Genomic DNA, 42,734 nt, shown 5'->3' on the forward strand with positions numbered 1-42,734 from the left:
CGAGGGCGGAGCCGCCAGGATCCGCGAACTCATGCTCACCTGTGAGACCTTCGACGCGGCCACCGCGCACCGGCTCGGCCTCCTGCACAAGGTCGCCCCGCTCGACGAACTGGACGCGGCCGTGGGCGCCTGGGTACGCCCGCTCGTCCGGCGCTCGCCCGAAGCCCTCATCCTCACCAAGCGCATGTTCGCGGGCTACTCGCGGGCCAACCGCACGGCCGACGTCGCCCTGCTGGACGCGCATCTGCTCACCGCACAGCTCAACCAGGCCGGCCCCCAGCGCGTGGCCGAGCACTCCTAGGGAATCAGCGCCCGGTCAACGGCGACCGGGCGGCACCCTTGCCCAACTGCTTCTGCCTTGGCGGACCTTCGGGTGCGTGGTAGCTTCGCACGGTGTCCAAGATCGAGATCGACGCGGTGACGGCCGAGTTCTTCGGCGCCTTCGACAACCGCGGCGGCAGACCGGCCGACGTGGCACGCATCCGACGGCTCGTCCTCCCCTCCGGCGTCATCGTCATGACCGGCCCGGACTTCACCGTCTACACCGTGGACGAGTTCATCGAGCCCCGTCGCCAGTTGCTCTCCGACGGCCGGCTCGTCGAGTTCTCGGAGTGGGAGACCTCCGAACGCACCGAGATCGTGGGCGACATCGCATCCCGTGTGAGCGAGTACCGCAAGTCCGGGATCATGAACGGCGAGCCGTACGAGGGCGGCGGCACCAAGGCCCTGCAGTTCGTGCGCACTCCGGACGGCTGGCGCATCGCGGCACTCGCCTGGTTCGACCGGCCGTGAGGAACGAGCGTCGCCTCCGTCGCCTCGTCGTGGGTGAGACGCTCTGGTACTGGACCGTCCGGCAACGAATCGGGCCCACCCACGACTACTGCCGCGTCACCCTCTCCTTCTTCACCGGCGGAACCGCCAAGAATGCCGGCCGCCGACTTTCCCTGGTCTTCGCTCCCTGTGCGCTCGGGGTCGTCTCGAACACGTACTTCGAGTCGGGCACCGTGGTGCGCCTGTCGGACCGCAGCCACCTCAACCTCTACGAGCCCGGGACGGCACGCCGCCTCCTGGACGCCGCGGCACCCGCCCCGGAGGCACAGCCTGCGGAGCGGAACGTGGCGGTCGACGGCTGGCCGTACTTCGCCGAGGTCGTCGACCGCGCGGACCAGGCGGCCGGCGGCCACGAATCCGCGTGAGGCGGGCCGCACCCGGGTGGCGCGGCCCGCCTCCGGTCGCAGGCGGATGGATCTCAGACGGTCAGTGCACCTTGTTCAGCTTGTCGAGCGCCTTGGTGAGGCCGTTGGCCCACAGCTGGTTGACCCGGGCGCGCTCGGCAGCGTTCGGGTAGCGGTTGGTGCAGGACGGGCCCGGGCCGCCGCCCGACTGAGGGTGCCGGACCCACGGACCGTCGCCCACTCGGCCGAGCGATGAGTTCCGGGAGTCGACGAGGTCGGTTACGCAGTCAAGCACCCGGCACCCGCCCGGAAGGACACGCGCAGTGACGAACATCCACGTGACCGAATCCGACCTGGAGCTGCCCGACGGGCGCAGACTGCACGTCTACGACACCGGCGCCGGCGGATCCGGTGCGCTCCCCGTCTTCTGGCATCACGGCACGCCCAACGTGGGCCTGCCGCCCAGGCCCCTCTTCCCCGCCTCCGCCCGGCTCGGGGTCCGCTGGGTGTCGTACGACCGCCCCGGATACGGCGGTTCGACCCCGCTCGACGGCCGCGGCATCGCATCGGCCGCCGCCGACGTCGCCCACATCGCCGACGCGCTCGGCATCGGCCGGTTCGCCGTCATGGGTCACTCCGGCGGCGCCTCGCACGCCCTGGCGTGTGCCGCCGTACTGCCGGAGCGGGTGCTCGGCGTGGTCGAGGTGTCGGGTCTGGCCCCGTTCGACGCCGAGGGGCTCGACTGGTTCGCGGGCATGGCCGTGTCCTGCCGGGCATCACTGACCGCGGCCGCGGCGGGACGCGAGGCCAAAGAGCGGTACGAGGCGGAGGCGGTGTACGACCCCGAGATGTTCATCCCGGCCGACCATGCGGCCCTGGCCGGTGACTGGTCCTGGTTCAAGGAAGTCGTCAAGCCGGCCGTGGCCGCCGGTCCGGGCGGACTCGTCGACGACGACCTGGCCTACGTCCAGGCGTGGGGCTGCGACCCCGCGTCGGTCACCGCGCCGGTCCTCGTCCTGCACGGGGGTCAGGACAGGATCGTGCCCAGCACGCACGGCGAGTGGCTGGCGAACCGCTGCCCGCGCTCGGAACTCCGGCTTCGACCGGACGACGGCCACCTCTCCGTCCTCGGCGAGGCGGCCGCGGCCCTGGAGTGGCTGGTTCGCCGCGCGAGGCAGTGACCTCCGGTCGGGCTCTGTACAACCATCGGGCGGTGGCGGAGGTCTCCTGTGCGGGAACGCGCGTTCCCGCACAGTTCAGCGCCGGCGCCGCGGACGCGAGACCCGGTCTGGTGCTGGGCACGATCGCCCCGATCGACGGTGTGCGGCCCGGCAGCGAGTTCAAGGTCCCGGCCTCCTTCACCAACACCGGCACCGCGGCGCTCGACAAGGTCTGGATGTCGTACTCCGTCACCCGCGGGCTCAGCCACACCGAGGTGCCTTCCAACTGCCTGCGCTACGAGATCCCGTCCTTCGACGAGGCGCCCAGTTCCTCGGACGTGGTCTGCGCGTTCGACCAGCAGGTGAAGCCCGGCGTCGTCTACGCGCCCGACCAGAAGCTGACCCTGAAGGCAATCGACCGCGCGCTGTACGACGAGCTGCGGGTGACGGTCGCCGGCTACGACCCCGCGTTCACGGACGCCGGCCCGCCGCCGGTGCGGGGTACGGGCCCTGCGGTGAAGCTGGTCGAGCGGCCCGACGAGACCCCGGCCGCACCTGGGTCCGCCCAGCACGAGGAGTGGGACGCGGCGACCGTGAGGGTGACCGCGAAGAACACGGCCGACTTCGGCGAGCACCGGCACCGGCTCGGTGCTGCCGCTCGCGGCCGCCGCGGCCGGGGCCGTGATCCTCGGCACGGGCACCGTCCTGGTGGTGCGCCGGCGCGCCGGGCGACGGCACTGACGAGCGGCGGGGCGGGCCGAGGCCCGCCCCGCACGGTCAGTAGCTGGAGCCCAACGTCTGTGTCGTGTAGGCGCATTCCGTGTAGATGTACCCGGACCGGAGCTTGGCCGTGTCCGAGGCCGGTGTGGCGGTGCTGCCGCCGTGCGGCTTGTGCACGAAGTACGTGGTGCCGACGGGGAGACTGAGCGTCCGCTGCGGGTAGTTCTTGCCACCGTTGCAGGGCTTGAAGCCGATCCTCAGCGTGTCGGCAAGGCCGTACGACTTGCAGCTGCCGCACCCCTTGAGCGTGAAGCTGCCGGTGACCGGTCCGGTGTAGAGGACGGTGACGTCGTCGGGGCTGTCGTTCTTGACCGTGACGGTGATGCCGCCGCCGGAGTCGGTGGTGGGCAGCTTCTTCCCGGCGGCAGGCAGGGTCTGGGCCACCTCGGCTCCGATGGCGATCTTCTTGGCCCGGTCCCGGTTCTTGCCGTTCTTGTTGTCGGAGACGTACTGCTCCATGGTCTTCTGGGCCGCGTCGAAGTCGCCGTCCTTGTACTGGTCGACGCCGCAGGCGTACTCCCCCGCGTCACCGCTCCGGTCGGCCCGGTCGGCGGACTTCGTGAGAGCGTCGGCCGCGTTCCCCGCCGTCCCCGAGAGGTCGCTGATCCGGGTGTTCAGGTCGTGCAGCTTCTCGACGGCGGTGCAGGGTGCCGCGCCGTTGACGTCCTTCTCGGCCTTCTTCACCGCCGCGTCCACGGCGGGTGCGACCTTGGTCGCCGACTGGGACTGCGGGAACGTGGTCAGCAGGTCGTCGAAGCGTGCGACCCAGTCGGCCTGACCCGCCGACAGACCGGCCCATCCGCACTCGTACAACGAGGTGGCGAGTCGGTCGTCGGGCCACTGGGTGAGCGAGCCGAGTTCCTTCTTCGGCATGAAGCGGGGCACCGTACGCAGGTACTTCAGCGGCTCGATCGCGTCGCAGTACTCCTGGTGTCCGTAGGCCGCGCCGACCGTGGTGTAGAAGCTCCGCATACGATCGGGTACCTGGGCGGCGGCGCGGGAGCCGGAGTGCTCGGCCGCAAGATCCCGGTAGATCTCCAGGGCCGCACCGTAGTCGCCCCGCGCGCTGGCGAACCTGTGCCGGCCGGCCTTGGTCACCAGGTGGTCGGCCTGGTCCAGGCGGTCGAGGAGCGCCTGCTGCACGGCTTCCTCGTGCGCGTCGTCGTACCACAGCACGCCTCCGGCCGGAACGGCGAGCAGCAGCACGGCGAGCAGGAGGGCGAGGGGCGCTCGGCCCGGCCAGGTGAGCCGGGTGCGCAGTCCGGCGATCGCTCCGTGGACGGCGGCCGACAGCAGGAGCAGGACGTAGACGGTGAGCGCGGCCCCGGGGAGCCCGTCGGCGTCGGCTGGCAGGGCCACGAACAGCAGGACGACGGTTGCCGCCAGGCAGGCGGCCATCAGGACCCATCTTCGCAGGAGTGCGTACCCGAGGCCGAGTCCGCTCAGGTTGAGCACCGCGACGGCGGCCGCCCGCAGGCCGTCCGGCGGCGCGGGCGGCGGAGCCGAGGGCATCGGTGGTACGGCGAATCCCTGGTACGGACCGTACGGATCGGACATGTTGGTTTCCCCCCGTCAACTGCCCCCGAAATACTGCGGATCGGCAGTGTAAGGCCGGGGCCACGGACCTGACAGAGGGCGTCCGGACAAGGGGCCGTCCGGGGCGGAGGGCCTGGTGATGGCGCCGATTCCCGCGATCTTTTTCCACTCACAGGACAAAGAGGGAAGGCCCGGCCCTCCGGCCCCGCAGGTCACCTGGGCGGGCGCGGGACCGAGCACCCGGTCCGTGCAGCCCTTGCACCGATCGCACACCAGTGCGTGGAGCCCGGCAACGGAGTTTCCCGCCCGTTGCGGTCCCGTCCACCCGCTTGTCCGGGCAGCCGGAGCGCAGCCACGTGACACTTGAGGAAAGCGACGGACGAGCGGGGCCGGGAGGCGAGGGCGGTGATCGGGGTCAATCCGACCGACAGCGCCTCGCTGCTCGCTGCCTTCGGTGCGCTGGGCGTCCTGGTGGTGATCTTCGCCGAGTCGGCTCTGCTGGTCGTCGGCTTCTTCCTGCCGGGTGACACGCTGCTGTTCCCGGCCGGTGTGCTGTGCGCGGCGAGCGCTCAGCAGGCGCCGCGGCTGGTGCTGTGGCAGGTGCTGCTGTGCGCGGCCGTCGGCGCCGTGGCGGGCGGCCAGGCGGGGTATCTGCTCGGGCGGCACGGCGGCCGGCCCCTGCTGGCCCGCACCTCGCGGCGGCGGGTGAAGGAGGTCACGGCCCAGGCGGAACGGATGCTGGCCCGCTACGGATACCGCAAGGCACTGGTGATCGGCCGCTTCGTCCCGATGCTGCGCTCCGTGCTGCACCCGGCGGCCGGCGCACTCGGGGTTCCCGTGCGGACGTTCACCATCTGGCAGACCATCGGCGGCCTGCTCTGGTCCCAGAGCCTGGTACTCGCCGGATATCTCCTGGGTTCCTCGGTCACCCGCGTCGACGACTACCTGTTGCCGCTGGTCGCGCTCATCGTCGTGGTCTCTCTGCTGCCCCTGCTGGCGGAGGCCCGCCGAACGCGGCGCGAACGGCGGGACCGCTCCGGTCAGACCGGGAGTTGACCGTGGTCAGCCGAGGCCCCAGGCAAGGCCGAGCCGGTAGGCGGCGCACAGGTGGACGTCGAGGACGTACGGGGCCGTGGTCCCGCACCCGGTCGCCGGATCGACGGGCTGCCCGTGCCCCATCCCGGTGATGCTGTAGGTCTCCACCACAGCCTGCCCGGAGGGGGAGCGGTAGACCTGGTGCGGGTACCCCGCCACCGTGTCGGAGACGTCCGCGCTCTGATCGGCACCCTGGACGTCGGTCCACTGCCTGACCAGGTCCGCCATGTTCGACGGCTTCACCGTGCCGTCCGCCGAGCCCTGGAAGACGGTGAGCGTGGGCCAGGGGCCGGTGTATCCGGGGCGGGCCCTGCGGACGCGGTCGCCCCACTGGGCCGGTGTCTGGTTCGCCCACCCGTACATGCACGGGTACGGCCCACCGGCCGCCGCGGAGCAGCCGTACGGCAGCCCGGCCACGATGCCGGCCGCCCGGAACTTCTCCGGGTAGGTCGCCGCCATCACCGCCGTCATACCGCCGCCGGCGGACAGGCCGGTGACGAACACCCGCGAGGGATCGCCCCGGACGTCGGCGAGTTGGCGGTCCACCGTCTGGGCGATCGAGGCGGCCTCGCCGTCCCCGCGCTCGATGTCCCCGGCCTGGAACCAGTCGAAGCACTTGCTGAGGTTGTTGGTCGTGGACTGCTGCGGGACCACGACGGAGAAGTGCCAGCGGTCCGCGAGCGTGGTCCAGCCGCTGTCGACGGCGTACCCGGCGTCCTGGGTGCAGCCGTGCAGGGCGACGACGACGGGAGCGTTCGCCGGCAGGTCCGGAGGGTTGTAGCGGAACATGCGCAGCGCACCGGGGTTGGAACCGAACCCGGTGACTTCACCGAGGGAGGCGGCAGCGGCCGCCGTGCGGGGGGCGAGGAGTCCGGCGGCCAAGGCGGCCAAGAGGGCCACCAGGGCAGCTGTCAGGCGTGCGGCTCTGGTCTGCATGCCCGAAGATGCTAGGAGCGTGGCACGGCTGCGATATGGGGCCGGACCCCATAGTGCGGTCGCCGTGAGTGGACACGGCAGGGGGCTCGGCACGTCAGTGAGACGTCACCGTCGCGTCAGCGCGGCCTGGCACCGTAGTTGATGTGAACGGCACGGGAAACCGGAAGCCGGACACGGGGAGAGGTGCCCGGAGTGGCTGATCGGGGACCTACGAGCACGCCTCGAGGTCGGGCCCCGCGGGGCCCACGCAGGTTCGAATCCTGCCCTCTCCGCCCATCGCAAGCCCTACATGCTCCTTATTTGCCAGATGCCCCATTTGTACGATTACCCTGGGGGGCTGTTGCCTCGAACCCGCCCAGGCGGGCTCGGGAGGTCCGGCACAGGGAAGGAGCACGAAAGGCATGCGCAGCGCACGGATATCCGCCCTCGCTATGCCCTTCGGACGAGCCAACTGCGCCGACGCCGCGCGGGCAACGGTGGCAGCGGGGCTGACCTGGCAGGTGTGCGTGAACCTGCTGCATACGCCCCACCCCTATGTGGGTGCCGTGGCAGCCCTGCTGATCGTCGAGGCGACGGTGGTGCGCACGGTCGCCGCCGCGACCCGGTACGCCGCGGGATGCCTGCTCGGCGTGGTCGTCGCCGTACCCGCCGCCCTGTACGTCGAGCCGGGAATGGCGGGTCTGGGTCTCGTCGTCTTCGCCTCCGTCCTGCTGGCCCGGCACGAGCTGCTGGGCCACCAGGGGCTGCATCTGCCGACGACGGCCCTGATCACCTTCGCCCTGGTCCGTGGCCGGCATCCCGCCGAGGTGTTCTCCCACCTCGCGGAGATCATGGTGGGCATCGCGTTCGGCCTGGCGTGCAGCGCGCTGCTGTACCCGGCCGTACGGGTACGGTCCGCGGAGCACGCCGTGGAGAGGCTGCGCACCCTGCTCGCCCGCCACCTCGACGGTCTGGCCGACGCGGTCGCCCGGCGGGAGCGGCCGCGGAACGTGCTCGGCTCCGGCTGGGAGCGGGAACTCGACACCGCGCTGGCGCAGGCCCGTACCGCCGTGGACGAAGCGCACGAGAGCGTGCGCTGGAACGTACGCCCCATGGCCCGTCGCCGCCGCTGGCACCTGGACCGTCGCGTCATACGGACGCTCGCCGACGTGGAGCAGCAGGTGTGCGCGGCCGGGCGGCTCCTCGACACGAGGCCCGCGGTGAGCCGGCCCGGCCCGCGGGGCGAGGACGCTCCCGACGCCGACGGGTTCGCCGGGCCGTACGCACGGTTGCTGCGTACGACGGCCCTGTGCGTCTACGGCTGCCGGGGCGGGCGGCCCCACCCCGCGCTGCCGGCGGCCCGCCACGCCCTCGCCCGCCTCGACAGACCCGACCGTGATGCACCGGTCGACCGCGAGGCGGACCGCCATCTCGTCCATCACCTGGACGCGGTCCTGTCCTGCCTGACCACGTCCGTACCCGCCCCGACCCGGCAGCACCGGGTGCTCAGCCCGCTGCGACCCTCACGGCGACGATGACCTCTCACCCCACGGATCACCCGCACGACGACACCGCACCCACCGACATCACCGGCCGTACCCCGCCCGCCTGGAACCGGCTGCCTCTCACCCTGACCCCCGTCCTGCTCCTGGTGGTCGTCGCCCTGACCGACCTGCTGACGCCGGACTGGCTGCACGTCTCGCCGGTGATGGCAGCCGTGCCGGTGCTGGCCGCCGCCCTGCTCCCCGTGTGGGCGACGGCTGCCCTCGCCTGCGCGGCGCTCTCCGTGACGGCGCTGCTGCAGATGGTCGCGGGGCAGCTCGGCCGTCCGGACTCGGACGTCGTCCTGGGCACCCTGGCCGTGGTCGGGCTCGCCTCGCTCGCCACCTGCTCGTTGCGCCGGCGCCGGGAACGGCAGCTGCGCCAGGTCCGCTCCGTCGCACAGACCGCACAGCGTGCGCTGATGCACCCACTGCCGGGCCGGATCCGCTCGCTGGCCCTGTGCGGCGTCTATCTGCCGGCCGAGTCGGCGGCCCGGATCGGCGGCGACTTCCACGAGGCGCTGCAGACGCCGTACGGCACCCGGATCCTCATCGGCGACATGCGGGGCAAGGGACTGACGGCCGTCGGGGCCTCGGCGAACCTGCTCGGCGCGTTCCGGGAGCTGGCCGACCGTGAGGCGTCCCTGGCCAAGGTGGCCCAGGGCCTGGACGAGCGCGCCCGCCGCGAGATCGCGGCGCTGGACGGCCAGGGCACGCAGGCGCTGTTCACGGAGCGGTTCGCGACCGCCCTGCTGGTGGAGTTCCCGCCCGGCGAGGCGGTGGCCCGCATCGTCCACTGCGGTCACCCCGAGCCGCTCGTCGTGCGCGCGGGCCGGGTCCACGCCCACCTGCCCGACCGGCCCGGGCCACCGCTCGGACTCGGCGACCTCCTGGCCGCCGAGCCGGTCGCGACGACGGTGCCCTTCGCCCCGGGCGACCGGCTCCTGCTGTACACGGACGGATTCGTCGAGGCCCGGGACCGCCGGGGCCGGTTCTACGACCTCCCCGCGCACGCCCGTGCTCACGCGGACCGCCCGCTGCCCGCGATGGTCTCCGCCCTGCGCCTGGCCCTCCTGCATCACGTCGACGGCGACCTCGGCGGAGACGCGGCGCTCGTGGCGCTGGAGCGGCTGCCGTGAGAGCGGCTTCGGGCGTCAAGGGGCGAGCTGCACAGGTCAGGGGCCGAGCCGCCGGCCCTCCTCGATCGCCATCGCCGCGAAAGCGATCGTGTCCTGCAAGCGCGCGATCGGGTCGCCCTCGTACGCGGAGGTGGTGGAGCCTTCACGGATCCGCAGCGCTTCGTGGACGATCGGCTGCCAGCGCCCGTCGAAGGCGGTCAGGGCGTGGCGCCCGGCGCCGGTCTTGGAGGTGAGCCGGTCGGTGGCCAGCAGATGGTGCAGGCGCGCGATACCGAGTACGAACCACTCGGTGACCCACTCGCCCCGCTCGGCCGGGCCGTCGAAGACCCACTCCTGACCAGGACCCGCGCGCAGTTCGTCGAGCGACGACCGCCAGAACTCGTCGAGGTTGGCGTGGCTGTAGGCGCGCAGCGCGCTCTGGTCCGTCCACACGTCGTCCGCCGTCAGCTGGGGGCCGCGTACGGTGACGGCTCGCTGGGCCAGCTCGTGCCAGGTGACCGGGTTGCGGCCGAAGTGACCTGCGGGCCGGAAGTCCCACTCCTGGACGCACGGCACGTCCGGGCAGCCCTTCGGCGAGCCGGCCAGATCCGCGTGCGTGACGTGCAACCCGTCGAAGTACGGCCGTGGGTGACGGCTGCTCAGCTCCACGAAGACCTCGCCGAGCACGTCCACCGCCTTCTGCGAAGGCCGCTCGCTCAGCACCGCCAGGAAGTCGATGTCGCTGCGTCCGGGACGGAAGTCGCCGAACGTGAGCGACCCGTGCAGATACAGGCCCTGGACGAGTCCGGGAACGGCCTCGTCGGTCAACTGCAGGTAGCGGTCGACGGATTGGCGGACCTCTTGGGGCAGCGACCGTGGCGTCATGGCGGCCACGCTAGACGATCGCGGCCGTCGTCAGCGCTCCCGAGGCCAGTACGAGGAACAGGCCCGGGAACGCGATGTTGTGCAGCACGCGTGCCCGTACGTGGACGGCCAGGGCGCCGATGTAGAACAGCACCAGGCCGAGACCGGCGGCGACGCCCAGGGGGCGAAGGCCCAGCAGTCCCAGCAGGAGTCCTGCGGCCCCGGCCGCCTTCAGCAGAGCCAGGGGCGGGATCCAGGCAGCCGGCACACCGACCTCACGCGAGTTGGCGAGGACGAACGGCGCCCTGGCGAAGTCGGCCGCCGCGATGCCGGCGTTGGCCAGGACGGCCGCACAGGTGACGAGGACGTAGGCGAGTTCCATGCCCCCACCCTCCCCGGGAGGCCGACACGCCGTCCAATACCTGCGTCCATAACCTGGTGGAATGGATGTCGACACCCGTCTCCTGCGCTCCTTCCTGGCCGTCGCCGCGGACGGCAGCCTCACCCGCGCCGCCGAGCGCGTGTATGTGTCCCAGCCGGCCCTGACGAAGCAGATCCGGCAGCTGGAAACCCAGCTCGGTGTACGGCTGTTCGACCGCTCGCGGGCCGGGATGGCACTGACCGGGCCGGGCCGTGAGCTGGCCCGTCTCGCCCCGGAGGTGCTCGCGGCGTGGGACGACGCCCTGCGCGCCACCCGGGCCGCCGACCGGCAGGCCTCCCGGGTGCTGCGGGTCGGGTTCCTGGCGAGCGCGGCCAACGAGGCGACGCAGGAGATCGTCGCCGCGTTCGCCCGGCGCCGGCCCGGGTGCCGCGCCGAGCTGCGCCAGGCGGCCTGGACGAACCCGAGCGCCGGACTGGCCACCGGGGACGCAGACGTCGCACTGCTGCGGCTGCCCTTCCCTGGCCAGGAGGCCCTGCGCGTCGAGCCGTTGTTCAGCGAGCCGCGCTGGGTCGCCCTGCCCGCCACGCACCCGCTGGCCGCGCGCGACACCATCGCCTTTCGCGAGCTGTGGGACGAGCCGTTCGTCGCCGCCCCGCAGGAGACCGGCGCGTGGCGCGACCACTGGCTGGCCGCCGACGAGCGCGAGGGCCGGCCCGTCCGCGTCGGCGCGGTCACCGAGCAGCCCGACGACTGGCTGAACGCCATCGCCAACGGGTACGGGATCGCCCTCGCACCCCAGTCCGCCGCGCGGTTCTACTCCCGGCCCGGTGTCGTGTACCGGCCGGTCACCGGGGTGAGCCCGACGCACGTGGGCGTCGCGTGGGCATCCGCCGACGACCGCAATCCGGTCGTCCAGGACTTCGTCCGCTGCTGCCTCGACCTGGCAGGACAGGTGTGAGCGCCGGCCCGGACCGGTGACCCGCTCCGGCCTCCCGCACACTCCGAGCCCGATGAGCCCGCCGAGCCCATGCCTCGCACGCGTCCCTGTCCCCCGCCCGGCCCAATCCCGGTCCGCCGGAAGGGCGAGCACCCGTGAGGGGTGTGACCGTGGTGGAAGGGATCGGCGGGTGCACCTGTGGCGAGGAGGCGAAATGGCCGGGACGGGCGGCGTAAGTGGCGTGGCGTGTACCGCCGTGGCGGGAGACGACCCGTCCGGCGACGCCTTCGCGCAGGTGAGCGCGGTCGCCGATGCCGTCCTCTACGAGGGCTATCTGCTCTATCCGTACCGCCGTTCCTCGGCCAAGAACCGCGTCCGCTGGCAGTTCGGGGTGCTGTTGCCCCGGGACTGGGTGGAGGCGGACGGGCCCGTCACCCCGGGCCTGTCCGGTTCCGCGGACTCCTGGTACCAGCAGACCGAGTGCCTGGTGCGCGTACGGCAGCCCGGAGCGGTCGTACGGGTGCGGGTGCGGTATCTGCAGATGCAGCACAAACAGGTGCAAGCGGCCGGTGCGGACGGGCAGTACCGCCCGGTCGAGTCACTGCGCACCGACGACGGGACGGCCCATCTCACCTTCGACGAGGCAGTGCCGCACGAGGTCGGTTTCGCGTGGCCGCTCGCCGATCTGCTGCGCGGCGAGTGCCGCGCCGAGGCCGGGGCGCCGCCCGGTGAGCGGACGGAGCCGCTGCCCGGGGGTGCCGGGCGCGTGGTGCGGCGACGCGAACAGGTCCGGGCGCGTACGACGGTCGTGGCCGAGCGGATCACCGACGACGTGTACCGGCTGCGGGTGCGCACCGAGAACACCGGGCGCGCACCGGATGCCCGGGCCGCTCGGGGCGATGCCCTGCGGCATGCGCTGCTCGCCGCGCACACCCTGCTCGGCGGCGAGGGCGTGGAGTTCGTCTCGCTGATCGATCCGCCCGCGGATCTGCAGGCCCCTGTGCGCGACTGCCGTAACGCGTTCACCTTCCCTGTCCTGGGCGGCGAGCCGCAGGAGACGGGACCGGTCGGTCGGGTCGTCCTGTCCTCCCCGATCATCCTCCCGGACCGTCCGCAGGTGGCGCCGGAGAGCCCGGGCGACCTGCACGACGCGGCGGAGATCGACGAGATCCTGACGCTGCGCACGATGCTCCTGACGGACGAGGAGAAGGCCGAGGCGCGGGCCACCGACCCGCGGGCCGCGCAGATCCTGGACCGTGTCGACAGCATGCCCCGGGAGGTCTTCGCCCGGCTGCACGGCGCCATCCGCTCACTTACTCCCGTCACGCCCACCGCCGTCGCCGAGGACCCGGCCGAACGGCCCGCGTGGTGGCAGGAGGGCGGCGACGAGGGGCTGTCCCCGACGACCGACACGGTGCTCGTGGACGGCGTCCCCGTCGGCGGCGGCAGCCGGGTGCGGCTGCGGCCGCGCGGCCGGGGTGCCGACGCCCAGGACATGTTCCTGGCCGGCCGGACCGCGCAGGTGGCGGCGGTCTTCCACGACGTGGACGGCAGCGTGCACCTCGCGGTGAGCGTCGACGACGATCCCGCGGCCGAACTGCACGGCTGGTACGGCCGTTTCCACTACTTCCGGCCCGCCGAGGTCGAACCGCTCGCAGGCGCGTACGCGCCGGGTCCCGCCGACCCGCTCCACCCACCCCGGCCGCAGTCCCCGCGGCCCCGACGTCCGGCCGACCGGCCGGAGGAGGAACGGCCCGATGGACGCCCCTGACCTGCCGGCGCACGCCGCTCACCGACTCCCCGACCGACCGCAGCAAAGGCGGACGACATGACCACCCAGACCAGTGCCACCCAGGAGCGCGACGCGATCGACGAGATCCACATCCTCTGGATCTCCGAGGGCATGAGCTGCGACGGCGACACCGTCTCCCTGACGGCCGCCGACCAGCCCTCCATCGAGGACGTGGTGCTCGGTCTCATCCCGGGCCTGCCGAAGGTCAACCTGGTCAACAAGGTGCTCTCGCCGAGCCTGGGCGGCGAGGACTTCCTCGCCCCGTACCGGGCTGCCGCGCGCGGCGAACTGGCCCCGTTCATCCTCGTCATCGAGGGTTCGATCCCGAACCAGAACATCATCGAGGGCGACGGCTACTGGACGTCCTTCGGCAACGACCCGGAGACCGGCCAGCCGCTGCCGCTGAACTGGTGGATCGACCAACTGGCGCCCAAGGCCTGGGCGGTGGTGGCCGCCGGCACCTGTGCCACCTTCGGCGGCATCCACGCCATGGCCGGCAACCCCACCGGCTGCATGGGCCTCGCGGACTACCTGGGCTGGGAGTTCAAGTCGCAGGCCGGGCTTCCGGTCGTCAACGTGCCCGGCTGCCCCATCCAGCCCGAGAACTTCATGGAGACCCTGATCTGGGTGCTCCAGCACGCGGCCGGTACCGCTCCCCCGCCCCCGCTGGACCACATGCTGCGTCCGCAGTGGCTGTTCGGGAAGACCGTGCACGAGGGCTGCGACCGGGGCTCGTACTACGAGCAGGGCGACTTCGGCCTCGACTACAACTCGCCCAAGTGCCTCGTGAAGACGGGCTGTTGGGGCCCCGTGGTCAACTGCAACGTGCCCAAGCGGGGCTGGATGTCCGGGATCGGCGGCTGTCCGAATGTCGGCGGCATCTGCATCGGGTGCACGATGCCCGGCTTCCCGGACGCGTTCATGCCGTTCATGGACGAGCCTCCCGGAGGAGCGCTGTCCTCCCTGGTCATCAAGCCGTACGGGGCCGTCATCCGCCGCCTGCGCGGTCTGACCAACGACATGGTGAACCACGAGCCCAAGTGGCGCCACAACAAGCGCAAGCTGACCAGCGGTTACGACCCCCACTACCGCCCGTGACACCAGCCACGACGCCGCTCGTCACGCATCCCGCCACCGACCCGCCGAACCCGAACAGCAAGGGGCAGTACCGCAGATGACGACCACCGAGTCCCGGTCCACCAAACGCAAGCCCGCGCAGATCGTGGACATGTCCTGGGATCCGATCACGCGGATCATCGGCAACCTGGGCATCTACACGAAGATCGACTTCGCCAACCGGGAAGTCGTGGAGTGCCACAGCACCTCGTCGCTGTTCCGCGGCTACTCGGTGTTCATGAAGGGCAAGGACCCGCGCGACGCGGGCTTCATCACCTCGCGCATCTGCGGCATCTGCGGCGACAACCACACGACATGCTCCAACTACGCCCAGCAGATGGCCTACGGCGTCAAGCCGCCCAAGCTGGCCGAGCACATCACCAACCTCGGCGAAGCGGCCGAGTACATGTTCGACCACACGATCTTCCAGGACAACCTGGTGTTCGTGGACTTCTGCGAGGCGATGGTCAAGGCCACCAACCCCGCTGTGCTGGCCCGTGCCGAGCGCACGAACGCGCCCCGCGGGGACGTCCACGGCTTTAGGACCATCGCCGACATCATGAGGGCCTTCAACCCCTTCGAGGGCGAGGTCTACAAGGAGGCGCTGAAGGTCAGCCGGGTCACCCGGGAGATGTTCTGCCTGATGGAGGGGCGGCACGTCCACCCGTCGACGATGTACCCGGGCGGGGTCGGCACGATGCCGCAGCCCAACACCTTCACCGACTACCTCAGCCGGCTCATGCGCGTCATCGACTTCGTCAAGAAGGCCGTGGCGATGAACGACGACGTCTTCGACTTCTTCTACGAGGCGCTGCCCGGCTACGAGGAGGTCGGCAAACGCCGTATCCTGCTGGGCTGCTGGGGCGCCTGGCAGAACCCGGACGTGGTCGACTACCGCTACGCGACGATGAACGAGTGGGGCAAGGCGATGTACGTCACCCCCGGCATCGTCGTCGACGGCGAACTGGTCACCAACAACCTGGTCGACATCAACCTCGGCCTGCGGATCATGCTCGGCAGCTCCTACTACGAGGACTGGGTCAACGAGCAGCCGTTCGTCACCCACGACCCGCTCGGCAACCCCGTCGACATGCGCCACCCGTGGAACCAGACCACCGTGCCGGTGCCGCAGAAGCGGGACTTCGACGGCAAGTACAGCTGGGTGATGAGCCCGCGCTGGCACCACTCGGGGACCGGCGAGCACCTCGCCCTCGACACCGGCGGCGGGCCCCTCGCCCGGCTGTGGACGACCGCGCTGAGCGGCCTGGTCGACACGCCGTACGTGAAGGCCACCGGCCACAGCGTGCGCATCTCGCTGCCCAAGGGCGAGTCGCTGCCGGAGACCACGCTCGAGTGGCGCATCCCCCAGTGGAGCAACACCATCGAGCGGGACCGTGCCAGGCCGTACTTCGTCGCCTACGCCGCCGCCATGGCCCTGCAGTTCCTGGAGGAGGCGATGGGCATGCTCCGCGACGGCGACTCCAAGGTGTACGAGAACTTCGAGGTGCCCGACGAGGCGATCGGCTGCGGCTTCCACGAGGCCGTGCGCGGTGTCCTCTCCCACCACCTGGTGATCCGCGACAAGAAGATCGCCAACTACCACCCGTACCCCCCGACCCCGTGGAACGCCAGCCCGCGCGACATGTACGGCACCCCGGGGCCGTACGAGGACGCCGTCCAGGGCCAGCCGATCTTCGAGGAGAACGGGCCCGACGACTTCAAGGGCGTCGACATCATGCGCACCGTGCGCAGCTTCGACCCGTGTCTGCCCTGCGGGGTGCACATGTACATGGGCAAGGGCAAGACGCTGTCGACGGTGCACTCGCCCACGTACGGAGCCGGCCATGCCTGATCGCGCCGTACGGCTCCCGGATCCGGCGGTGGAGGCGCGGCTCGCCCGGCTCGACGAGGCGCTGGCCGGGCTGGAGTCCGCGCCCGGCCCGGCCGCCCGTGCGGCGCTGGAGTCGGTGACGCTGCTGACCGAGGTCTACGGCGAGGCGCTCGCCCGGGTCCTGGACCACGCGGACGAGCGGCTGCGCGAGCGCCTGGCCGACGACGAGCTGCTCGGGCACCTGCTGGTGCTGCACGCCGTCCACCCCGAGTCCGCCGACGCTCGGGCCGCCCGCGCGGTCGAGCGGCTGCGGCCCGCGGTCCGCGAGCGCGGCGGCGACCTGGAGTGGGCCGGTGTCGAGGGGCGGGTGGCCCGGGTGCGGGTGAGCACAGGCGGCGGCTGCGGTTCCGGGTGCGGCGGCGGTTCGGCCGACGTCACCGCGGCCGTCCGCGCGGCGGTGCTGGCCGCCGCCCCGGAGCTGGAGGCGGTGGAGCCGGTCGCCGACGAGCGGCGGGCGGCCCCGGCCTTCGTACCCCTGACGACGCTGAAGCGCCGGACCGCGCCGCAGCCGCAGGAGTCACGGTGATCACGGACGGGGCACTGGCCCGCGTCATCCGCTCGGCGGCCGGCCGCACGGCGACCGCCGAGGCCGAGGTGTGCGAGCTGTGCGCCACCCCGGTGGCCGACGCGCACCCCCACCTGTACGACATGGAGGCCGCTCAGGTGCGGTGCGTGTGCGGCCCGTGTTCGGTGCTGTTCGCCGAGGACGGGGCGGGCGAGGGGCACTACCGGCTCGTGCCCCGGCGCCGGCTGCGGCTGCCGCCGGTCGACACGGCGGTGCTGGGCGTGCCGGTGGGCCTGGTGTTCTTCGTGCCGCGCTCCGACGGCACGGTCACCGCACAGGGGCCGAGTCCGGCCGGGGCCATGCGCTGGGAGGTGGACGCGGCGGCCTGGCAGCGGCTGACCGCCACGTTTCCGCAGCTCGCTTCCATGGCACCCGACGTGGAGGCACTGCTGGTGAACACCGTGCGGGGCCTGGACGAGCACTGGATCGTGCCGGTCGACGACTGCTTCCGGATGGTCGCCCTCGTCCGCCGCGAGTGGCGGGGCCTGTCCGGTGGCGACGGGGTCTGGCCGGCTGTGGAGCGGTTCTTCGCGCAGCTCACCGAGCGTTCGTGAGGACCTGGAAGGAGAACAGACATGGGCAGCATCAGAGTGGGCCGCCCCCAGGCGAAGCCCGACACGCCCAGCCATGTGCCGGGCCTGCACCAGGGCAACCGGGGCCCCTACGACCACCAGAGCGGACACCACCAGGACGGCACCGCCGACGCGCGCCGCTCCACCGGGATCCACTGGAAGCGGCATGACGCCCTGCTGGACGCCATGCCGAACATCTCACCGGGATGAGAGAGCAGGGAGTGAGTGTGAACAAACGCTGCCGAACGGCGAAGAGAGCGAGGTCGGTGATGTCCGGACGTCAGGTGCTGCTCGCCCAGGCCGCTCTGGTGGGCGGTCTGGCACTGACCCTGTTCCTGAAGGAGCTGCCCGGCGTGGTGCGCGAGCTGCGGATCTACCGGATGACCGGTGGCGTCCGCGCGAACCGCCGCTACCCCTGAGCGGGCCGTGCACGAGTTGTCGATCGCCACGGCGATCGTGGAACAGGCCGAGGAGATCGCCCGGGCGGACGGCGCCGACGACGTCTCGTCGGTGACCGTCCGGGTCGGCGAACTGGCCGGTGTGGTGCCGGACGCGCTGCACTTCGCCTTCGAGGTGGCCCGCGGCGGCACGGCCCTCGCCGCGGCCCGGCTCGTGGTCGAGCAGGTGACGGCGCGGGCCTGGTGCGGCGGGTGCGCGGAGGAGTTCACGGTCGGCATGCCGCCGTTCTTCTGGTGTCCGCGGTGCGACCGGCCCTCGCAGGATCTGCGCAGCGGCAGGGAACTGGAGATCACGGACGTCGAGGCGGCCGCGGCCCTGCCCTGACGGCAGTCGGCCCCGCCGGAGCTCGGTCTCCGGCGGGGCCGACTGCTGTCCGGGCCGCTCAGCAGATACGGGGCAGCTGCTCCCCCAGCGGCAGGTCCACCACCCGGGTGCCGCCGAGCCCGGTGGCCACGACGACCATGCCGGGATGCTCCACGACGCACTCGCCGATCAGGGTCGCGCCGGCGCCCTGCGGATGGGCACGCATCGCCGCGAGCACCGCCTCGGCCTCCTCCCGGGGCACGAAGGCGACGAGCCGGCCCTCGTTGGCGACGTACAGCGGGTCCAGGCCGAGGAAACCGCAGGCGTTCGCGACCTCGTCCGGGACCGGGATGGCCCGCTCCCGCAGCCGTACGCCGGTGCCGGAGGCGCGGGCGATCTCGTTGAGCGAGGTGCCGAGCCCGCCCCGGGTGGGGTCGCGCAGCACGTGGATGTCCCGGGTGACCGCCAGCATGGCCGCCACCAGGCCGGCCAGCGGCGCGGTGTCGGAGGCGATCTCGACCCCGAACTCCAGCCCCTCCCGGACGCTCATGATGGCCACGCCGTGCAGGCCGATCGGGCCGCTCACGATCACGGCGTCGCCGGGCCGGGCGCGCTGCGGGCGGATGTCGACACCGTCGGGGACGAGCCCGATGCCGGCGGTGGTGACGTAGACGCCGTCGCCGTGCCCGGACTCGACCACCTTGGTGTCGCCGGTGGCGACGGTGACGCCCGCCGCCTCGGCCGCCGCCCCGATGGCGTGGGCGATCCGCCCCACGACGGCCAGTTCCACGCCCTCCTCCAGGACGAACGCCGTGGAGAGGTAGGCGGGGCGGGCGCCGCTCATGGCCAGGTCGTTGACGGTGCCGTTGACCGCGAGGTCGCCCAGGCTGCCGCCGGGGAAGAACAGCGGCCGTACGACGTAGGAGTCGGTGGAGAAGGCCAGCCGGGCGCCGCCCAGGTCGAGGACGGCCGAGTCGGTGAGGGCGGCCAGGGTGGGGTTGCCGTACGCGGGGGCGAAGACCTGCTCGATCAGTTCGGCGGACAGGGCGCCGCCTCCGCCGTGGCCCATGACCACGACCGGCTGGTCGCGCAGGGGTGCGGGGCAGGTCCAGTTCGCAGGGTCGACGGCCACTTGCATCGCTTTGGCGGCGTCGACCGCTTGGGCCGCTTCGGTGGCGAGGTCAGCCAACGGGGTTCATCTCCTCCTGCGGGATGCGGGATCCCTGCCGTGCCGGGGTGTCGGTCATCCGGCGGTACAGGTAGTAGGCGGCGCAGGCGCCCTCGCTGGAGACCATGGTGGCGCCCAGCGGGGTGCGCGGGGTGCAGGTCGTGCCGAACGCGCCGCATTCGGTCGGCTTGATCAGGCCCTGCAGTACCTCGCCGGCCCGGCACGCGGCGGGCTCCTCGGTGCGGATGCCGGCGACGTCGAAGCGGTGCTCGGCGTCGTGGGCGCGAAAGGCGTCGGTCAGGCGCCAGCCGCTGGCCGGGATCCGGCCGATGCCGCGCCAGTTGCGGTCGGTGACCTCGAACACCTCCTCGATCATGCGCAGGGCCGCCGGGTTGCCCTGCTCGCGCACGGCCCGGGGGTAGGCGTTCTCCACCCGGTGCTGACCGCGCTCCAGCTGGTGGACGGCGCGGCGGATGCCCTCGAGGATGTCCAGCGGTTCGAAGCCGGTGACGACGACCGGCACCCGGTGCTTCTCGGCCAGGTCCGGGTACTCGGCGGTGCCCATCACGCTGCACACGTGCCCGGCGGCGAGGAAGCCCTGCACCCGGCAGGCGGGCGCCGACATGATGGCGTCGATCGCCGGGGGGACCCGGACGTGGGACACCAGCAGGCTGAAGTTGTCCACGCCGAGACGGCGGGCCTGGTGGACGGCCATGGCGTTGGCGGGGGCGGTCGTCTCGAAGCCGATCGCGAAGAAGACGACCTGCCGGTCCGGGTTCTTGCGGGCGAGGTCCAGGGCGTCGAGCGGCGAGTACACCACCCGGACGTCACCGCCCTCGCCCTTGACCCGGAACAGGTCCCGGTCGGTGCCGGGCACCCGCAGCATGTCGCCGAAGGAGCAGAAGATCACGTCCGGGCGGGCGGCGATCTCCAGCGCCTTGTCGATCACGTCGAGGGGGGTGACGCACACCGGGCAGCCCGGACCGTGGATCAACTCCACTTCGTCCGGCAGGAGTTGGTCGATGCCGTGCCGGATGATGGAGTGGGTCTGGCCGCCGCAGACCTCCATCAGCGCCCAGGGGTGGGTGACGGTGGCGCGGATCTCGTCGAGCAACCGGCGTGCCAGATCCGGGTCGTTGAACTCGTCGATGTACTTCACTGGACCTCACTCCCGCTCCCCTGCCGGGCCGCCTGCTCCCAGGCGTCGCCGAACTCCTCCTCCAGCAGCCCGAGTTGCTCGAACAGCTCCAGGGACGCCCGGGCCGACTCCTCGTCCAGGCGCTGCAGGGCGAACCCGACGTGGACGATGACGTACTCCCCCACCCGCACATCGGGCACGTACTCCAGGCACGCCTGCTTCCGTACTCCGCCGAAGTCGATCAGCCCGGTGAGCGGGTCGGCGCCGTCGTCGATGGCCACGACCTTGCCGGGCACTGCCAGACACATGGTCACTCCGTCTCGTGGTTGGTTGCTGTTCCCGCGACCATGAGCTGACCGAGCGCCAACCCGCCGTCGTTCGGGGGTACTTCGCCGTGTCGCAGGACCGTGAACCGGTCCGCGGCCAGCAGGGCGGCACACTCCTCCTCCAGCAGGGCGTTGGCGAAGACGCCCCCGGTGAGAGCGACCGTGGTCAGGCCGGTCGTTCCGCGGGCCCGCCGGCAGATCTCCGTGACGGCCCGGGCCACGCCCCGGTGGAAGCGGGCCGCGAGCACGGGGGTGGGGGTGCCGCTCCGCAGATCGGTGAGGACGGCCTGCAGCGGGGGCGCGATCTCCCACCTGCCCGCCCGGTTCAGTCGGCCGAGAGGCCGGCCGGACGGGACTGCGTGGGGTGGCGGGAGGGTCCGGAACCCGAAGCGGTACGCCCTGGTGTCCGCGTGCCACGCCTGCGTCGCCGCGGCCTCCAGCTCCAGCGCGGCCTGCGCCTCGTACCCCGCGCGGTGGCACACGCCGACCAGAGACGAAACGGCATCGAAGAGGCGCCCCATGCCGGACGTCGGGACACATGCCACCTGGCGTTCCAACTGCTGCCGCAGGATGGCGAGTTCCGATTCGGAGCACGCTACGACACTCGGCAGGTCCCGCTCCCACGGCAGCCCCGCCGCCCACAGCCGGGCCAGTGCCAGCCGGCAGGGGTTGGCGACGCCCGCGTCCCCGCCGGGCAGCGGGGCCGGGGTCAGGTGGGCAAAACGCCGGTAGCCGGTGTAGTCGGCAAGCAGTACCTCGCCGCCCCACACGGTGCCGTCGTCGCCGTACCCGGTGCCGTCGAAGGCGATCCCGATGACGGGTGTGGTGCCGTCGAGGCCGTGTTCGGCCATGGCCGAGACGATGTGGGCGTGGTGATGCTGCACCAACGTCGGTGACCGAAGTCCGAGTTGGGCCGATCGTGTCCGTGCCCAACCCGTCGAGTGGTAACCGGGGTGCCGGTCGGCGGCCACCAGCCGCGGGGTGACTCCCGTGAGGCGGCCGAGGTGTCGTTCGGTCCTCTCGGCCGCTTCGAGGGTGGCCAGGTCACCCATGTCGCCGATGTGCGGCCCGAACCAGGCGAGGTCCCCCTCGCCCAGGCAGAGCGCGTTCTTCAGGTCGCCGCCGACCGCGAGCGTGGGACGGACCGGGAGGGGGAGGCACAGCGGGCGGGGGACGTAACCGCGGGAGCGCCGGAGCACCTGTTCGGTGCCGTCGGGGCGCACCCGCAGCAGGGAGTCGTCGCACGGGGAGGCGATGGGCCGGTCGTGGGCGAGCCAGGCGTCGGCGAGTCCGGCCAGCCGGGTCAGTGCCTCGGCGTCGTCGGTGACGATGGGCTCGCCGGAGCGGTTGCCGCTGGTCATGACCAGTACCCGGGGGCCGGGCGGATCGCCGGGCAGCCCGAACAGCAGGGTGTGCACGGGGGTGTAGGGCAGCATCACGCCCACGTGCGGGCTGCCGGGGCAGACCTGGTCGGCGAGGCGGAGTCCGTCCGTGGAGGTGCGTCTGCGCAGCAGGACGATGGGGCGCCGGGCGCCGGTGAGTGCGGCCCGTTCGGCGTCGGTGAGGTCCGCGACGCGCTCCGCCGTGTCGAGGTCGGCGCACATCACGGCGAAGGCCTTGCCGCCGCGTTCCTTGCGGGTGCGCAGGGTGGCGACGGCGCGTGCGTCGGTGGCGTCGCAGGCCAGGTGGTAGCCGCCGACGCCCTTCACGGCGACGATCCGGCCCGCGGCCAGCAGTGCCCGTGCGGTGGCCAGGGCGTCCGCGTCCCGGGCCGGGCGGACACCGGTTCCGTCGGCGGCGATCAGGCGGAGCCGGGGGCCGCAGTCGGGGCAGGCGACGGGCTGGGCGTGGAAGCGCCGGTCGGCGGGGGCGGCGTACTCCCGGGCGCAGGAGTGGCACATCGGGAAGCGGGCCATGGTGGTGGCCGCTCGGTCGTACGGCATCCCCGTGGCGATGGTGAAGCGGGGGCCGCAGTGGGTGCAGGTGATGAAGGGGTGGCGGTGGCGGCGGTCGGCCGGGGCGGCCAGCTCGCGCAGGCAGTCGGCGCAGGTCGCGGTGTCGGGCGGGAGCTGGGTCCGGCCCGCCGACTGCTCGGTGGGGCGGATGGTGAACGGGCCGGTGGTGCCGGTGGCAGGGACGTCCTCGCAGCCGACGCCCGTCACGGCCGCCAGCGGGGGCGGCTGCTCGGTCAACCGGTCGAAGAACCGGCCCACTTCGCCCGCCGGGCCCTCCACCTCGATGAGCACGCCGTTCGCGGTGTTGCCGACGAACCCGGCCAGCTCCAGGTCGGCGGCGAGCCGGTGCACGTACGGCCGGAACCCGACCCCCTGCACCGTGCCGCGCACGGTGATCCGGCGGCGGACCGGGCCGGTGACGGGCGCGGTCACGCGACGGGGGCGGAAGCGGGGTGGTGGTGACCGTGGGGATGCGGGGCGAGCGGAGGCCGGTGCGGCGGGGCGCCGTGCCGGGCGGCGAGGGCGTGGGCCAGGAGGGTGTCGACGCCGTCGCCGGTGCGCGCGCACGACCGTACGATCTCCACCCCCGGGTTGACCCGCTGGAGGTTCGCCCGGAAGGCCATCTCGTCGAAGCCGGCCGGCTCGGCCAGGTCGGTCTTGGTGACGACGACCAGGTGGGCCGAGCCGAACGCGGTCGGGTACTTCAGCGGTTTGTCCTCGCCCTCGGTCACCGCCATCAGGACGATCCGCAGGGTCTCGCCGAGGTCGTAGGACGCCGGGCACACGAGGTTGCCGACGTTCTCCACGAAGAGCATCGCGGTGTCCGCCGGCAGCCACCCTTCCAGGCGCCCGCGTACCTGCCGGGCCTCCAGATGGCACAGTCCGTCGGTGAGCAGCTGCTGGACGGGGGCGCCCGAACGCGCCAGCCTGACGGCGTCGTTCTCGGTCGCGAGGTCGGCGGTGAGCGCGGCGACAGGAACGCCGCGCTCCACCGCTCTGGCCAGGATCCGGCCGAGGAGTTCGGTCTTGCCGCTGCCCGGGCTGGACAGCAGGTTGACCATCGTGACGCCCTGTCGCGTCAGATCGTCGCGCAGGCTCGCGGCCAGGTCGTCGTTCTTCGCCAGGACGGCCTGCTTGACGTCGGACCGGCACATGGGCGCAGCTCCTCGGAGTCGTGCGGCGGAGCCCCGGCCGTGTCCCTTACGGCTCGGGTCTCACCGATCTTCGGCTCCGTCGGCCGCGAGGCCGGGCAGCGCAGCCGCGTGCGGGGGCCCGGATTCCATCGGGCGGCCCAACGGCGGTGCGGGCGCGGCGGGGTCGGCCAGCAGTGCGGGGACCAGGGTGTGCAGCGCGTCCACGGCCCGGCCGACCGCCTCCCGCACGGGTGGGCTGATCCCCGGCAGGATGTCCTCGTCGCCGCTCGGCAGGACGCCGGGCTCGCAGGCCAGGACGAGGACCCGGGGCAGCGGCTCGTCGCCCAGGTGCGCGGCCAGCGCCAGCACCTTCTGCGGGTCCATGCCGTGCGCCTCGGGCACGGCGGTGCCGTCGGGCGGTTCCGCCTCGATCAGGGTGAGGGTACCGGGGCGGTGTCCACGCGGGGCCGCGTCGACCAGGACGGCGGTGGCGCAGCCGTCCAGCAGCGCGTAGGCGAGGTCCATGCCGCGGATGCCGAAGTCCCGCACCCGCACCTCGGGCGGCAGCGGGCGCCCGTCGAGGGCACGGATCACCTCGGGGCCGAACGCGTCGTCCCCGAGGAAGATGTTGCCGACGCCCGCCACGAGCAGCGGGGACCGTGCGGGGTTCACCGGACGGCTCCGACGGCCTGTGCCAGGGGGCGGGCGTCGCCGGTGGGCTGCTTGCGGACGAAGGCCGACCGCAGGGCGTGGTACGGGGCCGTGGGGTCGAAGAAGATGGCGTACATGCGGGCGAGTTCGTCCCGCCGGTAGTCCGCGAGCGGCCGTGCCTGCTCGTCCGCGTGGTGTGCCGCGGCCTTGGCGGCGATGCGTTGCCCGAGGTCCGGGGCGGCGGCGAGGCCGGCGGCCAGTCGCTCGACCTCGGCGGCGAACTCCCCCGGCCCGGTGGGCACGAGCCGGTCCACCAGTCCGAGCCGCTCGGCCGACGCGGCGCTCAGCGGCAGCGCCTCTTCCGTCAGCCGGTGGGCGGTGTCGGAGCCGGCGCGGCGGGGCAGCGAGTACGTCCAGAACTCGGATCCGTACAGGCCCATCCGCCGGTAGTGCGGGTTGAGGACGGCACCGGTACGGCACCAGACCTGGTCGGCGGCGAGGGCGAGCATGGCGCCGCCCGCGGCCGCGTTGCCGGCGAGCGCGGCCACCACCACCCGGTCGGTGGTGCGCAGCACGGCCTCGACGAGGTCGTCCATGGCGGTGAGGTTGGTCCAGGACTCCTCGCCCGGGTCGGCGGCGGCCTCGATGACGTTCAGGTGGATGCCGTTGGAGAAGAAGTCGCGGGCGCCGCCGAGCACCAGGACGGAGGTGCGGCGGGTGAGCGCGTACCGGTAGGCGGCGAGCAGCCTGCGGCACTGGTCGGTGCTCATCGCTCCGCCCGGGAAGGAGAAGCGTAGGAAGCCGACGTCGCCGCGCTGCCGGTAGCGGATGTCGGTCCAGGTGCGGCGGCGCGGGGGCAGGTCGAGCGGGACGGCGGCCTCCGGGAGGTCGAGCGGGCGGCCGGCGAACGAGGCGAGCACGGAGGCGGCGGGGCGGCGGAAGGGCGCCGGGTCGCCGGAGTTCTTGCGCGGGCGCAGTTCCGGGATCCACACGGCGCCGTCCCGGGTGGCCCGGCAGACCGCGCCCGCCCGGGTCGCGAGGAGTTCGCCGGGCCGGCCGCGCAGCCGGTCCTCGGGGTGCCCGCCGTGCAGGAACACCTCGTGGCCGAGGAGTTCGTCCAGGACGCCCGGCTGCGAGTCGGCGCCGCGGAGCTTGCGCAGCACGGTCTCGGTGCTGTCGTGCGCCCAGTCGACGCGCCGCCGCTCCTGCCGGAAGAGGTCGCGCCACACCACGTGGACGGGGGCGTGGGACGCGTCGGGGTCGCCGGTCTGCGGGCGCGGTTTGAACGAGGCGTCGGCGAACCGGCGTACGGCGAGCAGGACGGCGGCCACGGCGGCGTCGGAGGCCTCGTTGCGGTACAGGTCGCTCTTGCCGACGGCCGGCACGGGAAACGACTCCGCGGCCCAGATGTCCCCGGCGTCCATGGCCGCCTCGGCCTGGAGCACGGTCACGCCCCAGCGCGGCGCAGAATCGGCGATGGCCCAGTCGAGCGCGGACGGGCCGCGGTCGCCGGGCGGCCCCGGGTGCACGATGAGGCAGGTCTGCTCCCGCCAGATGTCCTCGGGCAGGGCCGTCTTCAGCATCGGCGCGACGATCAGGTCCGGGCGCCGGTCGTGCACGGCGGCACGGACCGGGTCCGGGCCGTGCGTGGCGAGTACGACATCCACGCGATGTCCCAGGTCGGTGAGTTCTGCGTACAGCCGCTGGGAGAGGCTGTTGAACGCGCTGGCCACGAGCAAAATGTCCATGACATGGCATGTTCGTCCCTCTTGGGGGAACCGTGAAGAACCCGTGCGGCGTTTCCTTCACCGCGTGGGATCTCTTCCTCCATCCGCACAGCGTTCCGGGCGGCCCCCCGGGCACCGTGGGCGCGGATGCGCGGGCCACGTCTCGGCGGCACGATGGAAGGACCGGCCGGGCCCCCGACGGGCTCGCCCCCGCGCTGGAAGTGATCCCATGGCACAGCAATCGGAGACCAGGGACCGGACGGCCGCACCGGTCGGGTACGGCAGCATCTTCCTCTCCTTCGCGCCATGGATCGTCTTCGCGGTGGTCGCCGGACCCAGCACCTGGAAGTACGCGGCGCTGGCCGCGCTGGTCACCGCCCTCGTGCTGTCCGGCCAGGACATCCTGCACGGCAGGCTCTCGATCCTCGATGTGACGGGCATCGTCTTCTTCGCCGTGATCTGCGTGCTGGCGCTGACCCTGGAACAGCAGCAGCTGCTGTGGCTGGAGACGTACGCGCAGGTGATCGCCAACGGGGTCATCGCCGTCGTGGCTCTCGGATCGCTGTTCTTCCAGCCGTTCACGGTGCAGTACGCCCGGCGGTCGGCGCCGCCCGAGGTGTGGGACTCGCCGCTGTTCAAGCACATCAACCGGGTGCTCACGGCGGTGTGGGGTGGGGTCTTCGTGGTCATCACGGTGCTGGGCTGGCTGGCCACACGGACGTCGTCGGGGAGCGACTGGCTCAACTGGGTCCTGCCGGTGGCGCTGCTGGTGTGGGCCGTCAACTTCACCCGACGCTACCCGGAGACACAGCGCAGCCGGGCCCTGGCATCGTGAGGAAGGAGCCGGCCTCATGCATCACGACGAGATCATCGGAAAGGTGCAGGCACTGGCCCAGCTGCCCGACCGCGGGACGGCCGAGCGGGCGACGCACGCCGTCGTGAGCACCCTCTCGGAACGGCTGCCGTCCGGGCTCGCCCGCCATGTGGCCGCTCAGCTGCCGCCGGACCTGGCGGCCGACATGCGACTGGCGGCGGACGCGTCGGGCGGCGCCGACTCGGGCACCGCGGGTGAGCGTTTCGGGCTGACCGTCTTCGCCGGACGGATCGCCGACCGGGCGGGCACCGACGAGGACACGGCCCTGCGCGACGCCGCGGCCGTACTGGAGGTGCTGGACGCCGCTCTGGCTCCGGAGCTGACCGAGCGGATCGCCGGGGCGCTGCCGGCGGACATCCGGGAGCTGCTGCCCGTGGAGCGCGCCCACGGGTTGTGAAGTCCGCGTCACCGCGCGTTGTGCCGTCTCCTTGCCCGGCTTGCCCTTACCGTTCTCAGGATGTGACGGACAGTCAGGGCGCGGGCACGGTGAGGAGGCGGAAGACCTGGTGGGCGGTGCGGGTCGGCGAATGAGCAGAGGGCGTCGAGCGCGCGCGGCGGTGCTGGGCAGCCGACCGGCGTACTCGGTACGGCTCTCGGCGGTCACCCGCCCGGCGCCCGACACCCCGGTGGCCGGGCGCCCGGTGCCGTGGCTGCGGGTCGCCGCCGCCTACGCCTGGCGCCTCATCCTCGTCGGCATCGTCGTCTACGGCGTCTTCAGCATCCTCGGCCGCTTCCAGCTCATCGCCGTCGCCCTGTTCCTCGCCCTCGTCGTCACCTCGGTCCTGCGCCCCCTCGTCGACTTCCTCAGCCGCGTCCTGTCGCGGCCGCTGAGCGTCGCCCTCGCACTCGTCGGCAGCCTGCTGATCCTGCTCGGCCTGCTCGCGCTCGTGGGCAACGCGGTGGCGGGCGAGTCGGCCAGGCTGGCCGGCGAGTTCCGGGGCGGCATCCACCGCATCGAGCTGTGGCTGCAGCGTCCGCCGTTCCGGCTCAGCCCCGGCCGGCTCGCCGATCTGCAGCGCCAGGTGACCGACTACATCTCCACGCACCGGGCCAGCCTGCTCAGCAGCGCCCTGTCGGGACTGGGCAGAGTCGTCGAGGTGATCACGGGCGGCGCGCTCGCGCTGTTCGCCTCCGCGTTCTTCATGCACTCCGGCGAGCGCATGTGGCGCTGGGGGCGCGACCAGCTGGTGCCGGGCCCTGCCCGGCCGGCCTGGGACCGGGCGGGGAGCGCCGCCTGGCGGACGTTCGCCGGGTACACGCGCGGGATCATCATCGTGGCGGCCACCAACGCCGTGCTGGTCGGCATCGCACTGCTCGTGCTGCGGGTGCCGCTCGCGCTGCCGCTGACGCTGCTGGAGTTCTTCGCCACGTTCGTGCCCCTGGTGGGCTCACCGGTCGCGCTCGGCGTGGCCACCATCGTCGCCCTCGCCGGGCGTGGGCCGCTCACGGCCGCGGCGGTGCTGGTGCTCATCGTCGCCATCGGCCAGCTCGAAGGGCATGTGCTGCACCCGCTGGTGATGAGCTGGGCGGTCCGGCTGCACCCGCTCGTCGTTGCCGTGTCCGTCATCGCGGGCAGCATCGTCGCGGGGGTGATCGGAGCCGTCGTCGCCGTGCCGATCATCTCCGTCGTCTGGGCTGTCCTGCGCGCGGTGCGGACGGTGCCGCCGTGACCGTGGTCGCGACACCTTCGCTTCGGTTCTGAGGGAGGCCACGCCGTGGTCGTCGTACGGCTCAGCGCAGAGCCGCTGCCACGAGGCCGTGGATCTCCGGCCCGGTCACGCTCCCGCCGTTCACCAGCCGGTCGAAGACCAGCCCGTCCACGCAGGTCAGCAGGGTGACCGTGCGTTCTTCCGCATCCTCCACGCCCTGTGCGGCCAGGAAGTCCTGCAGCGCCTGTCGCGCCAGGTTCTCGCGGGGCACGAGGATCTCGCGCAGCTCGGGCTGGTGCACGCTCTCGATGGCGCACGCGTAGCGCGCGAGGGACCGCCGCCGCCCCTCCCCGGCGAGCCGAAGCGCGGTGAACGCCAGGAGGCCCGCCGTCACCTCGGCGGCGCTCCGGATCGCCGGTGTCCTGCTCCCGATCTCCTGCAGCTCCGCCTGGTCGAGTGCCACCAGGCGTCGCACCAGTGCGGTGAGCAGCGCCTGGCGGGTGCGGTAGTAGGCGGAGGTGGTGCCGGGCGGCAGGTTCGCCGCGCGGTCCACGGCGCGGTGCGTCAGTCCGCGCATGCCAACGTCGGCGAGCACGCCGATGGCCGCGTCGGCGAGGAGGGTACGTCGATCGGTGGACACCCCCTCTTTCTACACCCCCGCTTCTACAGCCGTAGAGAGCCCGAGTACGCTCCTTCTACACCTGTAGAAAACCTGCGCACGGGGAGGGGACCGACATGGGCGGTACGGCGGTGGTGGTCGGTGGCGGGATCGGGGGACTGTCGGCGGCGATCGGTCTGCACCGCATCGGCCGGGGTGACGGTCCTCGAACGGGCCGCCACCCCGGCCGACGCGGGTGCGGGCATCTCCCTGCACGCCAACGGCCTGCGCGCGCTGGACGTCCTGGGCGTCGGCGCGGCGGTGCGTGCGGCGGCCCGGCCGCAGTACAGCGGGGGCACCCGCACTCCCTCGGGCGGCCTGCTGGCCCGCATGGACGGAGCCGCGCTCGCGCGTGAGCTGGGCACGCCGATCGTCGGCATCCCGCGCGCCACGCTGCACCGCCTGCTGCGCGCCGCGCTGCCCCCGGAGTGCCTGCACGTGGGCGTCACCGTGCCGTCGGTCGACCGCTCGGCTCCCGACCGGATCGAGGTGCCGACCGGAGCGGGTGTCCTGGAAGCGGATCTGGTCGTCGCGGCGGACGGCGTCGGCAGCCGGCTGCGCGACCAGGTGTTCCCGGACCATCCCGGCCCCGCGTACAGCGGGTCGACGGTCCTGCGCGCCATCACCGCGCGCCCGGTGGAGCTGAGCAGCGACTTCGAGCTGACCTGGGGACAGGGAGCGGAGTTCGGCCACATCGCCTTCGCCGACGAGCGCGCCGAGTGGCACGCGGTGCTCAACTCCCCGCCCGGAGTGCGTCATACGGACCCGCTCGGCATGCTGCGCGCCCGCTTCCGCGGCTGGCACGCACCGATCCCGGCGCTCCTGGAGGCGACCCGGCCCGAGGCCGTACTGCACCACGACATCCACGAGTTGGTGACACCCCTGCCGACCTTCGTCGCGGGCCGGATCGCGTTCCTCGGCGACGCGGCCCACGCCATGACGCCGCATCTCGGTCAGGGCGCCTGCCAGGCCCTGGAGGACGCCGCCACGCTGGCCGCCTCGCTGGCCGACGCCCCCACGGTCGCGGCGGCGCTGGCCCGGTACGACGCCGAGCGCCGGCCCCGCACGCAGTCGGTCGCCCGCGCGGCCCGGCAGGCCGGCCGGATGGGCCAGCAGCTGTCCCATCCCGCGGCCGTCGCCCTGCGCAACACGGCCCTGCGACTCACCCCGTCCCGGGCGACGGTCCGAGTCATCCTGCACCACGCCGACTGGGCACCGCCGAGCCTGGGGTGAGGCATCCGCACCGGAGGACACCAGGTCACTCCGGTCCGGCGTCCGGCGCACAGCGGCAGGTGCCCACCCGCACTGCGGTGCCAACTGGGCACTGCCGTGCCTGGGGTGAGGCCTCCACGTCGGAGGACTCCAGGTCAGACCGAGCCGACGTCCGGCGCACAGCGGCCGGTACCCACCCTCGCTCCGGTCAGCCCGCCGGGCGGTCCGTGTCCGGGGTGGCGGGCAGGCCGAGGCGGAGGTACCTCGCCGTCGGCGTCGCGCGGGACTTCGTCTCCGCGCCCGGCATCGGCGTACGGACCAGGATCGAAGGCCGTACGGTAGCCATGGGCGGGCCAGGCTCGGCTGCTGTACGACGACCTGTCACCAGCCTACTCGGCGCCCGCCGTCCGGGACGGTGCCGAGGCCTTCGCCGCCAATCTGAAGGACAGCGGCCGTAGCGCGGTGCTCGTCACCGTCGACGGCGTCCCCGTCGTCGCCCTCGGGATCGCCGACCGGTTGCGACCCGACGCCGCCGGCACCGCCGCCTCCCGTACAGCGCTCACCGGCGACAACCCCCGCGCCGCCGCCCGGCCGGTCGGCGAGGTCGGTATCACCGAGGTGCGGGCCGGGCTGCTGCCAGAGGGCAAGGTGCTCGCGGTGAAGGAGCGGGAGAGTGCCGGCCGCAAGGTGCCGGTCGTCAGTGACTGCGTCGAGGACGCGCCCGCCCTGGCCGCCGCCCACACCGCTTTCGCCATGGGCCGCGCCGGATCGGACCTGGCCCTGGAGACCGCGGACGCGGTGATCGCCCGCGACCAACTGGCCACCGTACCCACGGTGGTGGCGCTCTCCCGGCGGCTGGGCGTCCGGTGGTGCATAACCACGTCATCGCCGCCGTGTTCATCGGCGGCCTGGTCGTGCGGGACGGGACGTCGCGGCCACCCTGCCGCTGCCGCTCGGCGTCCTCGGCCACGAGGGCTCGACCGTCGCGTCGGCCTCAATGGCCTGCGGCTCCTCCGTGAGGCGGCCTGTGTGGAGGCTCGTGCCAGCGAGGGGCAGTCGGTCGCCCCCGGTTCCTGACCCCGGTGACCGGTGCCGTCAGTCGACGGTGGCGTCGGCGACGACCGCGTGGATGTCCGCCGTGATCTGCGTGTCGGCCTCGTCCGTGGTGACTGCGAGGAGGAAGGCGGTGCGTTCGCCGTCGACGGTCACCAGGGTCATCTCCAGGCGGGCGGTGCCGTCGTCGCCGTTGCGGATCCGCAGGACGGCCGTGTGGGCGGGCCGGCCGTCCACCTCGGTGGCGTGCGACTCCTCCAGGGTGGCCGGCCGGTCGGGGTAGAAGAACTCGGCGTTGGAGCGGGCGGCGCTCTCGGCCGCCCGGCGCAGCTGCGCGCGCGGCACGGTCTGCCCGGCGCGCCCGGCCAGCACGGTGCCGCCGCCCGAGGAGGCCGCACCGGAGGTCCTGCTCATCGTCGAGGAGAAGGCGTCGATGAGGTCCTTGTCCTTGGCCGCGTCGTGCTTCCAGCCTTCCGGCACGGCGTAGGACAGTCCGGCGCGCGTGTCGGTGACCCGGGGACGGCCCGCCAGCGGGTCGTTCTCCTCGCCCTTGCTCCACCAGACGGCGGCCACCGCGCACGCGGCGACGAGGATCAGCGCCATCGCGCCCACGAGCAGCCGACGGCGCGGCCGGCGCGGCGCGGGCTGCGGCGCCTGGGCGGGGTACGGGAACGGGGTGATCGGCGAGTGGCTGGGCGAGGGGCTTGTCATGCCCTCAGCCTTCATGATCTCCGGAGGGCATCGCCTGAGTCGTCGTACTCATCTGCCGTGCCTGGTTCGCCTACGTCTCCTGCGCCTCCCGCACCCCGAACACGGCGCGTCCCACGGTCAGGATCCCGTCGGTCAGCGGCCGGCAGCGCACTCCCCCGCCGCCGCGCAACGCCCGCTGCGCTCCGGGTCCCAGCGTGGTGTCCATCCAGGCGCAGGGCCGGGCAGCGCTGCGTACCTCCAGGTCCACGGGCCCGGTGCCGCAGTCGAGGAAGACCGTCGAACCGATGTACGCGTCGATGTCCACGCCGCGCAGCAGGACGTTACGACGTGTGCGCAGCAGGTCGGGCTCGCCCGGGCCCTGCCGCGGCAGGCGTTCGACGGCCATGAGGGTGATCGACGCGTTGCGGTGGGCGGGGTGGTTGAAGTACCGGTCCCCGACGATGCCCAGTCCCGCGCGGACCTCGGCGGTCGTCACCAGGTCGTCGGGCGGCAGCTCGGGCGGTCCGTCGCCCGGGCGACCCTCGAACCGGTGCACGGGCGAGACCAGCAGCTGAACGATTTCCACATGGGGCACGCCCCGAGCCTAACCAGCGCGCTGACCGAAGGGGAGTGCCCGTCGGTCGTGACCGGCGGTGGCAGAATCCTGCCCATTCGATGATCACACCGGAGGATGCACGTGACCGTGGACCTGGCCGAGTTCGCCGAGCCGGACGCCGAACGCCCGCCCGCCCCCGTCCTCGTCGACTGGGCGGCCGTGGAGGAGTGGCTGGGGACGCGGCTGCCGACCGACTACAAGGTGCTGGCCGACCGGTACGGGCCGGTGGACTTCGGGGAGTTCCTCTGGATCCATGTGCCGTGTGTGCAGCCGGGCAGGTTCGACTACGGCCAGTGGCTGCGGGCCACACAGCGGGAGGCCCGGATCGAGGCGCGCGAACTCCCTGCGGAGGAGCGGCCGTTGCTGCACCCCGAGCCGGGCGGGCTGCTCGCCTGGGGCTGCAGCCGGGGCACCGACACGCTGTTCTGGGACACGTCGGTCTCCGACGACCCCGACGAGTGGACGGTGGTCGTCGCCCACGAGGGGCCCGTGCCCGGCAGCGGCCTGCTCCCCTGGCACCGCTACGACCTCACGCTCACCGGCTACCTGCGCCACACCGTCCGCGACACCTGGGAACTTCCCTCCCCACCCGGCCCGTTGATGGGCCCCCTGCCCGGCACCTTCGCGCGCACCGCCTTCCTCGACACCGCCGAACCCTGGACCCCGCCCGCCCCCGTCCCACCCCGGCTGACCGAGGAGGAGCGCCTGATCGCCCTGGAGACCGGTACGGGACTGGACGCGCTGCGCCTGCTGACCCCGCCGCCGGCCGATCCACGCCTCGGCGACGGCACCTGGGAGGGGCTGTTCGAGCAGTTGGGCACGGCCCTGCCCGGGGAGTATGTGCGGCTGATGGAGACGTACGGCAGCGGCGAATGGAGCGGTTGGCTGCGGTTCCCGGAGCCGCTGCGCACGACGGCGCCGCGCTTCACCGCGTTCGTGGACCAGACGATCGAGGCCTACGAGTACCTGAAGTCCAGCCACCCGGAGTGGTATCCCTTCGCCACCTTCCCGGCGCCCGGCGGTTTCCTGCCCTTCGCCGACTCCATCGACGGCGACTACCTGGGCTGGCTCACCGAGGGCGACCGACCCGACGACTGGCCGCTCGTGTTCTGGCCCCGGCACGCGGACCAGGGACCGCCGCTGCAGCAGGGTCTGATCGACACGCTGCTGGCCTGGCAGCGCGGCCGGCTCAGCACGGTCGGCCTGTGTGTCCTGGACGAGGACGACGACCCGGTCGAGTTCGCGGACTTCGAGGCCTACGGCGGGGAGGAGGACGACTGAGCCCCGGCCGTCGGCGGGTCGTCCGCACCCGGCATGATGATCACCATGACTCCGATCACCGGCCTGGATCTGACCGGCTTCACCGAGCGTGAGCCCGGCGTGTGGACGGACGCGGCGGGACTCGTCCTGTCGGTCCACTTCTTTCCACTCGTCCCCGATCTGCCCGCCCCGCTGCACGAGTTGGAACACCTGCGGACCGGGCTCGCGGCGGGCGTGGCCCGGGCCGGCGGCGGGCTCATCGAGGCGGTGCCCGGCACCGTGCACGGCGTCCCGGCGGTACGTCAGCTGGTGAAGGTGCCCCGGCCCGGCGGACCGCACGGGCAGGTGTTCCTCGGCTCGTGGACCGTACCGAAGGCCGGGTGCAGCACGGTCCTGAAGGTGCAGGCCGCGGAGGGCGCGATGACCGGGATGCGCGAGGCCACGGTGATGGCCCAGGTGGGACCCGAGGCCTACTTCCGTCCCCACCCGTACGCCGCCGGCGGGCAGTTCGGCGGACTCCCGTGTCACGTCGCCGACGACGAGCACTGGGACGCGCTGTTCCCCGACCACCCGCTCACCCTGGTGCGCGCCGCGCTGCACCGCATCACGCCGACGGTCACCCTCGACGAGCGCTTCCGGCAACTGGCCCCGTTCACGGGCCCCGTACACCCTCAGCAGCACGCGTAGCGTTGCCCGTGTGACGAGTGAGGGTGCGACAGGAGACGGCCGGGCGCTGCCCGGAGGCACGGTGAACGCGGGCGCGGTGTTCCGCCGGGGTGCGGTGGTCGACCGCCCCGCACCCCGTACCGCACGGGCCCTGCACCGCCACCTCCAAGCCCTGCGGGAACACGGCTTCGACGCGGCTCCCGTGCCGGTCGCTCTCACCCCGGACGGCCGCGAGCAGCTGACCTTCGTCCCCGGTGAGGTCGCCCTCCCGCCCTTTCCTCGATGGGCGATGACGGAGCCCGCACTGAGGTCGGTGGGGGTCCTCCTGCGCCGCCTCCACGAGGCCGGCGCGGCCGTCCCGGCCGACCCTCACGTCGACTGGCCCGGGGATCTGGCCGACCCGCAGGGCGGAACGCTCCTGTGCCACAACGACGTGTGCCCGGAGAACGTCGTCTTCCGGGACGGCCGCGCCGCCGCCCTGATCGACTTCGACCTGGCGGCCCCGGGCCGGCCCCTGTGGGACGTCGCCATGACCGCACGCTACTGGGTCCCCATGCTCGATCCCGAGTCCGCGTCGGCCCTCTACCCCGCCGGCCTCGACGCCCCCGCGCGCCTGCGGATCCTCGCCGACGGCTACGGCCTGAGCGAGCGGGAACGCGTCGAACTGCCGGGAGTTGTCGAGCAGGCCACCGAGACCAGCCGCGCCTTCGTGGCCCGCCGGGTCGCCGACGGCGACCGTGCCTACCTCCGGATGCCGGCCGAGCGCGGCGGGTGGCAGCGCTGGGACCGCATCCAGGACTGGCTGGTGGCCAACCGGGACAGGTTCACGACCGCCCTGCTGGACTGAGCCGGTCACGCGGCGGTGGTCAGGCTCGGTGCTCGTTCGGAGGCCAGGTCTTCCAGATCAGGTCGAGGCCGCGAGGCCACGGCGGCGCGGCTCGGGCGCCCCGACGGACTCGAGCCAGGAGCGCAGGGCGCGGTCCGGGTGGGTGTCGGCGGGGACCTCCAGCCGCCACACCGCCCAGCGGCGGGCGACCAGGTCGTCCAGGACGGCGGGCACGTCGGTGTCCGGCAGTTCGGCGGCGATGTGCCGGGCCGGGCGGGTGCCGTCGCAGCGGGCGAGGACGGCCGCGGCCTCGGCCGACAGGGTCACCGGGCGCCGCCCCGGCACCCGGACCCGGTCTCCGTCCAGGGCGACGAAAGGCACGCGCCGGGGTGCGATCCCTTCGCGCACGGCGGGGTCGGCGTCCCGGGTCTTCGCCAGCGCGTCGATTACCCAACTGGCCCAGTAGGCGGTCGAGTCGGCGATCAGGCCGTGCCCGGGGTCGAGCGCGACGCCCGGTGCGGCCGGGTCCCAGCGGCCCCAGCCGACCGGTCCGAAGAAGCCGATGGTGTCGTTCTTCACGCAGAACCGCTGCCAGTACCCCGCCCGCCTGCACAACCTCCACCTCACCCACCCTCACCCCTGCGGCGGACTGGACCCTGCGGGACGTCCTCGTGCCGGCCGGGTACGCGGCGGCCGTGGCCCTGCGCAGCCCGTGGGAGAAGCTCACCGGAGGGGAGCAGTGGGGGCCGGCCCAACGACCGGCCCCCACTGGGCTGTTCGGCTACGCCACCCTTGGCTCGCCCTGCTCACCTCCACGATTCCTCCCTGTCTCGCCCGGAGTCACCGCGATACGATCACGCGCGTGACGGCACCCGAACCGACCATCCTCGCCACCTCGGGAGGGCACCGCGTCGGCGCACGCACCCGGGTGCTCTTCGACGCCCTGGTCCACCACGCGGTCGACCTCTCCGGCGTGCACGGCAGGCGTCCGCGGATCCTGTACGTCGGCACGGCCACGGGGGACGCGGAACACGTCACGGCGCGGGTGTCCGAGGCGGCCCGGGTGGCCGGCTTCGACCTCACCCCGCTGCAGCTGTTCCCCATGCCGAACGTCGACGACGTCGAGGGCACCGTCCTCGGCCATGACGTGGTCTGGGTGATGGGCGGCTCGGTGGCCAACCTGCTCGCCGTGTGGCGGGTGCACGGCCTGGACGCCGTGATGCGCCGCGCCTGGCAGGCGGGCGTGGTGCTCGCCGGGGTGAGCGCGGGCTCCATCTGCTGGTTCCGGGGTGGCGCGACGGACTCCTACGGGCCCGAGCTCCGCCCGGTCACCGACGCCCTCGGCCTGCTGCCGTACGGCAACGGCGTGCACTACGACTCCGACGAGGGCCGGCGCCCGCTGATCCACCGCCTCGTCGCGGACGGCACCCTGCCGGCCTCCCACTGCACCGACGACGGGGTGGGCCTGGTCTACCGGGGCACCGAGTTGGTCGAGGCCGTGGCCGAACTGCCGGGCAAGGGCGCCTACCTGGTCTCCAGGCAGGGCGATCGGGCGGTCGAGGAGCGCATCGAGCCGCGGCTGCTGCCGACACCGTCGTTCTGAGGCGCCTTCAAGGCGTCGGCAGGCCTGCCGCACGGCGTCAGATGAGGCCGTGGCGTACCGCGTGGGCCACCGCGTGGGCGCGGTTGCGGGCCTGGAGGCGGGACATGACCTCGTAGATGACGTTCTTGACGGTGTGTTCGGAGCAGGACAGCAGCCGGACGATGTCCGCGTGGCGTGTCCCTCGGCCATCAAGCGCAGCACGGAGGTCTGCCGGGCCGTCAGGGCGGGGTTCGCCCCGGTCCGCGTGGGGGTGCCGTACTGCGGGCCGCTGGTGAGGACTTGGGACAGCACCGGGTAGGGGATGCTCCGGTACGGATGGCCGGTGTTGTGGAGTGCTGCCGTCAGGGTGTCCTCGGTGAGGTCCGCGGCCCTGAGGACGACCGCTCCGGCGCGGAGGGCCAGCATCAGACCCCTGCGCGTGACGTTGTCGCACACGAGCAGCAGCGGGCCGGGGTCACGGACGCCCCGCAGCGCCTGCTCGGCGTCGTCGGCGACGATCACCGTGGGGGTCGGGGAATCATGGCCCGGCCTCTGGTGCAGACCGGCGCGGCGGGCGAAGGTGCGGACCCGATCCGCGTGGCGCGGCGACAGGACGCGCAACCGGAGCGCAGCGCCGGTGGTGGGGGCGGTCGAAGCAGTCGTCACAGCAGGCCCGCCCTCAGTGCGTAGGCGACCGCATGGGCGCGGTTGCGCAGCCGGAAGCGCTGGGTGATGTCGTGGACGACCGTGGTCACCGTGCGCGGGGAGTAGGCGAGGCGCTGGGCGATCTCCGCCGTCTCGTGCCCGTCGGCGACCAGTTGCAGGACCGAGCGCTCGCGCTCCGACAGGGCGCTGCCGGCCCAGCCGCCCGTCGTGTGCCGGGCCGATCCCGGCCGGTCGAGGACCTGTTCGAGCAGGTCGGGGGCAGGGGGCAGTCGTCACGGGCGGCGGCCAGCACCGCGTGGGCGAGGCGTGCGGAGTCAGCCTCCCGGCGCAGCAGCAGGCCGCGAGCGCCGGCGGCGAGGGCGTGCAGGGCGTCACCGGAAGCGAGGGCTCCGGCCACCAGGACGACAGCCGGGCGGTTCGGGTGGGCGCGGGTCGTGCGCACCACGTCGAGTTCGGCGGGTCCGAGCCGGTCCACGGTGAGGACCGCGACCCGTGCGTCGCCGGGCTCGCACACGGCCAGCCCACGGGCAGGCGAGCAGGGTCGTGCGGGTGCCGGCCTCCAGCACCGGGTCGAGGGCGACCACACCGACGGGTACGGGTGCTCCCATCTGCTCTCTTTGGAAGGTCGTCCGCCCGGTCGTCGAAGTGGCGGGCGGTCTGGGGTACTGCACAACACCCTGCTGCGCCGGCAGGTGCGGAGCATCGGCAGTAGTCCCCCACCTTTCCCGCCCGGTGAGTGTCGGCCCCCGGCAAAGGGCGGGAGGGAGCCGGTCGCGGCGCTGTGGAGCGGCTCCGGGGAGGGGTGTGTGAAGGCCGGGTGGGGGTGGGGAGTGCGGGGGCATGGGGGGTCGCGCGCCGTCAGAAGGGCGGGTGCGAGGGCCGTACCAGCGGATGCGAGGGCCGTACCGGTGGGTGAACGGGGTTGTCACGAACCCGGAGCGAACTCGCCACCCTTACCCGGGGGTTACGCGGACACCCCTGCCGAAATGCGGTTTCCTCCGCCCGGGGTGGGGCCGTCCCCCAGTGGGGTGGGGGCCCGCGGAGAATATGGGGGTCGCTTCCCCATGTGGGGGGCGTACCGGCTCTGCGACCTTCGTCTCGTGACTGAGACAGCCAGCCTCCCGGCTCCCCGGAGCGCCGGCCTGCCGCTCGACTGGTGGGCCCCGGCGCTGTCCCTCGCGGAACGGCTCGCCGCCCCGGACCTCCCCGCGGCCCCGACCGGGCCCGCCGCCGTCCGCGCCCCCTGGGCCGCCGGCGACGCGGAGGGCTTCGCCGCACGGCTGGCCCACCTCGGAGTGGGCGCGGGCACGGCAGCGGCGCTCGTGCTGGAGCCCGCCGAGCGGCTGGCGGCCCGTGCGGACAAGCCCCGTTGGGCGTGGTACGTCGAACAGGCCCTGGACGCGGCCATCGAGGAAGCGGTGGCGGGGAGCACGTACGGCGGCGCGGGACCCGATGCCTTCGCCCCCGTCGTACGACCGCTCGTCGCCCCGGCGGCCGCGCGGCTGGACAGCCCGCTGGAGGGGCTGCCGGAGGCCGAACGGGCGGTCTGGCGGGGCGCGTTCGAGGAGCGGCTGACGTATCAGCTGGTCCGGCAGGCCGCACGCACCCTGGTCCACGAACTCACCAAGGCGCGGCGGGCCGGCCGGCTGGCCGGGGCCGGACCCCGCGAGCGGTTCACCTCGTTCCTCTCCATGACGCGCACCCGGCAGGGTCTGGGCGGGCTGTTCGCCACCTACCCGGTGCTGGCCCGGATGCTCGGACAGACCGCGCTGGACGCCGCCGAGGCCGCCGCCGAACTCGTACGACGGTTCCGGGCCGACCGGGACGACCTGACCGCCGGTCTCCTCGGCGGCCGGACCCCCGGCCTGCTCACCCGAGCCGACCTCGGCCTGGGTGACGCGCACCAGGGCAACCGGGCGGTCGCGATCCTGCACTTCGCAAGCGGCGACCGGATCGTGTACAAACCCCGGCCGCTGGAGCAGCACGCCCTCCTGGACGATCTGGTGGGCTGGCTGAACGCCAAGGTGCCCGGGCTCGGGCTGCGCAGCCCGCGCGGTCTTCACCGGGACGGGTACGGCTGGCTGGAGTTCGTCGCACACCGCTGGTGCCGGTCGGTGACCGAGACCGACGCCTTCTACCGGCGGCAGGGCGCGCTGCTGGCCCTGCTGTACGCGGTGGACGGGGCGGACATGCACTACGAGAACGTCATCGCCTGCGGCGACCAGCCGGTCCTGGTGGACGCCGAGACGCTGCTGCACACCGGGCTCCCGCAGGCCATGACGGCCGGTGCGGACCCGGCCGCGGACGCCCTGCACGCCTCCGTGCACCGCACCTGCCTGCTGCCCCACCTGCTGATCGGTGAGCACGGGGCGCTCGACATCTCCGCGCTCGGCCGGTCCTCCGACGGCACCTACCCGAGCGAGGGGCTGCGCTGGGAGGACAGCGGCACGGACACCATGCGGGCCGTGCGCGCCCCGGTGCTCAGCCCGGCCGCGCAGAACCACCCCCTGCCCGACGGCCGTCCGCTGGACGGCGCCGACCACCGGGCCGCCCTGCTGGAGGGCTTCCGCACCGCCTACGCGGCCATCGCCGCACACGGCCGTGAACTGGCCGGTACCGACGGGCCGTTGGCCGCCCGGGCCGACAGCCCGGCGCGCCTGATCGTCCGCTCGACCCGGCTGTACGCGACGCTGCTGGAGGAGTCCACGCATCCGTCGCTGCTCGGTGACGCGCTGGCCAGGGAAGGTGTGTTCGCCGTCCTGTGGACCGAGTCCGAGCAGGACGAGACGCGCCGGCGGCTCGTCGAGCACGAGACGGCGGACCTGTGGCGCGGTGACGTACCCCTGTTCGCCCATCGGCCGTCCGGGACCGGGGTCCGGACGGCCGATGGGACCTGGCTGCCCGGTCTGCTGCCGGCGGCGAGTCTGACCGCGGTCCAGGAGAAGATCGCCCGGATGGACGAGGTCGACTGCCACGACCAGGAGTGGATCGTCGCCGCCACGCTCGCGGCCCGCGGCGCCCATGCTCCGCAGGACCGGCCCAGGTCCGAGCTGACCGTGGCACCGGTGCCCGCCGTCGTGCCCGAGCCGTCCCGGCTGCTCGCCGCTGCCTGCGGGATCGCCGACGAGATCGCCGCCCGCGCGGTGCGCGAGGCAGGCCGGACCAACTGGCTGGGTCTGGAACGGGTTTCGGGCCCGCACTGGGCGGTGCTGCCCATGGGCGCCGGACTCGCGCAGGGCTACTGCGGGGTCGCGCTGTTCCTGGCCCAGGCGGACGCCCTGGCCGGGGGCGGCCGGTACGCGCCGCTGGCCCGGGAGGCCGTGACGCCGCTGCCGGCTCTGCTGAAGGCGCTGGCCGCCGATCCCGAGGCGAGTGCGGCGGCCGGTCCCGGGGCGTACGACGGGCTGGGCGGCATCCTGTACGCCCTGGTGCGGCTGTCGGCCCTGCTGGACGAGAACCTGACGGACTGTCTGCCGGATGCGCTGACCGCGCTCGGCCACGCCGTGGCGGCCTGCCCGGATCCGGGGCTGGCCGGCGGTACGGCCGGAGCGCTGGCGGCCGCGGTCGCGGTGCACGAGGTGACCGGGGCGCCCGCCGCCCTGCGGCTGGCGGACGCGGCGGCGGACCGGTTGCTGGCCACGGCGGCCGACGCCGACGGGGTCCCCGGATTCGCGGACGGCGGCGCGGGCGTCGGCTGGGCGCTGCTGCGGTACGCGGCCCGCCGGCCCGGACGCGCCGCCGCGCACGCGGCCACCGCCCACGCCATGCTCCGTGCCGCGCTCCAGGACGCCCCCGCCACGGCACAGGATCCGTCCTGGTGCTCCGGACTCGCCGGGATGGCGGCCGCCGCCGTCGGACCCGACGCACCGTCGGTCCGCAGCCGGCTGACTCAGACCGAGGTGCACCCCGATCTGAGCCTGGGGCACGGTACCCTCGGCATGCTGGAGGCCCTGGCCGTACTCGCCGCACGGGGTGACGCGACCGCCGCCGAGACCCTCACCCGGCGCACCGGCCAGGTGCTCGCCCTCGTCGAGGCTCAGGGCCACCGGTGTGCCACTCCCGACCACGTGCCCTCCCCCGGGCTGCTGACCGGACTGTCCGGCATCGGCTACGGCCTGCTCCGCCTGGCCCACCCCGAGACCGTCCCCTCCGTTCTGCTCCTGGGACATCCCGACCACCGACCGATCCACTGAACGACCCACGGAACGACCCACGCACCTTCGCTCGACCGCTCGTCAGCACCACGGCTTTCCTCCGCCTCCCACCCCGTGCTCGCCCGCACGGGTCATCCGAAGGGGATCACCGTCATGGACAAGCAGCTCACCATCGCCACCGTCGCCTCCGCCGACGTCGATGCCGACGCCGACGTCACCGAGGCCGCCGTCGTCGAGCAGGACGCGGCGGGCGGGATCGCCCTCAAGGGCCGCAACCGCGCCTGCGCCCGGGCCCGTGTGCTGGCGGGGATGGTGCTGACCAGCGGGATCGTCATCACGCTGAGCACGCTGGACACCTCGGTCTCCGCACCGCGGTGACGCCTCGTCGGCAGTGACACCCGGCGGGGGGGGGGGGGGGGGGGGGGGGGGGGGGGGGGGGGCGCCCGCGGCCCCCCCCCCCCCCCCGGCGGGGGGGGGGGCGGGGCGCCCCCCCCCCCCCCCCCAGAAAAGACAAACAACACGAAGAAAG

At 73.2% G+C, this 42,734-nt stretch carries 44 protein-coding genes and 3 pseudogenes (1 of these 47 running past the window's edge); 28 read left to right on the forward strand and 19 right to left on the reverse strand.

The features are described from left to right. From ACFYZZ_RS44300 to ACFYZZ_RS44310, 3 genes are all read left to right on the forward strand, one after another. Positions 1-301, forward strand: partial view of an enoyl-CoA hydratase/isomerase family protein gene (locus ACFYZZ_RS44300; protein ID WP_389189515.1) — the end only. Its footprint begins 497 nt before the window's first position; only the last 301 of its 798 coding nucleotides appear in the window; the start codon falls outside the window, past its left edge; its stop codon occupies positions 299-301. 92 nt (positions 302-393) lie between these two features. Continuing rightward, positions 394-792, forward strand: a complete 399-nt coding sequence (locus ACFYZZ_RS44305) for a DUF4440 domain-containing protein (protein WP_389189518.1) — start codon at positions 394-396, stop codon at positions 790-792. A gap of 29 nt (positions 793-821) precedes the next feature. After that, positions 822-1,196, forward strand: a complete 375-nt coding sequence (locus ACFYZZ_RS44310; RefSeq protein ID WP_389189521.1) for a hypothetical protein — start codon at positions 822-824, stop codon at positions 1,194-1,196. A 61-nt stretch (positions 1,197-1,257) separates the two neighbouring features. On the opposite strand, the pseudogene ACFYZZ_RS44315 reads toward ACFYZZ_RS44310, so the two are convergent. Then, positions 1,258-1,383: pseudogene (locus tag ACFYZZ_RS44315) on the reverse strand (snapalysin family zinc-dependent metalloprotease); the annotation flags it as partial. Positions 1,384-1,507: 124 nt separating this feature from the next. On the opposite strand from ACFYZZ_RS44315, the gene ACFYZZ_RS44320 reads away from it, so the two are divergent. Further along, positions 1,508-2,356 (forward strand): alpha/beta fold hydrolase, encoded by an 849-nt coding sequence (locus tag ACFYZZ_RS44320; RefSeq protein ID WP_389189636.1) that lies wholly within the window; start codon positions 1,508-1,510, stop codon positions 2,354-2,356. A 756-nt stretch (positions 2,357-3,112) separates the two neighbouring features. On the opposite strand, the gene ACFYZZ_RS44325 is transcribed toward ACFYZZ_RS44320, so the two are convergent. Next, the gene (locus ACFYZZ_RS44325; RefSeq protein ID WP_389189523.1) at positions 3,113-4,672 is read right to left on the reverse strand and encodes a hypothetical protein; all 1,560 of its coding nucleotides are present in this window, start codon (positions 4,670-4,672) and stop codon (positions 3,113-3,115) included. Between the two features lie 384 nt (positions 4,673-5,056). Here ACFYZZ_RS44325 and ACFYZZ_RS44330 point away from each other — a divergent pair, with 384 nt between their 5' ends. Beyond that, the gene (locus tag ACFYZZ_RS44330) at positions 5,057-5,707 is read left to right on the forward strand and encodes a DedA family protein (RefSeq protein WP_389189526.1); all 651 of its coding nucleotides are present in this window, start codon (positions 5,057-5,059) and stop codon (positions 5,705-5,707) included. A gap of 6 nt (positions 5,708-5,713) precedes the next feature. Here ACFYZZ_RS44330 and ACFYZZ_RS44335 read toward each other — a convergent pair whose 3' ends face one another. Continuing rightward, positions 5,714-6,682 carry a PHB depolymerase family esterase gene (locus ACFYZZ_RS44335; RefSeq protein ID WP_389189528.1) on the reverse strand — a complete coding sequence of 323 codons (969 nt, stop codon included), beginning with the start codon at positions 6,680-6,682 and terminating at the stop codon, positions 5,714-5,716. Positions 6,683-6,859: 177 nt separating this feature from the next. Between ACFYZZ_RS44335 and ACFYZZ_RS44340 the strand changes: the two are divergent. From ACFYZZ_RS44340 to ACFYZZ_RS44350, 3 genes and pseudogenes are all read left to right on the forward strand, one after another. After that, positions 6,860-6,954: pseudogene (locus ACFYZZ_RS44340) on the forward strand. Between the two features lie 129 nt (positions 6,955-7,083). Next, positions 7,084-8,199 carry an aromatic acid exporter family protein gene (locus tag ACFYZZ_RS44345; protein ID WP_389189531.1) on the forward strand — a complete coding sequence of 372 codons (1,116 nt, stop codon included), beginning with the start codon at positions 7,084-7,086 and terminating at the stop codon, positions 8,197-8,199. Then, entirely contained in the window at positions 8,196-9,341 is a 1,146-nt protein-coding gene (locus tag ACFYZZ_RS44350; protein ID WP_389189534.1) for a PP2C family protein-serine/threonine phosphatase, read from the forward strand. Before ACFYZZ_RS44345 ends, ACFYZZ_RS44350 begins: the two co-directional genes overlap by 4 nt. 36 nt (positions 9,342-9,377) lie before the next feature. On the opposite strand, the gene ACFYZZ_RS44355 is transcribed toward ACFYZZ_RS44350, so the two are convergent. After that, on the reverse strand, positions 9,378-10,205 hold the full coding sequence (locus ACFYZZ_RS44355) for an aminoglycoside adenylyltransferase domain-containing protein (protein ID WP_389189537.1): 828 nt from the start codon (positions 10,203-10,205) through the stop codon (positions 9,378-9,380). 10 nt (positions 10,206-10,215) lie between these two features. Continuing rightward, on the reverse strand, positions 10,216-10,566 hold the full coding sequence (locus ACFYZZ_RS44360; RefSeq protein WP_389189540.1) for a DoxX family protein: 351 nt from the start codon (positions 10,564-10,566) through the stop codon (positions 10,216-10,218). Positions 10,567-10,627: 61 nt separating this feature from the next. Here ACFYZZ_RS44360 and ACFYZZ_RS44365 point away from each other — a divergent pair, with 61 nt between their 5' ends. The 9 genes from ACFYZZ_RS44365 (at position 10,628) to hypA (ending at position 18,222) form a co-directional block, all read left to right on the forward strand. After that, on the forward strand, positions 10,628-11,524 hold the full coding sequence (locus ACFYZZ_RS44365) for a LysR family transcriptional regulator (RefSeq protein WP_389189543.1): 897 nt from the start codon (positions 10,628-10,630) through the stop codon (positions 11,522-11,524). Positions 11,525-11,717: 193 nt separating this feature from the next. Continuing rightward, positions 11,718-13,274, forward strand: a complete 1,557-nt coding sequence (locus ACFYZZ_RS44370; protein ID WP_389189546.1) for a hypothetical protein — start codon at positions 11,718-11,720, stop codon at positions 13,272-13,274. Positions 13,275-13,331: 57 nt separating this feature from the next. Next, the gene (locus tag ACFYZZ_RS44375) at positions 13,332-14,393 is read left to right on the forward strand and encodes a hydrogenase expression protein HypE (RefSeq protein ID WP_389189549.1); all 1,062 of its coding nucleotides are present in this window, start codon (positions 13,332-13,334) and stop codon (positions 14,391-14,393) included. A 76-nt stretch (positions 14,394-14,469) separates the two neighbouring features. After that, entirely contained in the window at positions 14,470-16,263 is a 1,794-nt protein-coding gene (locus ACFYZZ_RS44380) for a nickel-dependent hydrogenase large subunit (RefSeq protein ID WP_389189552.1), read from the forward strand. Then, the gene (locus tag ACFYZZ_RS44385; RefSeq protein ID WP_389189555.1) at positions 16,256-16,828 is read left to right on the forward strand and encodes a NifU family protein; all 573 of its coding nucleotides are present in this window, start codon (positions 16,256-16,258) and stop codon (positions 16,826-16,828) included. The genes ACFYZZ_RS44380 and ACFYZZ_RS44385 overlap by 8 nt, the downstream gene beginning before the upstream one ends. Continuing rightward, positions 16,825-17,421, forward strand: coding sequence for a DUF5947 family protein (locus tag ACFYZZ_RS44390; protein WP_389189557.1), 597 nt, complete (start codon positions 16,825-16,827; stop codon positions 17,419-17,421). The genes ACFYZZ_RS44385 and ACFYZZ_RS44390 overlap by 4 nt, the downstream gene beginning before the upstream one ends. A gap of 21 nt (positions 17,422-17,442) precedes the next feature. Further along, positions 17,443-17,649: a hypothetical protein gene (locus ACFYZZ_RS44395; RefSeq protein ID WP_389189560.1), complete on the forward strand. Its 207-nt coding sequence runs from the start codon at positions 17,443-17,445 to the stop codon at positions 17,647-17,649. 59 nt (positions 17,650-17,708) lie between these two features. Then, positions 17,709-17,858 (forward strand): hypothetical protein, encoded by a 150-nt coding sequence (locus tag ACFYZZ_RS44400; RefSeq protein ID WP_389189562.1) that lies wholly within the window; start codon positions 17,709-17,711, stop codon positions 17,856-17,858. Between the two features lie 7 nt (positions 17,859-17,865). Beyond that, positions 17,866-18,222, forward strand: coding sequence for a hydrogenase maturation nickel metallochaperone HypA (hypA, locus tag ACFYZZ_RS44405; RefSeq protein ID WP_389189564.1), 357 nt, complete (start codon positions 17,866-17,868; stop codon positions 18,220-18,222). A gap of 58 nt (positions 18,223-18,280) precedes the next feature. Here hypA and hypE read toward each other — a convergent pair whose 3' ends face one another. From hypE to ACFYZZ_RS44440, 7 genes are read right to left on the reverse strand one after another with little or no spacing between them, the layout of a single operon-like run. Beyond that, positions 18,281-19,339 (reverse strand): hydrogenase expression/formation protein HypE, encoded by a 1,059-nt coding sequence (gene hypE, locus ACFYZZ_RS44410; RefSeq protein WP_389189639.1) that lies wholly within the window; start codon positions 19,337-19,339, stop codon positions 18,281-18,283. 43 nt (positions 19,340-19,382) lie between these two features. After that, the gene (hypD, locus tag ACFYZZ_RS44415; protein ID WP_389189567.1) at positions 19,383-20,528 is read right to left on the reverse strand and encodes a hydrogenase formation protein HypD; all 1,146 of its coding nucleotides are present in this window, start codon (positions 20,526-20,528) and stop codon (positions 19,383-19,385) included. Then, positions 20,525-20,815 (reverse strand): HypC/HybG/HupF family hydrogenase formation chaperone, encoded by a 291-nt coding sequence (locus ACFYZZ_RS44420; RefSeq protein WP_389189570.1) that lies wholly within the window; start codon positions 20,813-20,815, stop codon positions 20,525-20,527. The genes hypD and ACFYZZ_RS44420 overlap by 4 nt, the downstream gene beginning before the upstream one ends. A 2-nt stretch (positions 20,816-20,817) precedes the next feature. After that, the gene (hypF, locus tag ACFYZZ_RS44425; protein ID WP_389189573.1) at positions 20,818-23,220 is read right to left on the reverse strand and encodes a carbamoyltransferase HypF; all 2,403 of its coding nucleotides are present in this window, start codon (positions 23,218-23,220) and stop codon (positions 20,818-20,820) included. After that, positions 23,217-23,942 carry a hydrogenase nickel incorporation protein HypB gene (gene hypB / locus ACFYZZ_RS44430; RefSeq protein WP_389189576.1) on the reverse strand — a complete coding sequence of 242 codons (726 nt, stop codon included), beginning with the start codon at positions 23,940-23,942 and terminating at the stop codon, positions 23,217-23,219. Before hypB ends, hypF begins: the two co-directional genes overlap by 4 nt. A 60-nt stretch (positions 23,943-24,002) precedes the next feature. Continuing rightward, positions 24,003-24,593 (reverse strand): hydrogenase maturation protease, encoded by a 591-nt coding sequence (locus ACFYZZ_RS44435; protein WP_389189579.1) that lies wholly within the window; start codon positions 24,591-24,593, stop codon positions 24,003-24,005. Next, positions 24,590-26,320: a hydrogenase maturation protein gene (locus tag ACFYZZ_RS44440; RefSeq protein WP_389189582.1), complete on the reverse strand. Its 1,731-nt coding sequence runs from the start codon at positions 26,318-26,320 to the stop codon at positions 24,590-24,592. Before ACFYZZ_RS44440 ends, ACFYZZ_RS44435 begins: the two co-directional genes overlap by 4 nt. Positions 26,321-26,528: 208 nt before the next feature. Between ACFYZZ_RS44440 and ACFYZZ_RS44445 the strand changes: the two genes are divergently transcribed. From ACFYZZ_RS44445 to ACFYZZ_RS44455, 3 genes are all read left to right on the forward strand, one after another. Then, a complete protein-coding gene (locus ACFYZZ_RS44445; RefSeq protein WP_389189585.1) occupies positions 26,529-27,134 on the forward strand; it encodes a hypothetical protein in 606 nt (201 codons plus the stop codon). 16 nt (positions 27,135-27,150) lie between these two features. Further along, the gene (locus ACFYZZ_RS44450) at positions 27,151-27,570 is read left to right on the forward strand and encodes a DUF2267 domain-containing protein (RefSeq protein WP_389189588.1); all 420 of its coding nucleotides are present in this window, start codon (positions 27,151-27,153) and stop codon (positions 27,568-27,570) included. 130 nt (positions 27,571-27,700) lie between these two features. Next, positions 27,701-28,843: an AI-2E family transporter gene (locus ACFYZZ_RS44455; protein WP_389189591.1), complete on the forward strand. Its 1,143-nt coding sequence runs from the start codon at positions 27,701-27,703 to the stop codon at positions 28,841-28,843. A gap of 61 nt (positions 28,844-28,904) precedes the next feature. Here the strand turns inward: ACFYZZ_RS44455 and ACFYZZ_RS44460 are convergent, their stop codons facing one another. Beyond that, positions 28,905-29,462 carry a TetR/AcrR family transcriptional regulator gene (locus tag ACFYZZ_RS44460; RefSeq protein ID WP_389189594.1) on the reverse strand — a complete coding sequence of 186 codons (558 nt, stop codon included), beginning with the start codon at positions 29,460-29,462 and terminating at the stop codon, positions 28,905-28,907. Between the two features lie 95 nt (positions 29,463-29,557). Between ACFYZZ_RS44460 and ACFYZZ_RS44465 the strand changes: the two are divergent. Then, positions 29,558-30,713: pseudogene (locus ACFYZZ_RS44465) on the forward strand (FAD-dependent monooxygenase). 187 nt (positions 30,714-30,900) lie between these two features. Here the strand turns inward: ACFYZZ_RS44465 and ACFYZZ_RS44470 are convergent. Next, positions 30,901-31,038 (reverse strand): hypothetical protein, encoded by a 138-nt coding sequence (locus ACFYZZ_RS44470; RefSeq protein WP_389189597.1) that lies wholly within the window; start codon positions 31,036-31,038, stop codon positions 30,901-30,903. A 116-nt stretch (positions 31,039-31,154) separates the two neighbouring features. Here ACFYZZ_RS44470 and ACFYZZ_RS44475 point away from each other — a divergent pair, with 116 nt between their 5' ends. Next, positions 31,155-31,769, forward strand: a complete 615-nt coding sequence (locus tag ACFYZZ_RS44475) for an HAD family hydrolase (RefSeq protein ID WP_389189600.1) — start codon at positions 31,155-31,157, stop codon at positions 31,767-31,769. A gap of 18 nt (positions 31,770-31,787) precedes the next feature. Here the strand turns inward: ACFYZZ_RS44475 and ACFYZZ_RS44480 are convergent, their stop codons facing one another. Together ACFYZZ_RS44480 and ACFYZZ_RS44485 are read right to left on the reverse strand one after the other, a co-directional pair. Beyond that, entirely contained in the window at positions 31,788-32,456 is a 669-nt protein-coding gene (locus tag ACFYZZ_RS44480; protein WP_389189603.1) for a hypothetical protein, read from the reverse strand. 70 nt (positions 32,457-32,526) lie between these two features. Continuing rightward, positions 32,527-33,030 carry a molybdenum cofactor biosysynthesis protein gene (locus ACFYZZ_RS44485; protein WP_389189606.1) on the reverse strand — a complete coding sequence of 168 codons (504 nt, stop codon included), beginning with the start codon at positions 33,028-33,030 and terminating at the stop codon, positions 32,527-32,529. Positions 33,031-33,132: 102 nt separating this feature from the next. Here ACFYZZ_RS44485 and ACFYZZ_RS44490 point away from each other — a divergent pair, with 102 nt between their 5' ends. From ACFYZZ_RS44490 to ACFYZZ_RS44500, 3 genes are read left to right on the forward strand one after another with little or no spacing between them, the layout of a single operon-like run. Further along, the gene (locus ACFYZZ_RS44490; protein ID WP_389189609.1) at positions 33,133-34,332 is read left to right on the forward strand and encodes an SMI1/KNR4 family protein; all 1,200 of its coding nucleotides are present in this window, start codon (positions 33,133-33,135) and stop codon (positions 34,330-34,332) included. Between the two features lie 45 nt (positions 34,333-34,377). Then, the gene (locus ACFYZZ_RS44495; protein WP_389189612.1) at positions 34,378-34,998 is read left to right on the forward strand and encodes a hypothetical protein; all 621 of its coding nucleotides are present in this window, start codon (positions 34,378-34,380) and stop codon (positions 34,996-34,998) included. Between the two features lie 10 nt (positions 34,999-35,008). After that, positions 35,009-35,824, forward strand: coding sequence for a phosphotransferase (locus tag ACFYZZ_RS44500; RefSeq protein WP_389189615.1), 816 nt, complete (start codon positions 35,009-35,011; stop codon positions 35,822-35,824). 57 nt (positions 35,825-35,881) lie between these two features. On the opposite strand, the gene ACFYZZ_RS44505 is transcribed toward ACFYZZ_RS44500, so the two are convergent. Continuing rightward, a complete protein-coding gene (locus tag ACFYZZ_RS44505; RefSeq protein WP_389189618.1) occupies positions 35,882-36,430 on the reverse strand; it encodes a lantibiotic dehydratase in 549 nt (182 codons plus the stop codon). Positions 36,431-36,665: 235 nt separating this feature from the next. On the opposite strand from ACFYZZ_RS44505, the gene ACFYZZ_RS44510 reads away from it, so the two are divergent. Then, positions 36,666-37,406 (forward strand): Type 1 glutamine amidotransferase-like domain-containing protein, encoded by a 741-nt coding sequence (locus ACFYZZ_RS44510; RefSeq protein ID WP_389189621.1) that lies wholly within the window; start codon positions 36,666-36,668, stop codon positions 37,404-37,406. A gap of 37 nt (positions 37,407-37,443) precedes the next feature. On the opposite strand, the gene ACFYZZ_RS44515 is transcribed toward ACFYZZ_RS44510, so the two are convergent. Both ACFYZZ_RS44515 and ACFYZZ_RS44520 read right to left on the reverse strand, forming a co-directional pair. Then, complete coding sequence (locus tag ACFYZZ_RS44515) at positions 37,444-37,839, reverse strand: response regulator transcription factor (protein WP_389189624.1); 396 nt, start codon at positions 37,837-37,839, stop codon at positions 37,444-37,446. Between the two features lie 208 nt (positions 37,840-38,047). Then, positions 38,048-38,320: a LuxR C-terminal-related transcriptional regulator gene (locus tag ACFYZZ_RS44520; RefSeq protein WP_389189642.1), complete on the reverse strand. Its 273-nt coding sequence runs from the start codon at positions 38,318-38,320 to the stop codon at positions 38,048-38,050. Positions 38,321-39,151: 831 nt separating this feature from the next. Here ACFYZZ_RS44520 and ACFYZZ_RS44525 point away from each other — a divergent pair. Further along, positions 39,152-42,244, forward strand: coding sequence for a type 2 lanthipeptide synthetase LanM family protein (locus ACFYZZ_RS44525; protein WP_389189627.1), 3,093 nt, complete (start codon positions 39,152-39,154; stop codon positions 42,242-42,244). Positions 42,245-42,358: 114 nt separating this feature from the next. Beyond that, complete coding sequence (locus ACFYZZ_RS44530) at positions 42,359-42,583, forward strand: hypothetical protein (protein WP_389189630.1); 225 nt, start codon at positions 42,359-42,361, stop codon at positions 42,581-42,583. Positions 42,584-42,734 lie beyond the last annotated feature (151 nt).

The organism is Streptomyces sp. NPDC001816 (genome assembly GCF_042892235.1).
Classification (GTDB): domain Bacteria; phylum Actinomycetota; class Actinomycetes; order Streptomycetales; family Streptomycetaceae; genus Streptomyces.

Excerpts from the sequence above, each read along its gene's own strand:
- ACFYZZ_RS44480 (WP_389189603.1), bottom strand. The coding sequence starts at position 32,456 with ATGACAAGCCCCTCGCCCAGCCACTCGCCGATCACCCCGTTCCCGTAC.
- ACFYZZ_RS44385 (WP_389189555.1), top strand. The coding sequence starts at position 16,256 with ATGCCTGATCGCGCCGTACGGCTCCCGGATCCGGCGGTGGAGGCGCGG.
- ACFYZZ_RS44380 (WP_389189552.1), top strand. The coding sequence starts at position 14,470 with ATGACGACCACCGAGTCCCGGTCCACCAAACGCAAGCCCGCGCAGATC.
- ACFYZZ_RS44450 (WP_389189588.1), top strand. The coding sequence starts at position 27,151 with ATGCATCACGACGAGATCATCGGAAAGGTGCAGGCACTGGCCCAGCTG.
- ACFYZZ_RS44370 (WP_389189546.1), top strand. The coding sequence starts at position 11,718 with ATGGCCGGGACGGGCGGCGTAAGTGGCGTGGCGTGTACCGCCGTGGCG.
- ACFYZZ_RS44365 (WP_389189543.1), top strand. The coding sequence starts at position 10,628 with ATGGATGTCGACACCCGTCTCCTGCGCTCCTTCCTGGCCGTCGCCGCG.
- ACFYZZ_RS44455 (WP_389189591.1), top strand. The coding sequence starts at position 27,701 with ATGAGCAGAGGGCGTCGAGCGCGCGCGGCGGTGCTGGGCAGCCGACCG.
- ACFYZZ_RS44395 (WP_389189560.1), top strand. The coding sequence starts at position 17,443 with ATGGGCAGCATCAGAGTGGGCCGCCCCCAGGCGAAGCCCGACACGCCC.
- ACFYZZ_RS44360 (WP_389189540.1), bottom strand. The coding sequence starts at position 10,566 with ATGGAACTCGCCTACGTCCTCGTCACCTGTGCGGCCGTCCTGGCCAAC.
- ACFYZZ_RS44445 (WP_389189585.1), top strand. The coding sequence starts at position 26,529 with ATGGCACAGCAATCGGAGACCAGGGACCGGACGGCCGCACCGGTCGGG.
- hypE (WP_389189639.1), bottom strand. The coding sequence starts at position 19,339 with ATGCAAGTGGCCGTCGACCCTGCGAACTGGACCTGCCCCGCACCCCTG.
- ACFYZZ_RS44530 (WP_389189630.1), top strand. The coding sequence starts at position 42,359 with ATGGACAAGCAGCTCACCATCGCCACCGTCGCCTCCGCCGACGTCGAT.
- ACFYZZ_RS44420 (WP_389189570.1), bottom strand. The coding sequence starts at position 20,815 with ATGTGTCTGGCAGTGCCCGGCAAGGTCGTGGCCATCGACGACGGCGCC.
- ACFYZZ_RS44495 (WP_389189612.1), top strand. The coding sequence starts at position 34,378 with ATGACTCCGATCACCGGCCTGGATCTGACCGGCTTCACCGAGCGTGAG.
- hypB (WP_389189576.1), bottom strand. The coding sequence starts at position 23,942 with ATGTGCCGGTCCGACGTCAAGCAGGCCGTCCTGGCGAAGAACGACGAC.
- ACFYZZ_RS44345 (WP_389189531.1), top strand. The coding sequence starts at position 7,084 with ATGCGCAGCGCACGGATATCCGCCCTCGCTATGCCCTTCGGACGAGCC.
- ACFYZZ_RS44375 (WP_389189549.1), top strand. The coding sequence starts at position 13,332 with ATGACCACCCAGACCAGTGCCACCCAGGAGCGCGACGCGATCGACGAG.
- ACFYZZ_RS44325 (WP_389189523.1), bottom strand. The coding sequence starts at position 4,672 with ATGTCCGATCCGTACGGTCCGTACCAGGGATTCGCCGTACCACCGATG.
- ACFYZZ_RS44355 (WP_389189537.1), bottom strand. The coding sequence starts at position 10,205 with ATGACGCCACGGTCGCTGCCCCAAGAGGTCCGCCAATCCGTCGACCGC.
- ACFYZZ_RS44400 (WP_389189562.1), top strand. The coding sequence starts at position 17,709 with ATGTCCGGACGTCAGGTGCTGCTCGCCCAGGCCGCTCTGGTGGGCGGT.
- ACFYZZ_RS44440 (WP_389189582.1), bottom strand. The coding sequence starts at position 26,320 with ATGGACATTTTGCTCGTGGCCAGCGCGTTCAACAGCCTCTCCCAGCGG.
- ACFYZZ_RS44350 (WP_389189534.1), top strand. The coding sequence starts at position 8,196 with ATGACCTCTCACCCCACGGATCACCCGCACGACGACACCGCACCCACC.
- ACFYZZ_RS44335 (WP_389189528.1), bottom strand. The coding sequence starts at position 6,682 with ATGCAGACCAGAGCCGCACGCCTGACAGCTGCCCTGGTGGCCCTCTTG.
- ACFYZZ_RS44470 (WP_389189597.1), bottom strand. The coding sequence starts at position 31,038 with ATGGCTACCGTACGGCCTTCGATCCTGGTCCGTACGCCGATGCCGGGC.